General features: G+C 71.9%; 52 protein-coding genes and 4 tRNA genes. 20 read left to right on the top strand and 36 right to left on the bottom strand.

From position 1 onward, the window contains the following. Positions 1 to 30: 30 nt before the first annotated feature. Positions 31 to 849 carry a maleylpyruvate isomerase family mycothiol-dependent enzyme gene (locus tag J4573_RS49545; RefSeq protein ID WP_208263438.1) on the bottom strand — a complete coding sequence of 273 codons (819 nt, stop codon included), beginning with the start codon at positions 847 to 849 and terminating at the stop codon, positions 31 to 33. Positions 850 to 995: 146 nt separating this feature from the next. Between J4573_RS49545 and J4573_RS49550 the strand changes: the two genes are divergently transcribed. After that, positions 996 to 1658, top strand: coding sequence for a class I SAM-dependent methyltransferase (locus J4573_RS49550; RefSeq protein ID WP_208263439.1), 663 nt, complete (start codon positions 996 to 998; stop codon positions 1656 to 1658). A gap of 170 nt (positions 1659 to 1828) precedes the next feature. After that, positions 1829 to 2740 (top strand): SDR family NAD(P)-dependent oxidoreductase, encoded by a 912-nt coding sequence (locus J4573_RS49555; RefSeq protein WP_208263440.1) that lies wholly within the window; start codon positions 1829 to 1831, stop codon positions 2738 to 2740. Positions 2741 to 2771: 31 nt separating this feature from the next. Here J4573_RS49555 and J4573_RS49560 read toward each other — a convergent pair whose 3' ends face one another. Beyond that, positions 2772 to 3224 (bottom strand): MarR family winged helix-turn-helix transcriptional regulator, encoded by a 453-nt coding sequence (locus tag J4573_RS49560; RefSeq protein WP_208263441.1) that lies wholly within the window; start codon positions 3222 to 3224, stop codon positions 2772 to 2774. A gap of 123 nt (positions 3225 to 3347) precedes the next feature. Between J4573_RS49560 and J4573_RS49565 the strand changes: the two genes are divergently transcribed. Next, positions 3348 to 4910 carry an MFS transporter gene (locus J4573_RS49565; RefSeq protein ID WP_208263442.1) on the top strand — a complete coding sequence of 521 codons (1563 nt, stop codon included), beginning with the start codon at positions 3348 to 3350 and terminating at the stop codon, positions 4908 to 4910. Positions 4911 to 5016: 106 nt separating this feature from the next. Continuing rightward, entirely contained in the window at positions 5017 to 5832 is an 816-nt protein-coding gene (locus J4573_RS49570) for an SAM-dependent methyltransferase (protein WP_208263443.1), read from the top strand. A gap of 74 nt (positions 5833 to 5906) precedes the next feature. Here J4573_RS49570 and J4573_RS49575 read toward each other — a convergent pair whose 3' ends face one another. The 8 genes from J4573_RS49575 to J4573_RS49610 form a co-directional block, all read right to left on the bottom strand. After that, entirely contained in the window at positions 5907 to 6200 is a 294-nt protein-coding gene (locus J4573_RS49575; protein WP_208263444.1) for a YciI family protein, read from the bottom strand. A gap of 41 nt (positions 6201 to 6241) precedes the next feature. Further along, positions 6242 to 8038: an FAD-dependent monooxygenase gene (locus tag J4573_RS49580; RefSeq protein ID WP_208263445.1), complete on the bottom strand. Its 1797-nt coding sequence runs from the start codon at positions 8036 to 8038 to the stop codon at positions 6242 to 6244. Next, positions 8031 to 8963, bottom strand: coding sequence for an amidohydrolase family protein (locus J4573_RS49585; protein WP_208263446.1), 933 nt, complete (start codon positions 8961 to 8963; stop codon positions 8031 to 8033). The genes J4573_RS49580 and J4573_RS49585 overlap by 8 nt, the downstream gene beginning before the upstream one ends. Next, positions 8960 to 10759, bottom strand: a complete 1800-nt coding sequence (locus J4573_RS49590) for an AMP-binding protein (RefSeq protein WP_208263447.1) — start codon at positions 10757 to 10759, stop codon at positions 8960 to 8962. Before J4573_RS49590 ends, J4573_RS49585 begins: the two co-directional genes overlap by 4 nt. Continuing rightward, positions 10756 to 11667, bottom strand: a complete 912-nt coding sequence (locus J4573_RS49595) for a VOC family protein (protein WP_208263448.1) — start codon at positions 11665 to 11667, stop codon at positions 10756 to 10758. The genes J4573_RS49590 and J4573_RS49595 overlap by 4 nt, the downstream gene beginning before the upstream one ends. 1 nt (position 11668) lies before the next feature. After that, positions 11669 to 12520: a fumarylacetoacetate hydrolase family protein gene (locus tag J4573_RS49600; RefSeq protein WP_208263449.1), complete on the bottom strand. Its 852-nt coding sequence runs from the start codon at positions 12518 to 12520 to the stop codon at positions 11669 to 11671. A 110-nt stretch (positions 12521 to 12630) separates the two neighbouring features. Beyond that, positions 12631 to 13917, bottom strand: coding sequence for a PucR family transcriptional regulator (locus tag J4573_RS54980; RefSeq protein WP_243774864.1), 1287 nt, complete (start codon positions 13915 to 13917; stop codon positions 12631 to 12633). Next, complete coding sequence (locus J4573_RS49610) at positions 13914 to 14525, bottom strand: TetR/AcrR family transcriptional regulator (RefSeq protein WP_208263450.1); 612 nt, start codon at positions 14523 to 14525, stop codon at positions 13914 to 13916. The genes J4573_RS54980 and J4573_RS49610 overlap by 4 nt, the downstream gene beginning before the upstream one ends. Before the next feature lie 84 nt (positions 14526 to 14609). Between J4573_RS49610 and J4573_RS49615 the strand changes: the two genes are divergently transcribed. From J4573_RS49615 to J4573_RS49635, 5 genes are all read left to right on the top strand, one after another. Then, positions 14610 to 16499 carry an acyclic terpene utilization AtuA family protein gene (locus J4573_RS49615; RefSeq protein ID WP_208263451.1) on the top strand — a complete coding sequence of 630 codons (1890 nt, stop codon included), beginning with the start codon at positions 14610 to 14612 and terminating at the stop codon, positions 16497 to 16499. Beyond that, positions 16496 to 18088, top strand: a complete 1593-nt coding sequence (locus J4573_RS49620; RefSeq protein ID WP_208263452.1) for an acyl-CoA carboxylase subunit beta — start codon at positions 16496 to 16498, stop codon at positions 18086 to 18088. The genes J4573_RS49615 and J4573_RS49620 overlap by 4 nt, the downstream gene beginning before the upstream one ends. 11 nt (positions 18089 to 18099) lie before the next feature. Continuing rightward, positions 18100 to 20076 (top strand): acetyl/propionyl/methylcrotonyl-CoA carboxylase subunit alpha, encoded by a 1977-nt coding sequence (locus tag J4573_RS49625; protein WP_208263453.1) that lies wholly within the window; start codon positions 18100 to 18102, stop codon positions 20074 to 20076. Continuing rightward, a complete protein-coding gene (locus J4573_RS49630) occupies positions 20073 to 21227 on the top strand; it encodes an acyl-CoA dehydrogenase family protein (RefSeq protein ID WP_208263454.1) in 1155 nt (384 codons plus the stop codon). Before J4573_RS49625 ends, J4573_RS49630 begins: the two co-directional genes overlap by 4 nt. 320 nt (positions 21228 to 21547) lie before the next feature. Continuing rightward, complete coding sequence (locus J4573_RS49635) at positions 21548 to 22645, top strand: RDD family protein (protein WP_243774865.1); 1098 nt, start codon at positions 21548 to 21550, stop codon at positions 22643 to 22645. Here J4573_RS49635 and J4573_RS49640 read toward each other — a convergent pair. The 11 genes from J4573_RS49640 to J4573_RS49690 all read right to left on the bottom strand — a co-directional run bounded on the left by J4573_RS49640 (position 22632) and on the right by J4573_RS49690 (position 32906). After that, positions 22632 to 23417, bottom strand: a complete 786-nt coding sequence (locus J4573_RS49640; RefSeq protein WP_208263456.1) for an ABC-2 transporter permease — start codon at positions 23415 to 23417, stop codon at positions 22632 to 22634. The genes J4573_RS49635 and J4573_RS49640 overlap by 14 nt on opposite strands. After that, a complete protein-coding gene (locus J4573_RS49645) occupies positions 23414 to 24172 on the bottom strand; it encodes an ABC transporter ATP-binding protein (protein ID WP_208263457.1) in 759 nt (252 codons plus the stop codon). Before J4573_RS49645 ends, J4573_RS49640 begins: the two co-directional genes overlap by 4 nt. A 159-nt stretch (positions 24173 to 24331) precedes the next feature. Then, positions 24332 to 24985, bottom strand: a complete 654-nt coding sequence (locus J4573_RS49650) for a response regulator transcription factor (protein ID WP_208263458.1) — start codon at positions 24983 to 24985, stop codon at positions 24332 to 24334. Continuing rightward, entirely contained in the window at positions 24982 to 26118 is a 1137-nt protein-coding gene (locus J4573_RS49655) for a sensor histidine kinase (protein WP_208263459.1), read from the bottom strand. Before J4573_RS49655 ends, J4573_RS49650 begins: the two co-directional genes overlap by 4 nt. Positions 26119 to 26129: 11 nt before the next feature. Continuing rightward, positions 26130 to 26924: a hypothetical protein gene (locus J4573_RS49660; RefSeq protein ID WP_208263460.1), complete on the bottom strand. Its 795-nt coding sequence runs from the start codon at positions 26922 to 26924 to the stop codon at positions 26130 to 26132. A gap of 147 nt (positions 26925 to 27071) precedes the next feature. Further along, positions 27072 to 27650, bottom strand: a complete 579-nt coding sequence (locus J4573_RS49665; protein WP_208263461.1) for a P-loop nucleotide/nucleoside kinase family protein — start codon at positions 27648 to 27650, stop codon at positions 27072 to 27074. Beyond that, positions 27647 to 28717 (bottom strand): enolase C-terminal domain-like protein, encoded by a 1071-nt coding sequence (locus J4573_RS49670; protein ID WP_208263462.1) that lies wholly within the window; start codon positions 28715 to 28717, stop codon positions 27647 to 27649. The genes J4573_RS49665 and J4573_RS49670 overlap by 4 nt, the downstream gene beginning before the upstream one ends. An 84-nt stretch (positions 28718 to 28801) precedes the next feature. Then, a complete protein-coding gene (locus J4573_RS49675; RefSeq protein ID WP_208263463.1) occupies positions 28802 to 29098 on the bottom strand; it encodes a hypothetical protein in 297 nt (98 codons plus the stop codon). A 101-nt stretch (positions 29099 to 29199) separates the two neighbouring features. Then, positions 29200 to 29652 carry a hypothetical protein gene (locus tag J4573_RS49680; protein WP_307797524.1) on the bottom strand — a complete coding sequence of 151 codons (453 nt, stop codon included), beginning with the start codon at positions 29650 to 29652 and terminating at the stop codon, positions 29200 to 29202. A 46-nt stretch (positions 29653 to 29698) separates the two neighbouring features. After that, entirely contained in the window at positions 29699 to 31267 is a 1569-nt protein-coding gene (locus J4573_RS49685) for an LCP family protein (RefSeq protein ID WP_208263464.1), read from the bottom strand. A 202-nt stretch (positions 31268 to 31469) separates the two neighbouring features. Continuing rightward, on the bottom strand, positions 31470 to 32906 hold the full coding sequence (locus J4573_RS49690) for a GuaB1 family IMP dehydrogenase-related protein (protein WP_208263465.1): 1437 nt from the start codon (positions 32904 to 32906) through the stop codon (positions 31470 to 31472). Positions 32907 to 33652: 746 nt separating this feature from the next. Here J4573_RS49690 and J4573_RS49695 point away from each other — a divergent pair. After that, complete coding sequence (locus tag J4573_RS49695) at positions 33653 to 34564, top strand: Lrp/AsnC family transcriptional regulator (protein ID WP_208263466.1); 912 nt, start codon at positions 33653 to 33655, stop codon at positions 34562 to 34564. Between the two features lie 111 nt (positions 34565 to 34675). Here the strand turns inward: J4573_RS49695 and J4573_RS49700 are convergent, their stop codons facing one another. The 7 genes from J4573_RS49700 to J4573_RS49730 all read right to left on the bottom strand — a co-directional run bounded on the left by J4573_RS49700 (position 34676) and on the right by J4573_RS49730 (position 41351). Then, on the bottom strand, positions 34676 to 36283 hold the full coding sequence (locus tag J4573_RS49700) for a Na+/H+ antiporter (RefSeq protein ID WP_208263467.1): 1608 nt from the start codon (positions 36281 to 36283) through the stop codon (positions 34676 to 34678). Positions 36284 to 36361: 78 nt separating this feature from the next. Further along, positions 36362 to 37735, bottom strand: a complete 1374-nt coding sequence (locus J4573_RS49705) for a cytochrome P450 (protein ID WP_208263468.1) — start codon at positions 37733 to 37735, stop codon at positions 36362 to 36364. Continuing rightward, positions 37732 to 38358, bottom strand: coding sequence for a GTP-binding protein (locus J4573_RS49710; RefSeq protein ID WP_208263469.1), 627 nt, complete (start codon positions 38356 to 38358; stop codon positions 37732 to 37734). Before J4573_RS49710 ends, J4573_RS49705 begins: the two co-directional genes overlap by 4 nt. Beyond that, a complete protein-coding gene (locus J4573_RS49715) occupies positions 38336 to 38686 on the bottom strand; it encodes a DUF742 domain-containing protein (protein WP_208263470.1) in 351 nt (116 codons plus the stop codon). The genes J4573_RS49710 and J4573_RS49715 overlap by 23 nt, the downstream gene beginning before the upstream one ends. Then, positions 38683 to 39126: a roadblock/LC7 domain-containing protein gene (locus tag J4573_RS49720; protein ID WP_243774866.1), complete on the bottom strand. Its 444-nt coding sequence runs from the start codon at positions 39124 to 39126 to the stop codon at positions 38683 to 38685. Before J4573_RS49720 ends, J4573_RS49715 begins: the two co-directional genes overlap by 4 nt. Continuing rightward, the gene (locus J4573_RS49725) at positions 39123 to 40481 is read right to left on the bottom strand and encodes an ATP-binding protein (protein ID WP_208263471.1); all 1359 of its coding nucleotides are present in this window, start codon (positions 40479 to 40481) and stop codon (positions 39123 to 39125) included. The genes J4573_RS49720 and J4573_RS49725 overlap by 4 nt, the downstream gene beginning before the upstream one ends. A 60-nt stretch (positions 40482 to 40541) precedes the next feature. After that, positions 40542 to 41351: an SAM-dependent methyltransferase gene (locus J4573_RS49730; RefSeq protein ID WP_243774878.1), complete on the bottom strand. Its 810-nt coding sequence runs from the start codon at positions 41349 to 41351 to the stop codon at positions 40542 to 40544. A 315-nt stretch (positions 41352 to 41666) separates the two neighbouring features. On the opposite strand from J4573_RS49730, the gene J4573_RS49735 reads away from it, so the two are divergent. After that, entirely contained in the window at positions 41667 to 42629 is a 963-nt protein-coding gene (locus J4573_RS49735; RefSeq protein WP_208263473.1) for an AraC family transcriptional regulator, read from the top strand. A 70-nt stretch (positions 42630 to 42699) separates the two neighbouring features. Here J4573_RS49735 and J4573_RS49740 read toward each other — a convergent pair whose 3' ends face one another. Beyond that, a complete protein-coding gene (locus J4573_RS49740; RefSeq protein ID WP_208263474.1) occupies positions 42700 to 43566 on the bottom strand; it encodes a LysR family transcriptional regulator in 867 nt (288 codons plus the stop codon). Between the two features lie 104 nt (positions 43567 to 43670). On the opposite strand from J4573_RS49740, the gene surE reads away from it, so the two are divergent. Further along, positions 43671 to 44591: a 5'/3'-nucleotidase SurE gene (gene surE, locus J4573_RS49745; RefSeq protein WP_208263475.1), complete on the top strand. Its 921-nt coding sequence runs from the start codon at positions 43671 to 43673 to the stop codon at positions 44589 to 44591. 16 nt (positions 44592 to 44607) lie between these two features. Here the strand turns inward: surE and J4573_RS49750 are convergent, their stop codons facing one another. The 3 genes from J4573_RS49750 to gmd all read right to left on the bottom strand — a co-directional run bounded on the left by J4573_RS49750 (position 44608) and on the right by gmd (position 47563). Then, positions 44608 to 46170 (bottom strand): MFS transporter, encoded by a 1563-nt coding sequence (locus J4573_RS49750; RefSeq protein WP_208263476.1) that lies wholly within the window; start codon positions 46168 to 46170, stop codon positions 44608 to 44610. Next, a complete protein-coding gene (locus J4573_RS49755; protein ID WP_307797525.1) occupies positions 46170 to 46415 on the bottom strand; it encodes a UBP-type zinc finger domain-containing protein in 246 nt (81 codons plus the stop codon). Before J4573_RS49755 ends, J4573_RS49750 begins: the two co-directional genes overlap by 1 nt. Before the next feature lie 113 nt (positions 46416 to 46528). After that, on the bottom strand, positions 46529 to 47563 hold the full coding sequence (gene gmd / locus J4573_RS49760) for a GDP-mannose 4,6-dehydratase (RefSeq protein ID WP_208263518.1): 1035 nt from the start codon (positions 47561 to 47563) through the stop codon (positions 46529 to 46531). 344 nt (positions 47564 to 47907) lie between these two features. On the opposite strand from gmd, the gene folP reads away from it, so the two are divergent. Continuing rightward, positions 47908 to 48690 carry a dihydropteroate synthase gene (gene folP, locus J4573_RS49765; protein ID WP_243774879.1) on the top strand — a complete coding sequence of 261 codons (783 nt, stop codon included), beginning with the start codon at positions 47908 to 47910 and terminating at the stop codon, positions 48688 to 48690. Positions 48691 to 48730: 40 nt separating this feature from the next. On the opposite strand, the gene J4573_RS49770 is transcribed toward folP, so the two are convergent. Further along, positions 48731 to 49294, bottom strand: coding sequence for a CGNR zinc finger domain-containing protein (locus tag J4573_RS49770; RefSeq protein WP_208263479.1), 564 nt, complete (start codon positions 49292 to 49294; stop codon positions 48731 to 48733). 225 nt (positions 49295 to 49519) lie between these two features. Here J4573_RS49770 and J4573_RS49775 point away from each other — a divergent pair, with 225 nt between their 5' ends. Next, complete coding sequence (locus J4573_RS49775) at positions 49520 to 51112, top strand: Na+/H+ antiporter (protein ID WP_208263480.1); 1593 nt, start codon at positions 49520 to 49522, stop codon at positions 51110 to 51112. Between the two features lie 36 nt (positions 51113 to 51148). Here J4573_RS49775 and J4573_RS49780 read toward each other — a convergent pair whose 3' ends face one another. Beyond that, positions 51149 to 51688 (bottom strand): hypothetical protein, encoded by a 540-nt coding sequence (locus tag J4573_RS49780; protein ID WP_243774867.1) that lies wholly within the window; start codon positions 51686 to 51688, stop codon positions 51149 to 51151. Positions 51689 to 51906: 218 nt separating this feature from the next. Between J4573_RS49780 and J4573_RS49785 the strand changes: the two genes are divergently transcribed. The 5 genes from J4573_RS49785 to J4573_RS49805 all read left to right on the top strand — a co-directional run bounded on the left by J4573_RS49785 (position 51907) and on the right by J4573_RS49805 (position 52816). After that, positions 51907 to 52404 (top strand): PaaI family thioesterase, encoded by a 498-nt coding sequence (locus J4573_RS49785; RefSeq protein WP_208263482.1) that lies wholly within the window; start codon positions 51907 to 51909, stop codon positions 52402 to 52404. Between the two features lie 71 nt (positions 52405 to 52475). Continuing rightward, positions 52476 to 52547, top strand: a tRNA-Trp gene (locus J4573_RS49790). A gap of 15 nt (positions 52548 to 52562) precedes the next feature. Continuing rightward, a tRNA-Ala gene (locus J4573_RS49795) sits at positions 52563 to 52633 on the top strand. Positions 52634 to 52652: 19 nt separating this feature from the next. Next, positions 52653 to 52727, top strand: a tRNA-Gly gene (locus tag J4573_RS49800). A gap of 1 nt (position 52728) precedes the next feature. Then, positions 52729 to 52816, top strand: a tRNA-Ser gene (locus tag J4573_RS49805). Positions 52817 to 52870: 54 nt separating this feature from the next. On the opposite strand, the gene J4573_RS49810 is transcribed toward J4573_RS49805, so the two are convergent. Beyond that, entirely contained in the window at positions 52871 to 54241 is a 1371-nt protein-coding gene (locus tag J4573_RS49810; protein ID WP_208263483.1) for a pyridoxal phosphate-dependent aminotransferase, read from the bottom strand. Positions 54242 to 54383: 142 nt separating this feature from the next. On the opposite strand from J4573_RS49810, the gene J4573_RS49815 reads away from it, so the two are divergent. Further along, positions 54384 to 55316 (top strand): LysR family transcriptional regulator, encoded by a 933-nt coding sequence (locus J4573_RS49815; RefSeq protein ID WP_208263484.1) that lies wholly within the window; start codon positions 54384 to 54386, stop codon positions 55314 to 55316. A 23-nt stretch (positions 55317 to 55339) separates the two neighbouring features. Here J4573_RS49815 and J4573_RS49820 read toward each other — a convergent pair whose 3' ends face one another. After that, positions 55340 to 55819, bottom strand: a complete 480-nt coding sequence (locus J4573_RS49820) for an SCP2 sterol-binding domain-containing protein (RefSeq protein ID WP_208263485.1) — start codon at positions 55817 to 55819, stop codon at positions 55340 to 55342. Positions 55820 to 56269 lie beyond the last annotated feature (450 nt).

A 56269-nucleotide genomic window follows, 5' to 3' on the forward strand; every position in this document is an offset into this window, starting at 1 on the left:
GAAATGGCGGGGCCTTTCGCATTTCTGAGGTCACGCCGGAAGGAAATTCTTGGCCAGGCGGGGAGCTAGCCACGGCCGGCGTCCGTAGGCCAGGACCTTGCCGGTCAGGGCGGCTCGAATGGGGTTGGCGCGGCCGTACGTGAGCAGCAGCCAGGTCACGGGCTCGGCCGAGATATGGACGTCGATGGGCCCAGTCGACGCCGGATCGATGGTCAACGCGCCGTCCTCGAACCGGTAGGTGTGGCTGGGGCCGCCGCGGAGATGCACGCGATAGGTGGCCTTGTGGTGCTTCACCGCGTCCGCGTCGACCCAGCCGGGCATCACTTGGTGCATTCCGGCCAGGACCAAAGGGACATGTGCGGGATCGATCGGCCACCTGCGCCCGGTGGCTCGCCCGATGTCATAGCCGTGGACCACGAACTCTCCAATGAGCGTGCCCAACGACAGCCCGGCCCGGATCTGCTGGTCTCCGTCGAACATCATCAACGCCTGAGGTGCCAAGCCCTGGAGCGTTTCGATGAACTGCTTCAGATCCCAGCGCAGGATGGCGGCCAGGTCGTCGATGTCGCGGCTGGGAAGCGCGGCGATCTGGGCGTCGTTGAAGGCCGGCAGGTCGGTGGCGCGAGCGGGCCACGTTCCTTCGCCGAGCGCCAGGTCCCGATAGCGTCCGGGCTCCATGGCCACATGCCCGAAGACATCGGTGATGCTCCACGGCGAGGTCGCCGGGACAGGAGCCTCCGGATCAGGCGTCGACTCCATTAGGGCGATGAGCTGCTCGGCGGTCGCGACGGCTGCGTCGCGCATGGCCTGATCGGAGAGCGGTATGGCCGCCATGGGGGTCTCCTGCACGTCGCGGCGATCTGGTCTGAGCGTAGGCTCGACCGGCCCTCTATGACCAGGCGGTCACAACACTGAGAGGGCAATCACACCAAGTCATCCGGCCATAAAGACGAATTCGTTTGTTAGCTTCGAGTCCCGCACCTGTGGAGGCTCGCATGAGGTCGACCGCTCGGGACGGCTGGCGCCAGGATCACCCGTGGGCGCCGGTGTACGCGTTCACCGCGAACCGGCCGTGGCTGATCAGGCCGGTGGCGCGGCTGGCGTTCCACACCGACTTCGGGCTGCTCCACGAACGCATCGAGGCGATCGGCACGTGGCAGGAAGGCACCGCCGTGCTGGACGTGCCGTGCGGCGGGGGAGTCGCCCTGCGGGGCGTGCGTCCAGGCCAGGGGCTGCGGTACGTGGCGGCGGACATCGCGCCCACGATGCTGTCACGGGCCCGTCATGCCGCGGGCGACGCCGGGGTGTCGGATCAGGTGGAGACCTGCGAGGCCGACGTGTCGGAGCTGCCCTTCGTCGACGGGGAGTTCGACGTGTGCCTGAGCTTCACCGGGCTGCACTGCTTTCCCGGGCCACGGGCCGCGGTGGAGGAGATCGCCAGGGTGCTCCGGCCCGGCGGCACGCTGTTGCTGAGCTGGCTGTGCGCCGACGGTCAGCTCGTTCAGCGGGCGGCGCTCGCACTGGGTCGACGCATGGGAACGGCGGGACAGAGCGCCTCCACGGCCCAAGTCTGCGGCTGGCTCGACGACGTCGGCTTCACCGACGTCCGCCTCACGCCCTCGGGCGCGTTCGCCTACGTGACCGCCACTCGCAGCTAGCCACAGGCCAGGCCGAGCGCCGGGCGCCGGGCGTTCTGATCATCTATGGCTGCGCCTCGCGCTCCCACCTGGGTGGTACGGCCGATCCCAGACTTGATCGTGCTCTCCTCCCTGCAGCCGCCCTGCTCCAGGCTGAACGGGTCCGCATCCCCGATCCTGGAGCGAGTCACATGGCCACCAGTCACGGCACCGTTCTCATCACTGGAGGGACGGGCAGCCTCGGCCGTCAGGCGGCCCGTGCCATCGCCGAGGCCGACCCGCGAGTCCACATCGTCATCACAGGCCGCGGCGCCGCCCACGCCGAGGCCACCGCCCGCACACTCCGCGAGCAGACGAAGGCCGACGTCACCGGCATGCAGCTGGATCTCGGCTCGCTCGCGGAGGTCCAGGCGTTCGCCGAACGCCTGACGGCCATGAGCCTGCCGCCGCTGCGCGGGCTGGTCTGCAACGCCGGCCTCCAGAACGCATCGGGGGCACGGACCAGCAAGGACGGCTACGAGCTGACCTTCGCGGTCAACCACCTGGCCCACTTCGCCCTCATTCAGCACCTGCGGCCCCACCTCGACGACGATGGCGCCGCGCGCATCGTGATGGTCGCCAGCGACACCCATGATCCGGCCAAGCCGACCGGGATGCCCGCGCCCAGCTACACCACGGCCGAGGACATGGCGCGCCCCGGCGAAGACACCGCTCTGGAAGGGCGCCGCCGCTACACCATGTCCAAGCTCTGCAACGTGCTCATGGCGTATGAGCTCGCCAGACGCCTCAGCGGCACCGGGATCACGGTCAACGCGTTCGACCCGGGACTGATGCCCGGCACCGGCCTCGCCCGGGAGTACGGCGGCGTCCAGGCGTTCGCGTGGCGGTACGTCATGCCCGCGCTGGTCGTCGTACCGGGCCTCAACATCCACACGCCGCGCCGATCCGGCCGGGCACTGGGCCGCCTGGTCACCGCGCCGGAGCACGCCGAGACAACGGGCGAGTACTTCTCCGGATACCGAAGGATCCCGTCCTCGGACGACTCCTACGACACGGTGAAGGCCGAGGACCTCTGGAAGACCAGCGAACGCCTCGTCGGATGATCACCCACGACCCGACCAGCCGGCACATGTCCTAGGGGCGGGGCCAGGGGCGGCCGGTCAGGTGTTCGATGTCGGTGTTGAAGCGGCGCAGGAAGCCCGCGAACGCGGCGATGTCGTCGCCGCTCCAGCCGGCCATGACCTTGTCGAGGCCGGTGATGATGTCGTCGCGGTGCTCGTCCAGGCGGCGTTCGCCGACCGCCGTGATGCGGAACTTGCGGGCGATGCCGCCGTCGGGGTCGGGGATGCGTTCGAGCAGGCCGGCGCGCATCAGGGCGGAGGTCTGCCGGTTGAGCGTCGAGGGGTCCAGGCCGAACGCGTCGCTGAGCTGCCGGATGGTCATGGGGCCGTCGACGCGGACGCGGCTGAGGAGGATGTAGCCGCTGCGCTCGAGACGGTCGTCGCGCTCGACCGGCTCGGCGACGAGGTGGCTGTGCCGGCCGAGCAGCATCGTCTCGTACTCGATCTGTTCGGTCGGCCTGTCCATGCTGGTGACCCCTTCGCGAATCCGGGCTTGCCTCATGACTATCACAGCAGTTGTGCGCAATACACATGGCATGCAGATGCCACATGTTGTGCATAGTGCACATCATGTGTATCGTGCACACGAATGCCCGCGAAGGAGGAGAGACCCCCCGTGCACGACTCCAAGCCCACCACCCCGTCCGCCCAGGGCGGGGGCATCGTCGCGGTCCTGGCCGTGGCCGGCATCGTCGCCGCGCTGATGCAGACCCTCGTCGTCCCGCTGATCGGCGAGCTCCCGCAGATCCTGCACACGTCCGCCTCGAACGCCTCCTGGACGGTCACCGCGACCCTCCTGGCGGCGGCGGTCTCGACCCCGACGGTCGGGCGCCTGGGCGACCTGTACGGCAAGCGGCGGATGCTCCTGATCAGCACGGTCCCGCTGATCGCGGGCTCGATCGCCTGCGCGCTGGCCGGCTCGCTGGCGCCGATGATCGTGGGTCGCGGGCTTCAGGGCATGGGGATGGGCCTGGTCCCGCTGGGCATCAGCGCCCTGCGCGACCTGCTCCCGCCCGAACGCCTCGGGTCGTCGATCGCGCTGATGAGCTCGTCCATGGGCATCGGCGGCGCGCTCGGCCTGCCGATCGCGGCGGCCGTCGCGGAGAACGCCAGCTGGCGCGCGCTGTTCTGGGCGTCCGCCGTCCTCAGCGCGGTGATCACCGTGCTGATCTGGATCCTCGTTCCGGCGACGCCCGCAACTCCTGCGACTCCCGCAACTCCTGCAACTCCCGGGACTGCCGCGACTCCTGCGGCTTCCGGGAGTCCGGCGGGCGCACGCGGGCGCTTCGACGTGGTCGGGGCGGTCGGGCTCGGCGGCGGCGTGATCTGCCTGCTCCTCGGCGTGTCCAAGGGGGCCGACTGGGGTTGGGCGAGCACCACGACCCTCGGCCTGTTCGCCGGGTCCGTCGTGCTGCTGCTGGCCTGGGGTGTCTGGGAGCTGCGCGTGACGGACCCGCTGATCGACCTGCGCGTCACCGCCCGCCGTCAGGTGCTGCTGACCAACATCGCCTCCATCCTGGTCGGCTTCGCGATGTACGCGCAGTCCCTGGTCGTGATGCAGCTCCTGCAGCTGCCCAAGACGACGGGGTACGGCCTGGGCCAGTCGATGCTGGCCGCCGGTCTCTGGATGGCGCCGTCCGGGCTGATGATGATGGCCGTCTCCCCGCTGGGCGCGAATCTGTCCAAGGCGCGCGGGCCCAAGGTCACGCTCGGCGTCGGCAGCCTGGTCATCGCGATCGGCTACGGCTCGTCCATGGCCCTCCTCAGCGCTCCCTGGGGCCTGATGATCGTGACGATGGTCTGCAGCGCGGGCGTCGGCCTCGCGTACGGCGCCATGCCCGCGCTCATCATGGGCGCGGTGCCGCAGTCGGAGACGGCCGCCGCCAACAGCTTCAACACCGTCATGCGTTCACTCGGCACCTCGGTGTCGGCCGCCGTCGTCGGCGTCGTCCTGTCCCAGATGACCATCAGCCTCGGCGGCCACTCGCTGCCCTCCGAGGACGGTTTCCGGACCGGCATGCTGATCGGCTGCGGCGTCGCGCTCGTCGCCGCGGTCTTCACCCTCACCCTGCCCCGGCGGAAGGCCGACCCGGAGCTCCAGGCGACCGCGCTCGCCGAACGCGTCGCCGAGTCCACGGAAGGCGCGCGATGAACAAGGGCGGAAGCGTCGTTTGCCCTGGCGCAATGTGAACCATTTTCCGGTCGGGCGACGATACGGAACAATAGGTTGATCTCGTGACAACCTGGGTGGGGTGTTCATGACGGGGGACGAGACCGAGCGCGCTTCGCGGGCCGGGATCAACACGAACGTGCCGCATGCGCCGCGGATCTGGAACTACTGGGTCGGCGGCAAGGACAACTATGCGGCCGATCGCGAGGTCGGCGACCGGATGGCCGAGATGTATCCGGAGATCGTGCACCTCGCGCGGGCCGACCGGGCGTTCCTCGGCCGGGCGGTGCGGTATCTCGCGGGCGAGGCGGGCGTCGAGCAGTTCCTCGACATTGGAACGGGGCTGCCGACGGCCTCGAACACGCACGAGGTCGCGCAGACGCTGAATCCTCGTTCGCGAGTGGTCTACGTCGACAACGACCCGCTGGTGCTCACGCACGCGCGCGCGGTGCTCGGCGGTACGCCAGAGGGGGCGACGGCCTACATCGAGGCCGATCTGCACGACCCCGGCCGGATCCTCAGGGAGGCGGCCGCCACTCTGGACTTCGACAAGCCGGTCGCGCTGATGCTGCTGGGCGTGCTGATCTACGTGCCCGAGACGCAGCGGGCGTACGAGGTGGTGCGCGAGCTCGTGGACGCCGTGCCGCCGGGCAGCCACCTGGTCATCGCGCACAGCACGAGCGAGGTCTACGGGGAGGCGACCGAGAAGGTCGTCGCGCACCGCAACCAGTTCGTGAAGCCGGCCATGACGTTGCGGAGCGGCGCCGAGATCGAGCGCTTCTTCGAGGGCCTGGAGCTGCTGGAGCCGGGCGTCGTCTCGTGCAGCCGGTGGCGCCCGGACCCGACCGAGATCGGCGAGGTACGGGACGTGGACGAGTTCGCGGGCGTGGCCCGCAAGCCCTAAGCCCCGCAGATCCCAGGCCCCGCAAGCCCTAGGCCCCGCAGGTCTTAGGCCCGCGAGTCCCAGGCCCGCGAGTCCTAGAACGCGGCGGCGAGCGCTGGGTGGAGGCGGGCCGCTTCGATCGTGGTGATGGTGTACGCGGCGACGCCCGCGCGCACGAACGGATCGGTCGAGGTGATCCGTTCCGCCTCGGCGCGGTCGATGCCGCAGGCGATGATGGCGCCGCCCTCCGACGACGGAACGGTCTGGCCGGACGCCAGGAACGTCCCGTCGCCGTGGTGGCGTTCGAGGTACTCCACGTGCGCGCCGACGTGGGGCGCGACGTCGTCCTCGGTGCCGGTGTAGCGCAGGGTCAGCAGGTGAATCAGCAAGCCGTCTCCTCGATGATCACCTCACGACGGTACCTGCACTGCTAGCGGCGGGCGAGAACGGCGTCCAGGGCGGCGGACAGGTCGCGCACGGGATCGGCGGACGTGGTTAGGGCACGCCAGGCGACGAAGCGGTCCGGGCGGACGAGGACGGCGCCGCCTCCGTCGTGGCCGCGGAGCCTGAACCAGGTCGAACGCCGGTCCAGATACTCGCCGTCCAGATGTCCGATGCGGACGACGTCCAGTGGCGCGGTGTCGGCGAGCTTGACGGCGGCCTCGCACCAGTCCTCGCCGTCCTCACCCGCGATGAGGAGCAGGCGGCCGGGACGGACGAGGTCGAGCGTCGAGAGTTGGGTGCCGTCGTCGGCGTCCAGCCAGGCGTGGGGGAGCGGATGGCCGGGGCGGGCGCACGGCTGGTAGATACGGATCGGGTCCGGGTTGTCGGGCGCCGCGGTGCCGTCGGGGACGATCGCCGATGACGCGTAGGTATAGCCGTACTCGATGTTGTGCTCGTTGAACTCCATCGACTGGCCCGCGATGAGCCGCCGTACATGGGCGGCGTGCTCGGCGTCCTCGGGCAGGCCGCTCCACAGGCGCCGCATGTTCGCCCAGTTCCCGGCCGGGTCGGTGGTGTCGCCAGCGGCGATGGCGTCGGCGGTGACGATGTGGTTGAGCGCGTTGTCGATCGCCCGCTGCACGTTGCGGGCCGTCGTCGGGCGCCGTTCGGGCTCATAGGTGTCCAGCAGGGCCGCGCCAGCCTCGCCCCGCAGGACGGCGGCGAGCTTCCAGGCGAGGTTGGCGGTGTCCTGGATGGCGGCGTTCAGCCCGAGCCCGCCCGTGGGCGGATGCCGGTGGGCGGCGTCGCCGAGCAGGAACACGCGGCCGTCCTGGAAACGGCTCGCCACCACGCCCTCGATCGCCCATCGGGTGATGAGGTGGACGGTGAGGTCGTGGTCGTACAGGCCGAGGGTGGTGCGCAGGTCGGCGGTGACCTTGTCGTCGTCGAGGCCGCGCGGGTCGTCGGTCGCGTAGTTGAGGTGAACGACCCACTCCTCCGAATCGGGCCCCCAGCGCGTCGGCCCCATCGGAACGACGGTCGCGCCCGTTCCGGTGTCGGGGATCAGCAGCCAGCGGATGTACACCTCGGGGTCGCGCGCCCAGGCCGACAGGTCCGCCGTGAGATGGATCGTCGCGACCCGCATGAGGTCGCGCGGGCCCTCCAGGTCGATGCCGAGCGCGCGTCCGACCGTACGGCCGCCGTCGCAGCCGAGCAGGTAGCGGGCGCGGATCTCGTACGCGGCGCCGGTGCCAGTGCCGGTGGCGTGATCCGCGATGGTGGCGGTCACGCCGTCGGCGTCCTGGGTGAACGTCGTCAGTTCGTGGTGGAAGCGGATGCGGCCGGGCGGGGCGAGGGCCTCGGCGCGTTCGCGCAGGACGGGCTCGAGCCGGATCTGCGGGAGGTTCGTGGAGCGGTACGGGCTGGCGGCGGCCCACTCGGGGGACGAGCCGGCCGCTCCCCAGGACTCGATGAGGCCGAAGCGGCGGCCCGCGTCGGGGTCGGTGCCGGCGAGGCCCGCATACCAGCCGGAGTAGCGCATGTTCTCGGCCGGCGTGCCGCGCTCGTAGACGGTGTCGGCGACGCCGAGATCGGTGAAGATCTCCATGGTGTGCTGGTTGAGCAGGTGCGCCTTGGGCAGGTTGGACGTGCTCGGCCGTGCGTTGATCAGCACGTGGTCGATGCCGAGTTCGGAGAGCAGGATCGAGGCCGTCAGCCCGGCGCCGCCCCCGCCCACGATGAGCACGTCCACATCCACATCCACCTCGGAAGGGCGTTCAGGCATGGGTGTTCTCCTTGAAGCGAGGGAAGAGCGCGCGGGCGTTGCGGTGACCGATGTCGTCGTCGCCCGCGATCGGCTCGTTGAAGTAGGCGACCGCGAGTTCCGGGGCGAACGGCCAGTCGCTGCCGTAGAGGACATGGCCGGGCTTGGCGAACGCCAGGAGCGAGGGGAGCGCGGACGGGCTCGACGACAGCGCCGTGTCGAAGTAGAAGCCGCGCAGGTCGTCGAGGATGTCGTTGAGGTCGCGGCCGGTGTCGGCGAACACGCTGACGGCCAGGCGGTGTGCCGCGTACGGGACGAAGCCGCCCGCGTGGGCGAGGATGAAGCGGATCCGCGGGAAGCGGCGCGGGACGTCGTGGCGTACCAGGTTGTAGGCGGCGCGGGTGGTGTCCAGGAGGAAGTCGGCCGCGAACGGCGGGATGCCGGGCGCGGGCGGGCCGGGCAGTTCGGCCGGGTGAACGAGGACGACGGCGGAACGCTCGTCGAGCGCGGCCATGAGCGGGTCCATCGCCGGGTCGCCCAGGTAGAGGCCGCGGCTGTTGGCCAGCAACACGACACCGTCGGCGCCCAGGTCGTCGAGAGCGTGCGCCGCCTCCGCGACGGCCGGGTCGACGTCAGGGAGCGTGAGGGTCGCGAACCAGCCGAAGCGGTCGGGATGGTCCTTGGCCAGTTCGGCGCCGAACTCGTTGAACTCGCGTGCGGCCGATATCGCCTCGGCCGTGTCACCCAGATGCGCGCCGGGCGTGGTGAGCGAGAGGATCGCGGTGCCGATGCCTTGGCGGTCCATCAGCTCTCGCGCCAGGTCCGGGCTCCATTCGGGCAGTTCCCTGCCGCCGGGGGCGTGGATGCCGTGCGACCGCAGCCATGCCGCGTAGCCGGGCGGGACCATGTGCTGATGGACGTCGATGCGCCCGGGGCCGGTGGTCATGATCGCTCCAGTCGGTGGGAGAACGGGTAGCGGTCGAGCGCGGCGCTCAGGCCTTCGAGATCCCCTTCACCTGTGTGGATCTCGGCGAACGGGTGGCCGTCGCGAAGGGCGACCTCGACGGTGCCTGCGACGTTGTGGTTCGCCATCTCGGCCAGGACGAGGCGACGGACGGAATCGGCCAGCAGGGCGGGCTTATAGGGCTTGCCGACCGTGGTGACGGGCAGCTCGTCGATCACGTGGACCGCCTTGGGGGCGGCGGCCGGTTCGGGTGCGTGGTCGCGGGCCCAGGCGAGCAGATCGCCCTCGGTGATCGTGGCTGCGGTGGTGACGTAGGCGACGGGGATCTCGCCGGAGTGCGGGTCGGGGCGGCCGATCACGGCGGCGCCGGTGACCAGGGGATGGGCGAGCAGCGACTCCTCGACCGGGCGGGGATCGATGTTGTGGCCGCCGCGAATGATGAGATCCTTGGCGCGGCCGGTCAGGTAGACGTAGCCGTCGTCGTCCACGCGTCCGAGGTCGCCGGTGAGCAGCCAGCCGTCGAAGACCTTGCCGGACGGGTCGGGACCGTTCGGGCCGAGGTAGCCGGGGAAGACCGAGGGGCCGCCGACCGCGAGCACCCCGACCTCGCCGGGCTCGCAGTCGCCGGCCGGCCGGTCGTCCGCGTCCACCCGTACGGCCTTGACGTGCTGATACGGCAGGCGCATGCCGACCGAGCCGGGGCGCGGGGCGAACGCGGGCGTCGCCGTGGTGGCGCAGGTCGCCTCGGTCAGCCCGTACCCCTCCAGCATCGGCACCTTCGCCGCCGACTCGAATCCGGACCGTACGCGGGACGGCAGCGGCGCGGCACCGACCGCGCCCGCCCGCAGGCTGGACAGGTCGGCGTCGCCGGGGATCGGCGGGAGCATCGCGTAGACGGTCGGGACCGCCGAGAACGAGGTCACGCGGAACCGTTCGACGATCCGCCAGAAGTCGGGCATCAGCGTCCGGTCGCGGTAGCCGAGCGGGCCGAGGCTGACGACCGGGCGGCCGTGCATGAACGGCGCCAGGCCGGTGACGTGGACGGCGTTCACGTGGAACAGCGGCAGCCCGGCGAGCGGTACCGCGTCGCCCAGGAAGCCGCCCGTCGAGCCGAGCGCCCACGCCATGTAGACCTCCATGGCGTGCGTGTGCGGTGCCACCTTCGGCGTCCCGGTCGTGCCGCCGGTGTGGAAGTAGGCGGCGATGTCGCCAGGGTGCGGGCGGCGGCCGGTGGGCAACGCGTCGTCCGGGTGGCCCTGGTCGTCAGCGCCGATCACCAGGAGCACCATGCGGTCGCCCACGCGATCGGCCACCGAGCGTGCCTTCTCGGCCAGGGCGGGGACCGTCACCAGGACTTCGGCCTTGGTGAGGGTGAGGATGTCGGCGATGTGCTCCTCGGAGAGCATGGGGTTGACGGGGTTGGCGACGCCGATCGCCTGCGCCGCGAGCAGCGCCGCGTACGTCATGCCAGTGCTAGGCAAGAGGAGCGCCGACGTCCCACCCGGGCGCAGCCCGGCGGCGGTCAAGGCATGCGCCATCCTGTGGACGTTGCGGAGCAGGTCGGCGTAGCTCCAGGTGTCGGGCTCGGACCAGTGGCGACCGTTCTCCCCGAGGAGGTGCAGGGCGGGCGCGTCGGGGTGGGCGGCGGCCGTACGGGAGATGAGGTCGTACGTGCTGGCGGGCAGGTCGCGTTCGGCCAGCGGGATCTTCTCCACCAGCGGGAGATCCTCGGGGCCGAGGACGAGGGGACGATCCCCTTCGCTGTGGTGGGCGGTCATGCGCTGTGGGCCCCGGCCATGAGCGCCGCCATGTCCTCGGGCTCGATGAACGACGGCGGCACGGGCGGGCCCCAGTTGTAGAGGGCGCGCATGTCGGTGAAGACCTCGGGCTTCCAGATCGCGTCGTCGACGATGCAGTCGAGGTCGCTGTAGTACTCGGAGAAGTTGCCCGCCGGGTCCTTGAGGTACCAGAAGAAGTTGGAGCCGATGTGGTGGCGGCCGAGGCCCCAGACGTGCCGTTCGGGATGGCCCTCCAGCATCCGGTGCGCGCCGCGGCCGATCTCGTCGACGTCCTCGACCTCCCAGGAGGTGTGGTGCAGGAACGGGACGGGCGCGGGCTGCACGAGGACGTTGTGGTGGTCGGTCGAGCAGCGCAGGAACGCGGCGATGCCGGGGACCTCGTCGCTTACCTTCAGGCCAATGCCGTCGGTGAAGAAGCGGCTGCTGGCCTCGTGGTCGGTCGACCCGACGACGACGTGGCCGAGCTTGCGCGGGCGTACGGGCGTCTCGCGGAGCACGCCGGGCGCGCGGTCGTTCAGCCGGGACGCGCGGCCGGGGCCGTTGTAGACGGGCGCCGGTTCCGCGGAACGCTCGATGCGGTCGGCGATCGAGACGCGGACGCTGACCTTGGTTCCGGGATCGGTGACGGTGCCGTCGGCGTCCAGCTTCAGGTCGAGCCGGGCGAGGTCCGCGTCGATGCGGGCGAGGTCGTCCGGGTCGTCCACGCCGATGCCGAGCTCGATGAGACGGCGGGTGGGGGAGTGGACTATGCGGAGCTGCTCGCCGCCGTCGACCGTCGAGAACACGCCGTCCCCGGCGGGCGTGAGGCCGAAGTCGGCGTAGTAGGCGGCGGTCTCGGCGACGTTCGGGACGCCGACGGTGATGCCGGTGAGGCGGTGGAGTGCCATCTCAGGCCTCCTGGGAGAAGTTGGTCCGGAGGGTGCCGATGCCCTCGACGAAGCTGTCGAGGCGGTCGCCGGGGGTCAGGAAGCGCGGGGGAGTGCGGGTGCCGCCGATGCCCGCCGGGGTGCCGGTGAAGATCACGTCGCCGGGGAGCAGGGGCGTGACCGCCGAGAGCGTCTCGATCAGCTGCGGAACGCCGAAGATCATGTCCTTGGTCCGGGCGTGCTGCATGCGCTCGCCGTTCAGGTCGCAGCCGATCTCCAGGTCGCCGGGATCGGTGAACTCGTCGGGCGTCACCAGCCACGGACCCGTCGGGCCGAAGCCGGGGAACGACTTGCCCATCGAGAACTGCTGCGGCTGGGGCGGGGCGAGCTGGACGAGCCGTTCCGACAGGTCCTGGCCCACGGTGAGGCCCGCGACGTGCTCCCATGCGGCCTCGGCCCGAACGCGGTGGGCGGCGCGGCCGATGACCGCGACCAGCTCGACCTCCCAGTCGGTGAGGCCGCCCTCGGGGAGGGCGACCGTGGCGTCCTGGCCGGTCAGGCAGGTGACGTATTTGGTGAAGACCGGCGGGCGGCCCGGCTGTTCGCCGACCTCGATCTGGGACTCCTCCGCGTGGTCGCGGTAGTTGATCCCGATCGCGAAGACCTGCCGGGGCGCCGGGGCGGGCGCGCGCAGATCGCTCTCGTCGTACGGCGTGAGAGTCCCGTCGAGGCGGGAGTCGCGCAGCTCGTCCCAGCGCTCGTAAAGCGCCTGCGGGTCGGAGGGGAGGCGGCCGCCGCTCGCCTCACCGATGTCGATCGCTCCGCCGCCCTCGGCGAGCAGTACCGCCCGCCCGGCCAGATTGGCCACTCGCATGGATCCGTCCTTCGCCCTCGGCTACCGGCTATCGCCTCTGGGGCCGATTCAACGGGGCGGGCGAAGGCGGGGCTTGGGCTCGCAGCCCAAAGACGGGGCCGCGGTTGGGCTCAGCGGAGCGTGCGTACGATCTCCAGGGCCAAGCGCAGCTCCAGCAGATCGCCCGACAATGGGCGGCCGAGCAGCTCCTCGGCCCGCTTGACGCGGTAGGTGACGGTATTGCGGGCCACGTGCAGCAGCCCGGCGGCGACCTGCGGGCTGCGGCCGCACGCGAGGTAGACGCGCAACGTCTCACGCAGCTCGGCGACCCTGTCGTCGGCGCCGGCGAGCCCGCTCAGCCCGCCGAGTGTCTCCTCGGCGAACCAGCGGGCCTGTTCGGCGTCGGCGGTCAGCAGCGAGGCGACCCGTACATCCGCGAAGCACGACAGGGGGCTGCCGCCCGCGAGCCGCTGGGCCTCCAGCGCGCCGAGGTGACTGCGGCGGAACCCCGGAACGCCCTGCGCGACCGGCCCGACCGCCACCCGCAGCCCGTCCGGGACGTCGAGACGTTCGGCGATCAGCGGTTCGGGTGGCGCGGCGGGCGGTGCCGGCCAGCCGGTCCACGCCCACAGCTCGGCCGTTCCGGCGGGGATGGTCAGCACGCCCTCGCCGCCCGCCGCCCGAGCCGCCTCGACCGCGAGCCTGTGCAGCCGCGCGGCCGGGGTCTCCAGGGCGTCCGCCTTGATCAGCAGGGCCAGATGGTGGCGCCCGAGGTCGTAGCCGAGCGTGCGGCTCGCCGCGCCCGCCGCCACGTTCCGGCCCGCGATCACGTCCTCGGCGACGCGGCGCCGGGCGGCCTCGGTGCTGGACTGCCAGCGGTCGCGTTCGGCGATGTACTCCTCGGCCATCCGGCTGGCGTGCACGTCGGCGTACACGAACAGCAGCTCGCTGACCCGGTGGTTCTCGGCTGACCGCACCGGCTCGGGCTCCCGGTCGATCGCCTCGATGAGCGCCCGGTGCAGCAGGGCGTGTCCCAGCCGTACGCCGCGCAGCACGCGGTCCAGCGGAACGCCGCGCCGGACCAGGTCGGCGTTGCCCTCGACGGTCTCCTCCGGCACGTGGTCCAGCTCGGGAGTCACGCCGGTGAGCAGGCCGACCAGGGCCGCCAGCACCGCCGCCTCGACCGAACGCCGGAACGTCTCGAACGGTCCCGGTCCGCCGCCGTACGCCGGCACCTGCCGGACGATCTCCTCGGCCATCCCGAGCGCGGTCTCCTGCGCCCAGCCGATCGGGCCGTCGCCGAGCGCGTCCCGTGCCACCGCCACGGTCACCGGCGAGGCCAGCGGAGCCCCGACCGTCGTGCCCGTCCCGACCGTCGTGGCCGGTCGCAGCCGCAGGAGCCAGCCGGTGTCGCTCAAGGCCGTCGGATCGCGGCGTCGAGAGTGACCGCCCACTGTTCGAGGAGGCGCGTGCGCCGGGCGGAGTCGTCGGTGAGCAGGTCGGCCAGGCCCAGCCCGCGTACGAGGTCCAGGGTCGCCTGCACGGTCTCGCGAACGCCCGGGACGCTCTCGTCGGCGCCGAGGGCCTCGACGGTCAGCCGGTGGGCCTCGCGCCCGAACCGCGCCTCCATCGGAACGACCTGGGCGCGCAGCTGCTCGTCCGAACTCGCCGCCACCCACAGCTGCAGCGCCGCCCGGAACAGCGGGCTGGTGTACATCTCGCCGAGCAGCATCAGCACCTCCAGCGTGGAGGGGCGTTCCTCGCCCGCCGTCTCCAGCCGCTCGCGGATCTGCTCGACCCGTACGTCCGAGCCGTACTCCACGGCGGCGGTGACCAGCTCTTCTCGCGTACGGAAGTGGTGCTGGGCCGCGCCGCGCGACACCCCGGCCCGTTCGGCGACGACCGTGACCGTCGTGCCCGTCCAGCCGACCGAGGCCAGGCAGTCGATCGCAGCCTCCAGGAGCCGCTGCCGGGTGGCCCGGCTGCGGTCCTGCTGGGGCTCGCGGGGGAGTGCCTGTGTGGTCATCGCCACCCAGTCAACCAAATGGCCGCGGGTAAAAACAATCAAGCGCGATTGATTTTTTTCATGACGCCTGGCAGGGTTTCCGTTATGAGCCAACCGTTCCGGATCGGTAACGCCTCGGGCTTCTACGGCGACCGCTGCTCGGCCGTGCGGGAGATGCTGGAGGACGGGCCGCTGGACGTCCTGACCGGCGACTATCTCGCCGAGCTGACCATGCTGATCCTGGGCCGGAGCAAGCTCAAGGACCCCGACGGCGGCTACGCCACCACGTTCCTCCGCCAGATGAAGGACTCCCTGGCGCTCGCCGCCGACCGCGGCACCAAGATCGTCACCAATGCCGGCGGCCTCAACCCGCGTGGCCTGGCGGACCGCCTCCGTGCCCTGGCCGCCGATCTGGGCCTGGACCTCAAGATCGCCCACGTCGAGGGCGACGATCTCCTGCCCCGCGCCAAGGAGCTGGGCCTCACCCACGCCCGCCACGGCGACCCGCTCACGGCCAACGCCTACCTGGGCGCCTGGGGCATCGTCGAGTGCCTCAATGCCGGGGCCGACATCGTGGTCACCGGCCGCGTCACCGACGCATCCCTCGTCGTAGGCCCGGCCGCCGCCCACTATGGCTGGGCCCGCGACGCCTACGACGCCCTGGCCGGCGCCACCGCCGCCGGGCACATCCTCGAATGCGGCGCCCAGGCCACCGGCGGCAACTACGCGTTCTTCCAAGAAATCTACAATGTAAAGCCGCTCGGCTTTCCGCTCGCCGAGATCCACCCCGACGGCTCCAGCGTGATCACCAAGCATGAGGAGACCGGCGGCAACGTCACCACCGAGACCGTCACGGCCCAGCTCCTCTACGAGATCGGCGCCCCCGCGTACCTCGGCCCCGACGTGACCAGCCACTTCGACACCATCACCCTGTCGCAGCAGGCCCCCGACCGCGTCGCCCTCACCGGCGTCAAGGGCTCGCCGCCGCCCCCGACCACCAAGGTCTGCCTCAATCACCTGGGCGGCAACCGCAACGAGATGACGTTCGTCCTCACGGGCCTGGACATCGAGGCCAAGGCCGCGTTCGCCCGCGCCCAGCTGGAGGCAGCCTTCGGTGACGCCCCGCCCGCCCAGGTCGAGTGGACCCTGGTCGGCACCGCCGCCCCCGACCCCGCCACCCAGGGCGAGGCCACCGCCCTCCTGCGCTGCGCAGTCCTGGACCCCGACCCCGACAAGGTGGGCCGCACCTTCAGCGGCGCCGTGGTCGAGCTGGCCCTGGCCGGCTACCCCGGCTTCACGATGACCTCCCCGCCCGGCAAGGGCAGCCCCTACGGCGTCTACACCCCCGCCTACGTCCCGAACGAGGAAGTCCCCCACACCGCCGTCCTCCCCGACGGCACCCCCACCCCCATCCCACCCCCCCAACCCACCTCACCCGCACCCGCCATACCCCCCGCACCGGGAACCCCCACGGCGGCACCCCCGGCAGCGGCGGCCCCCACTGATTTTGCGCCAGAACAGACCCCGCCCGCACAGACCCCGCCCGCACAGACCCCGCCCGCCCGGGGGGCCGATCCCAAATCAAGTGTCGAACGCGCAGGTCAGGGCGTGGAAGTGGAACGCGTTCCTGTGGATAACGGCCCCGCCGCTCCTCGCGCTGATGGCACGGTGCGGGTGGTGCTGGGGCGGGTGGCTGGGGCTCGTAGCGGGGATAAGGGCGGGGACGCCAACATCGGCGTGTGGGCCAGGACCGATGCCCAGTGGGACTGGCTGCAGGGGTTCCTTACGGCCTCGCGGCTTCAGGAGTTGTTGCCTGAGACTCGCGCGCACGCTGTCACTCGTCATGTGCTGCCCAATCTGCGGGCCGTGAACTTCGTGGTCACGGGGCTGCTGCAGGAGGGCGTGTCCGCCTCGACCCGGTTCGATCCTCAGGGGAAGGCCCTGGGGGAGTGGCTGCGGTCCCGCCTCGTCGACATTCCGGAGGGAGTCCTTTGACGCTCAAGACCACGCTCGATCCGCTGAGCACCGACTTCAAGGAGCGACGCGAGGCCATGCTGGCCAAGCTCGCCGACCTGGACACCGAGCACGCCAAGGCGCTGGAGGGCGGGGGCGAGAAGTACGTCACCCGGCACAAGAAGCGCGGCAAGCTGCTGGCCAGGGAACGGATCGAGCTGCTGCTGGATCCGGACTCGCCGTTCCTGGAGCTGAGCCCGCTGGCGGCCTGGGGGAGCGACTTCCCCGTGGGCGCGAGCGTGGTGACGGGCATCGGGGTGGTCGAGGGCGTCGAGTGCATGATCGTGGCGAACGACCCGACCGTGCGGGGCGGCAGCAGCAACCCGTGGACGGTGAAGAAGAGCTTCCGCGCCTCCGACATCGCCCTGGAGAACCGGCTGCCGGTGATCAACCTGGTGGAGTCGGGCGGGGCTGACCTGCCGACGCAGAAGGAGATCTTCATCCCGGGCGGGCGGATGTTCCGGGACCTCACGCGGCTGTCGGCGGCGGGCATTCCGACGATCGCCCTGGTCTTCGGCAACTCGACGGCGGGCGGCGCGTACATCCCCGGCATGTGCGACTACACCGTGATGGTGAAGGAGCGCGCCAAGGTGTTCCTCGGCGGGCCGCCGCTGGTGAAGATGGCGACGGGCGAGGAGGCCGACGACGAGGCGCTCGGCGGCGCGGAGATGCACGCGCGTACGTCGGGGCTGGCCGACTACATGGCGGTCGATGAGGCGGACGCGCTGCGGTTGGGGCGGCAGATCGTCAAGCGGCTCAACCGTCAGAAGGCGGGGCCGAAGCCGGCCGAGGTACACGAGCCGCTGTACGACGCGGAGGAGCTCGCGGGGATCGTTCCGGAGGACCTGAAGACGCCGTTCGACCCGCGCGAGGTGATCGCGCGGGTGGTGGACGGGTCGGAGTTCGACGAGTTCAAGCCCCTGTACGGAACGAGCCTGGTGACCGGGTGGGCGCGGCTGCACGGGTATCCGATCGGCATCCTGGCGAACGCGCAGGGCGTGCTGTTCAGCGAGGAGGCCCAGAAGGCCGCGCAGTTCATCCAGCTCGCCAACCAGAGCGACACCCCGCTGCTGTTCCTGCACAACACCACCGGCTACATGGTCGGCAAGGAGTACGAGCAGGCCGGCATCATCAAGCACGGCGCGCTCATGATCAACGCGGTGGCCAACAGCAAGGTGCCGCACATCTCGATCGTCATGGGCGCCTCGTACGGCGCGGGCAACTACGGCATGTGCGGGCGCGCCTATGACCCGCGCTTCCTGTTCACCTGGCCGAGCGCCAAGTCAGCGGTCATGGGGCCGCAGCAGCTCGCGGGCGTCCTGTCGATCGTCGCGCGCGCGGCGACCGAGGCGCGCGGGCAGGTGTACGACGAGGACCAGGACAAGGCGATGCGCGAGATGGTCGAGACGCAGATCGAGGCCGAGTCGCTGCCCTACTTCCTGTCCGGGCGGCTGTACGACGACGGCGTGATCGACCCGCGCGACACCCGTACCGTCCTCGGCCTGTGCCTGTCGGTGATCCACAACGCGCCCGTCTCCGGAGCCGGCGGCTTCGGCGTCTTCCGGATGTGAGCGAACAGCCAATGATCAACACACTGCTGGTGGCCAACCGCGGCGAGATCGCGCGCCGGGTGTTCCGTACGGCCCGCGACCTCGGCGTCGGGACCGTCGCGGTCTTCTCCGACGCCGACGAGAACGCGCCGCATGCCCGCGAGGCCGACGGCGCGGTACGGCTGCCCGGGCTCGCGCCCGCCGACACCTACCTGCGCGGCGACCTGCTCATCGAGGCGGCGAAGGCCGCGGGCGCGGACGCGGTCCATCCCGGCTACGGCTTCCTGTCGGAGAACGCGGGCTTCGCGCGGGCCGTGATCGATGCCGGGCTGACCTGGGTGGGGCCGACGCCCGCCGCCATCGACGCCATGGGCTCCAAGATCGAGGCCAAGAAGCTGATGGCCGCGGCGGACGTGCCCGTGCTGCCCGAGCTGGACCCGGGCTCGGTCACCGAGTCCGACCTGCCGATCCTGGTGAAGGCGTCCGCGGGCGGCGGCGGGCGCGGCATGCGGGTCGTACGGACGCTCGCCGAGCTGCCGGACGCGGTCGCGGCGGCGCGGCGCGAGGCCCAGTCGGCGTTCGGCGACCCGGCCGTGTTCTGCGAGCCGCTGCTGGAGAACGCCCGCCATATCGAGGTGCAGATCCTCGCCGACCGGCACGGCACGGTCTGGGCGCTCGGCGAACGCGAGTGCTCCATTCAGCGCCGCCACCAGAAGATCGTCGAGGAGGCGCCGTCCCCGGCCGTCGACGAGGGCCTGCGCGGCAAGCTCTGCCTCGCCGCCGTGAACGCCGCCCGCGCGATCGACTACGAGGGCGCGGGCACGGTCGAGTTCATGCTGAACGACGACGGCCGGTTCTTCTTCCTGGAGGTCAACACGCGCCTCCAGGTAGAGCACCCGGTCACCGAATGCGTCTACGGCCTGGACCTGGTCCGCCTGCAGCTGGAGGTCGCCGAGGGACAGCCGCTCCCGGCCGAGCCGCCCGCGCCGCGCGGGCACGCGATCGAGGTGCGGCTGTACGCGGAGGACCCGGCGGCCGACTGGCGCCCCGGCAGCGGGACCCTGCACACCTTCGAGGTCCCCGGCGTCGACGCCGAGTTCGAGGTCCCCGCCGCCTACGGGCTGCGGCTGGACAGCGGCGTGGAGAGCGGCAGCGAGGTCGGCATCCATTACGACCCGATGCTCGCCAAGGTCATCGCCTGGGGCCCGAACCGTTCGGCCGCCGCGCGACGGCTGCGCGCCGCGCTCACCGGAGCCCGCGTCCACGGCGTCACCGTCAACCGCGACCTGCTCGCCAGGATCATGGCCGATCCCGCGTTCCTCGCCGGGGACACCCACACCGACTACCTCGACAAGGTCGGGCTGGAGAAGCTGTCCGCGCCGCTCGCCGACGAGGTCGCCGTACGGCTGTCGGCGCTGGCCGCGGCCCTCGCGGACGCCGCCGCCAACCGAGCCTCCGCGGTCGTTCAGGGCGGGCTGCCGTCCGGCTGGCGCAACGTCGCCTCCCAGCCGCAGCTCAAGATGTTCGAAGGCCCGGACGGCACGGCGGTCGAGGCCGCCTACCGCCTGACCCGCGGCGGTCTGGTCGCCGACGGGCACGACGGTGTGCGGCTCCTGTCGTCCTCGCCCGAGGAGGTCGCGCTCGACGTCGAGGGCGTCCGCCGCGTCTTCGGAGTCCGTACGGCCGGGCTGGCGGTCTTCGTGGACTCGCCGCTGGGCTCGGTCGCCCTCCGCGCGCTGCCGCGCTTCGCCGACCCGAGCGACCTGGTCGCGCCGGGCTCGCTGCTGGCGCCGATGCCCGGGACCGTCATCCGGGTGGAGATCGAGACCGGCGCGACCGTCGCCGAAGGCCAGACGCTCCTGGTGCTGGAGGCGATGAAGATGGAGCACCGCATCGCCGCCCCCGCCGCCGGATCGGTCGCCGAACTGAACGTCACCGCAGGACAGCAGGTCGAGGCCGGCGCCGTCCTCGCCGTCATCAGCGAACAGCCCGAAGGGAACCCCCAGTGAGCTTCATCGAGACCGAGGAACGGCAGGCCCTGCGCGCCGCCGTCGCCGAGCTGGGCGCCAAGTACGGCTCCTCCTACTATGTGGAGAAGGCCAAGTCGGGCGGCAAGACCGACGAGCTGTGGAACGAGGCGGGCGCCCTCGGCTACCTGGGCGTCAACGTGCCCGAGGAGTACGGCGGCGGGGGCGGCGGCATCGGTGACCTGGCCGCCGTCTGCGAGGAGCTGGCCGCGGCCGGCTGCCCGCTGCTGCTCATGGTGGTGTCCCCGGCCATCTGCGCGACGATCCTCGCCCGTTCCGGCACCGAGGCGCAGAAGAAGCACTGGCTGCCGCGCTTCGCCGACGGCTCGGTCAAGATGGCGTTCGCCATCACCGAGCCCGACGCCGGCTCCAACTCGCACCGCATCACCACCACCGCGCGGCGCGATGGCGACGGCTGGGTGGTGAACGGGCAGAAGACGTTCATCTCCGGTGTCGACGAGGCCGACGCCGTGCTCTTCGTCAGCCGCACCGAGGACCAGAAGGGCAACCTGCGCCCCTCGCTCTTCATCATCCCGACCGACACCCCCGGCTTCACCTGGACGCCGATCGACATGGAGATCGTGTCGCCGGAGAAGCAGTTCATCTGCCACCTCGACGACGTGCGGCTCCCGTACGACGCGCTCGTCGGCGACGAGGACGGCGGGCTGCTCCAGCTGTTCGCCGGGCTGAACCCCGAGCGCATCATGGCGTCGGCGATGGGCGCCGGGATCGGCCGCCTCGCGCTCGACAAGGCGATCTCCTACGCCAAGGACCGGCAGGTCTTCAAGACCCCGATCGGCGCCCACCAGGGCTTGGCCCACCCGCTCGCCGAGGCCAAGATCGAGCTGGAGCTGGCCCGGCTGATGGGGCAGAAGGCCGCCTGGCTGTACGACGAGGGCGACGACATGGGCGCGGGCGAGGCCGCCAACATGGCCAAGTACGCCACCGCCGAGGCCGCCATCCACTGCGTGGACCAGTCCATCCAGACCCACGGCGGCAACGGGCTCACCAGCGAGTACGGCGTCGGCATGCTCGCGGGCGTGGTCCGCCTGATGCGCATCGCCCCGGTCAGCCGCGAGATGATCCTCAACTTCGTCGCGCAGCACTCCCTGGGCCTGCCCAAGTCGTACTAGATCCGGCACCGCACTAGACCGGAAGTGGACGAGGCGGCGGCGCGAGGGCACCGCCGCCTCTAGGATCTTGGGCGATCTCCTCGCCCGGTTCCATCAAAGGTGCGCCCGTGTACGGCCCCCCGCCGCCGCAGTACCCACCCGCGTTCCCGCCAGGCCCTCCTGGCCCGCCCGGCCCGCCCGGACCTCCCGGATCTCCGGGTCCGCCCGGGATTCCAGGGCCTCCCGGCCCGCCCGGCTTTGGCGGCCCTCCCGGGTTTTCGGGCCCGCCCGGCATTCCCGGCCCTCCGGCGGTTCCGCCGGGGCGGGACGACCGGCCGCCGATGGGCCGCCGCTTCGGCGCGTGGGCGCTGGACGCCGGGATCATCTTCGGCGTCGCGCTGCTGCTCGGCGGGATGACCTGGGGACGGATCCACGCCTACCTGCAGGGCCTCACCGAACGGGGCGTCGAGGCGATCTTCGACCTGTTCGTGACGGGCGGCGACGTCCAGGCCGCCGGGGAGAAGCTCGGCACGCACGCCTGGGACACCGTGGTCGGCTACGTGATGCAGGCGTTCATGCTGCTCGTGCTGATCGAGTACGCCTACCAGTTCGGCGCGGTGGCCTGGAAGGGCCGCACGGTCGGCAAGGTCGTCGCCGACCTCAAGGTGACCCGCGCCGACGGCCAGGCCAAGATCGGCGCGGGCAGCGCCGCCCGCCGCGCGCTGGTGACCACGGCGACCGACACCGGGCTGTACGCGCTGGCGTGGATCCTGTTGCTCCAGGGGCTGTTCTTCCTGTCGCTCGCGCTGTGGATGGTGGCCGTCGCCGCGTTCGTGGCCAACGTCGTTCCGCTGCTGGTCGGCAGGCAGCGCCGTTCGGTCGGTGACCGCGTCGCCGGAACGGCCGTCGTCCGCGCCCGCGCCTACCAGCAGGCCGTGCAGATGGCCCGGCAGGGCGCGCAGATCGCCGTGGACGGCGCGCAGGCCGCCGCCGTCGTGAGTGCGCAGGCCGCCAGGGAAAGCGCTCAGGCGGCCAGGGAACGGGCCGCACGGCTGGCCGAGCACGAGCGGATCGTTCAGGCGCAGGAGCTCGGCAAGCGCGCCCACCGCCAGTCGGTCGACCGCGTACGCCAGGCCATGGACAGCGAACGCGGCCAGCAGGTCAGGGACGCGAGCAAGCGCCTCGGCGGCCGCTTCAAGGACGCCTACGAGAGCCGCCGCGACGCCCGCCGGCAACCCGCCGCGCCCGAGCAGCCCCCGCCTGTACCGATGCAGCCACCGCCCGCGCTGCCCCCGCCTGCCCCGCACTACCCAGGCGTCGGCGTCCCGGAGGGTGTGGGCACGCCCGACCCGTACGCCCCGCCCCCGATGCCATCGCCACAACACGTGCAGCCCCCGCCGCCCGCCGAGGGCGACGGGGACGACCTCAGGCGGACTTGACCTCGGTCCTCAGAACGCGGGCTATGCCCAGCACGGCGGGCAGCCCGACCCACAGGAGCGTCGCGGTGAGCACCTGCGCCCACTGCTGACCGGTCATGTGGTGGTCGTAGAGCGCGCCCTGCGCCTGGTTGAGGTCGAACCACGGGGCCGAGTCCTTGAGGCCGGGCGCGGTGTTGAACAGCACGCTCGACAGGTTGGGGAGCACGAAGAACGCGACGATCGCCGCCGCGCTGACCAGCAGCAGCATCCCGAACGCCAGGCCCTGCGCCAGCCCGCTCAGCAGCACCACGGTGATGTCGCGGAAGCCCTCGAACCCGAACGCCCAGCTGCCGTCGCCGTCCCGCAGCGGCGCCAGCGCATTGCCGATCGCCGCGGAGCCGAACGTGACGGCGATGACGATCAGCCCGAGCAGCAGCGTCGCGGTGGCCTTGGCCAGCAGCACGCGCCGCCGGTTGGGCTCCAGCGTGAACGTCACCAGCCCGGTCCGCTGGCTCCACTCACTGGTCATGGAGAGGATCCCCACCACGGGCAGCAGAAGCTTCTGCGGCGTCTGCGTGAAGTCCACGAACCTGTCGTAGTTCAGGTCCTTCGGATCGGCCGTGAACAGCATGACGGCCACGACGGCGGGCGTGGTCGCGAGGATGGCGATCAGCAGCCAGCGGCCCGCGCGGGTGTCGGTCAGCTTGCGCAGCTCGGCCTTGAGCAGGCGGCCGAACGGGACGCCGGGGCGGCTGGGGGCGGCGGTCGCGGTGGTGGCGGTCGCGGTGCTCATCGGGTCTCCTTCGGGGCGGTGTCGCGGGCGTGGTCGGCGGTCAGGCGCAGGAACATCTCCTCCAGGCCGCCGTCGCCCTCGGCGGCGAGCAGGTCCTGCTTGGTGCCCTGGGCGACGATGCGGCCGCGCCCGATGACCACCAGCTCGTCGGCGATGACCTCGATCTCGCGCAGCAGGTGCGAGGACAGCAGGACGCTGCCGCCGTCGTCGGCGAAGTCGCGCAGCAGGCCGCGCATCCAGTGGATGCCCGCCGGGTCCAGGCCGTTCGCCGGTTCGTCGAGGATGAGCACGCGCGGGTCTCCCAGCAGCGCCTGCCCGACGCCGAGCCGCTGGCGCATGCCGAGCGAGTAGGCCCCGGTACGCCTGCGCGCCTCGGCGCGGCTGAGCCCCACCAGGTCGAGCATCTCGTCGACCCGCCGCGCCTCCAGGCCCATGACGGTGGCGGCGAGGGTGAGGACCTCGCGGCCGGTCCGCCCGGAGTGCTGGGCGGAGGCGTCCAGCAGAACCCCGACCTGACACCCCGGATTGTGCAGCCGCCGGTACTCCTGGCCCAGCACCGTGCAGCGCCCGCCGCTCGGCGGCGTCAGCCCGACCATCATCCGCATGGTCGTCGACTTGCCCGCGCCGTTCGGCCCGACGAAGCCGGTGATCACACCCGGCCGGACCGCGAACCTCACCCCCTGCACGGCGGTGTGGCTCCCGTAGCGCTTGGTGAGGTCGTCGACCACGATCGCGGCCGCTCCATCCCCGTTCATGTGTCTGCTCCTTCGCGGGAATCTCTCGTTCTCGACGTTCGATCGATCACGCTTCGATCGTCGTCAGAAACGGAGATCCGGGCGTCCGCCGCCGAGCGGCATCGCCCGTACGCAGATCCGCGTAGCCAATACACAGAAGACGCGGCGCAGAAGGCGCGGTCAGCCCGCCAGGCCGGACTGGTAGGCGAACACGACCAGCTGGGCGCGGTCGCGGGCACCGAGCTTGACCATGGAACGGCTGACGTGGGTACGGGCCGTCGCCGGGCTGATGACCAGGCGTTCGCCGATCTCGTCGTTCGACAGGCCCTCGGCGACCAGCGCGACGATCTCGCGCTCGCGTTCGGTGAGCGTGCCGAGCTCGGGATGCGGGCGGGCCGGGCGCGGCGAGGCCGCCACGAACTCGCCGATGACCGTGCGGGTCACCGACGGCGACATGAGCGCGCCGCCGTCCACCACCGAACGGATCGCGGCGAGCAGCTCGGCCGGGGTGGTGTCCTTCAGCAGGAAGCCGCTGGCGCCGTAGCGGAGCGCGTCGAAGACGTACTGGTCGTGCTCGAACGTGGTCAACACGATGATCTTCACGGCCGGCAGCTCGGGGTCGGCGGTGATCCGCCGGGTCGCCTCCAGCCCGTCCACGCCGGGCATACGGATGTCCATCAGCACGACGTCGGGCCGCCGGCTGCGGGCGGCGTTCACCGCGGCGAGGCCGTCGGAGGCCTCCGCTGCGCACATCATCCCGTCCTCGTTCTCGATCAGCGTGCGCAGGCCGAGGCGGACCAGGTCCTGGTCGTCGGCCACCAGTACTCGGATCACGTTCGGCCTCCCGAGGCTCCCAGGGCTCCCAACGGCAGCCGTGCCCGCACCTCGAACCCGTCCTTCGGCAGCGGCCCGGCGGTGAACTCGCCGCCCAGGTCCATGACCCGGCGGCGCATCCCGGCGATCCCCGAACCGGCGCCCTCGGCCGGGGGAGTGCGGACGGGATTGGACACGACGATGAGGACGCAGCGGTCCTCGTAGGCGATGTTGACGGTGGCCTCGACCGCGCCGCTGTGGCGCAGCACGTTCGTCAGCGACTCCTGGACGACGCGGTAGCCGGTGAGGTCGACCGCGACGGGCAGCGCGTGCCGGGGCGGCCTGCCCGTGACCAGCAGCCGGACGTACACGCCCGACTCGGCCATCCGCTGGCGCAGCTCGTCCAGCCGGCCCAGCCCAGGCACCGGCGTCCGCTCCGCCTGCTCCGCGCGCCGGACCACCGCCAGCGTGGTGCGCAGCTCGTCGAGCGCGTCGCCGCTGGTACGGCTGATGGCCTCCAGCGCCGGGGCGGCCTGATCGGGCTTGCGGTCCAGCACGTGCAGCGCGATGTCGGCCTGCATCTTGATGGCGGCGAGGCCGTGCCCGACGATGTCGTGGACCTCCTGCGCGACCCGGAGCCGCTCCTCGTCCACGCTCGTGCGGATCGTCTCGGCCCTGGCCCGGTCGGCGGCCTCGCGCCGCGTGCGCAGCGCGAACCCCAGCGAGTAGGGGACGACGATCCACGCGCAGACCGGCACCACCCCGTACAGCACGCCGAACACGGTGGGGCGGACGAACAGATGGAACAGCAGCGGCGGGAGCACGGCCAGCGCGTACACCGCCGAACGGGACGCGGGCGCGTGCCGTGCCGCCGCGTAGACCGCGAACGTGAACGACACCAGGATCGGCCCGTAGGCGTACCCGATGGCCAGGTAGACCGAGGTGCAGGCCGCGACCACCACCAGCACCTGCAGCGGCCACCGGCGGCGCACCGCGAGCGCGACGGCGGCCACCTCCACCAGGCCGATCGCCAGCCAGTCGATCCGCGCCGAGGCATGCGGCAGCCCGCTGACCAGCAGACTTCCGACGATCCCGAACAGGACGAGTGCGGCGGCCAGAGCCCCATCGCCGACCGCCGCCCGGCTGATCCTCATGGCCGCCGCGTTCACATCCGCAGGAGGGAGTAGACGAGCGCGGCGACGATGGCCGCGCCGTACGCGGAGACCGCGACGGTGACGACGCGGGTGCGGCGCTCCTCGCTCCACGGGGCGAACGACACCAGCCAGGCGATCGCGGGCAGCACCAGGACGCCGTGCAGGCTGATCCCGTGCACCAGCTTGAGGAAGCCGGTCACCACGTAGGCGTGCTGCTGGTCGCCGGTGCTGGCCTCGATCACCCCGCGGGCGATCATCGCGGCGCCGGTCAGCAGGCCGATCACCAGCGTGACGAACCCGGCGCGCAGCGCCAGCCGCATGCTGGGCGTGACGAGCGGGTTGGGCCGGAACGCCGACACCGCCATCGTCGTCAGCACGACGATCAGGACGCCGCCCCCGGCGGCCAGGACCGTCGAGACCGCCGAGTTGAACGCCGTCTCCCGGTTGATGTGCGAGGGCACGCCGCGCCAGGCCTGCAGCGCGATGCCGCCGACCTCGACGAAGCAGTCGGCCGCGAAGACGCCGAGCAGCACCGTGCGCAGGCGCTCGCGCAGCGGCAGGTACGAGGCGACCCAGGTGACCGCGATCAGCGTCAGCCCGAACGAGACCCCGAACGTGGTCGGCTTGCGCCACGACACCGGCCCTTCCCAGGGGCCGCCGTCGACGAAGAAGACGGCCAGATGGAACAGGCCGATGGCGATCAGGACCCCGCCGAGGGCGTAGCAGACGCGCTCGACCCTGCGTCCACGCGACCAGATCCGCGTCATGGCGCCCTGGGGCGCCGCCAGGGCGGTCAGTGCGGCCATGGCGGGCTCCTCTCCTGCCTCGATGGTGGCTCGACCTGGCCATCATGGGCGGAGGAGGCGGCCCGGGGCGTCACCCAGGGGGAGACAACCGATCTACTCGCGGGGGAGTACGCGGGAAGCGTGCCGGGCTCGTTCAGCGCGGTCCGTTCAGCCGGACGCGGCCACCAGATCGTCGACCTGGGCGGGGAGCGGCACGGACGCCGTCTCGCGGTTGTCGATCTCCAGGTGGGGGACGGGCGGGGGCTCCTCGGGGCGCATGCGCGCCAGGAACGCCTCGAACTCCGCCAGCTTCCCGGCGTCGCGGTCCAGCCCGCGCCTCTCCAGGCGATCCCGCAGCGTTCCAGGGTCGGTGCGGATCCAGACCAGGTGTACGGGGTCGCCGCCGAGCGCCGCGCTCCACTCCCGCCACCGCCCGGGGTCGCGGATCTGGCCGGTGAACGGGCCGCTCAGCAGGACCGGGCAGCCGTACGAGCGGATCTCGCGCGCGGCCGCGGTCAGGCCGTCGTACTCGTGGCGCTTGATGTGCTCGTCGTACCAGGGACCCTCGCGCTCGCCGGGATCGCGTCCCGCGGCGTCCAGCGTCGCGGCGACGAACGGGCCGTACAGCGTGTCCTTGTCCAGCAGCGCCGGAACCGGGTCCAGCCGCGCCAGCAGCATCTCCGCCACCGTCGTCTTACCGCACCCGGGCGGCCCCGCCACGATCCAGACGGCGCCCGGCACACTCATACGGCCGGAATCCGCAGCCGCCGGGTCGCCTGCCGTTCGATGCGCTCCTCGTCGACCTCGTGGCCGAGGCCTGGCTGGGTGAGCGGCACGCCGACGACGCCGCCGGACGAGCGGACCGGCGGCGTCACGAACGCGGGGCCGCCCGCCGGGTCGGACACGTCGCTCGGTAGCGTGCAGCCCGGCAGCGCGGCGAGCGCCACCGCGGCGGCCTGGCCGATGCCGAACGGGCCGGACCCGGTGCACCACACGTCCCACCCTGCGGCGTACGCGCGGTCGTGTGCGGCGCGCGCCGCGGTGAGACCGCCGAGCGCGCCGAGCCGCAGGTCGAGCGCGCGCCCGGCCTCCAGCGTGATGGCCGCGTCGAGGGTGTCGATGTCGCCGATGTCGGGCGCGACCGGCGTGCCGACGATGCGCTGCAGGCGGGCGTGCGCGACCAGGTCGCCGGCCGGGAACGGCCGTTCGATCGCCGCGAGCCCGTAGCCGTCCAGGCCCTGCAGCACGTCCAGGTGCTCGGCCGACTCGGTGTAGGCGTGCCCGGCGTCGACGACGACCGCCAGCGCCGGATAGGCCTCCTTGATCAGCCGGATGGGCTCGATGTCCCAGCCCGGCCGCACGTCCACCGTGACCCGGGTGTGGCCCGCGCCGATCGCGCGGTTGACCCGCGACACCACGGTCTCCAGGACCGGTTCGGGGCCGATCCGGGCGCCCGTGACGATCGAGGTGCGGGTGCCGCCCAGCGCGTGCGCCAGCGGCAGGCCGCGCGAACGGCACCACAGGTCCCAGCAGGCCACGTCGACGGCCGCGGCGGCCCGCCGCGAGCCGAGCTCGGCCACGGCCGACACGTCCTCCGGGCGCTCCCAGTCCAGGCCGATGAGCGCCGGGCCCATGCGTTCGCCGATGTCGGCCCAGATCGCCTCGGCCCCCTCGCCACCGCCGCCGCCCGGCAGTGGCGCCTCACCCCAGCCGACCGCGCCGTCCTCACCGGTCAGCCGGACCAGGACGCTCTCGGGCCGCCGTCCGCGCGGCATCGCCACGCGGAAGGCATCGCAGCCGTGAATCTGGGACAACCCGCACCCGCCCTTCGTGCTCGAAAGTCTGCTCCTCCCATGATCCCCCCTCGGGAGAGCTGCGAAGACACCGGGCGCCGCAGGTCAAGCCGTGTCGTGCTCGCGGCGCAGGCCGAGGTCCACCAGCGCGGCGGCGTCGGCGGGCGCGCTCGCGGGCGCGATGCGGTCGGCCCACGACCACCAGAACCAGGCCTCGCCGCCGGTGTCGCGCTCGCACACCACTGTTCCGGTCGGCATCGAGGTGATGCGGTCCAGCACCTCCAGCCGGGCCCGGCCCCCGCCGGTGACCAGCATCGTCCGGTAGCCGCGGCCGGTCAGAGCCTGTGCCAGCTCCTCCAGCCGCGCCATATCGGCGTCGGTGTCCATCGTCGTCTGCGCCATTTCATTGCCCCCTGACTTGAACGGCGTCACTGTGTGGGACGCCGGGGGAGCGGGGCGGGTTTGCCGCAGCCGGGTCACACGGGTATGACCACCAGGTCAGGTCACGTCCGGCGCCGCAGAAAGGCCCACATCGGCCTCTTCACGTAGCCGCCGTCGTCCAGGCTCGCCAGCCGTTCGAACGGGTTGTAGGACGCCGGGTCGCCGCACACCGCCAGCGACGCGCCCGCGCACACCAGGTAGGCGACGACCATCACCGGGCCCAGGCAGTACGCGTACTGCGTCGAGTGCCGTTCCTCATGGCGCAGGAGCCGGTCGCGCCGCAGCAGGTCGGCCGTCGCGCCGCGCACCAGGATCACGTTCCCCATCGTGAACGCCGGCGCGTCCGGCAGCGGAAGCCGGTAGCCGCCCGCGACCAGCAGCCCGTGCGGCCCCTTCACGATCGGGCGCCGCGCGCCCGTCACGGCCAGCAGCAGGCCGAGGAGCGTCGACAGGTTGACGAGGTTGATGACCTGGCGGACGCGGTGGGCGGGCTTCACATGGGGAGTCTTCCCCACGAACCGGCCCCGCCACCGAACCGGCGCGAGGCCGGGTCAGGCCGGGTCAGGACGGGCAGCTGGATTCCAGGTTGACCGGTTTGGTCGACGGCGACGGGCTCGGCGCCCCGGTGCCACCGGTTCCCTCGCTGCCGCCGGAGCCCGTGCCACCGCTGCCGGAGGCGTCCGAGCTGCTGTGCGGCCGCGGCGATCCGGACGGCGAGGACGAGTCGCTCGGCGACGCGGAGGCGCTGGGCGAGGCGGACGCCGAAGGACCGGCCTCCTGCTCGGTGAGCGCCTTGGCGGTCAGCCTGCGGATGAGCGGATAGTCGGGGTTGCCGGTGTAGATGAGCGGCGGCACGAACGACAGGCTGTCGATCTGCGCGCCGTTCTTCACCTTCTGCGACAGCTTGATGAACGGCGGCAGCAGCTCCTGCGGGATGTCAGTGGAGATCGCGCGCTTGGCCGCCGCGGCCAGCTTGTCGAACTTGGTGAGCACGGTCTGCGGGTCGGCCTGCTTGGCGATCGCGCGCATCAGGCACTTCTGCCGGCCCATCCGGGCGTAGTCGTCGCTGTCGGTGCGGGACCGCCCGTACCAGAGGGCGTCCTTGCCCTTCAGCTTGCGGTAGCCCGGCTCGAGCACCCCGCCCTGCAGCCCGTACGGGATCGGGTGGGTGATTCGGATCTTGACGCCGCCCATCGCGTCGATGATGTCGGCGAAGCCGAACATGTCGACCAGGATGTAGTAGTCGACGCGCTGGCCCAGGATGCCGCTGATGGTCTTGGTCAGCAGCTCGGGGCCGCGGTGGTTCTTGCCCACGCCCGGCAGCAGGTCGGGGTGGTCCTCGGCGTACTGGTAGACCTCGTTCAGCAGGCCCGGGGTCTCGGGGCCGTCGCCGGTGAAGCCGTAGGGGAAGCGGTCGTGCGCCGGGCCCGCCGGCATCTGCACCTTCTCCAGGTTGCGCGGCAGGCTCAGCAGGACCGTGTTGCCGGTCTCGGTGTCGATGCTGGCGACCGTCATGCTGTCGGTGCGGACGCCGGTGCGGTTGGCGGCGGCGTCACCGCCGAGCAGCAGCACGTTGACGCGGCGCTGGCCGTTCCACGGGTCGCTGGTGTCGACCTCGCGGCCGTTGCTGTGCGCGCTGTGGAAGATGCTGGTGATGGTGTCGTGCGCGACGTAGGTGGTGTGCGCGGCCCAGACCGTCGGCGCGGCGACCGCGAAGCACAGCACCGCGACCGCGACGCTGCCCGCGGTGCGCGGCCCGGCGCTCATCCCGGCGGGGCGCACGACCACGTAGGACCAGACCACGACCAGGACCCAGACCAGGCCGAGCACGAGCATGCCGGCGACGATGGTGGTCAGCAGGTCGAGCTGCCCGGCCAGGTGGAACGGGTTGGACTTCAGCCAGATGCCGACGCCGATGCCGGCGCCGACCAGGAGCGCGAACAGCCCCATCAGCACCCCGCCCGCGATCCGGCGGCCCGCCCACAGGTGGGCGACCCCCCAGACGACCGCGGAGGCGAGCGTCAGCGCCAGCGCACGCGGGAGCCCTCGCGTACGGCCGGACGGCTGTTGCTCGCTCTCGTCCTCGGAGGGACGCTCCGGGGCACGACTGTCGGCTGATCGACTCGCCATGTACGCTCCGATCCCCCACGCACGGTGAAATTAGGCTCCGGTTTCTATTATGGACGCGCAAAACCGCTGGATGGGTTGCTTGATCACTCAGACCTGCGCGTGGTAATCGACCGAATGCGAGCCGTAGTTCGGTTATAAGTGGCTTACTCCAGCATAGGCACTTCGGTGCCGTATGGGTGGCTGGATCCGGACTTGTTGATCACTACCAGCTGGTGGCGAGCGGCATGCCCTCGGCGTAGCCCGACGAGCCCTGGATGCCCACCGTGGCCCGCTCGTGGAACTCCTCCAGCGTCGCGGCGCCCGCGTAGGTGCAGGAGCTGCGCAGCCCGGCGACGATCGAGTCGACCAGGTCCTCCACGCCCGGACGCTGCGGGTCCAGGAACATCTTGGAGGTGGAGATGCCCTCCTCGAACAGCGCCTTGCGTGCCCGGTCGAAGGGGGAGTCCTCGGCGGTGCGCAGCCGGACCGCGCGGGCCGAGGCCATCCCGAAGCTCTCCTTGTAGAGGCGCCCGTCGGCGGCCCGCTGCAGGTCGCCCGGCGACTCGTAGGTACCGGCGAACCAGGAGCCGACCATCACGTTGGCGGCGCCGGCGGCCAGCGCCAGCGCGACGTCGCGCGGGTGCCGCACGCCGCCGTCGGCCCACACGTGCCGGCCGAGCCTGCGCGCCTCGGCGGCGCACTCCAGCACGGCCGAGAACTGCGGCCGCCCGACCCCGGTCATCATCCGGGTCGTGCACATGGCACCGGGGCCGACGCCGACCTTCACGATGTCGGCGCCCGCCTCGATGAGGTCGCGGGTGCCCTCGGCGGTCACCACGTTGCCCGCCACGATCGGCACGCCCGGGTCGAGGCCGCGCACCGCCGCCAGCGCGGCGATCATCTTCTCCTGGTGGCCGTGCGCGGTGTCGACGACCAGCAGGTCGGCGCCCGCCTCCAGCAGGGCCTTGGCCTTGCCGGCGACGTCGCCGTTCACGCCCACGGCGGCGGCGACGCGCAGCCGCCCGGCGCCGTCGACGGCCGGGTCGTAGAGGGTGGCGCGCAGCGCGCCGGTCCGGGTGAGCACGCCCATGAGGCGGCCCTGCGCGTCCACGACGGGCGCGAGCCGGTGGCCGCGCTCGTGCAGGCGGTTGAACGCCTCGCGCGGATCCACGGTCTCGGGCAGCGTCAGCAGGTCGCGGGCCATGACGTCGCGCAGCTGGGCGAAGCGGTCCACGCCGTGGCAGTCGGCGTCGGTCACCACGCCGACCGGCCGGTCGTCCTCGACGACGATCACCGAGTTGTGCGCCCGCTTGGGCAGCAGCGCCAGCGCCTCGCCGACGGTGTCGCCGGGCGCGAGCGAGATCGGGGTGTCGAAGACCAGATGGCGGGCCTTCACCCAGGAGATGACCTCGGCCACCACCTCGGCCGGGATGTCCTGCGGGATCACGGCGATGCCGCCGCGCCGGGCGATCGTCTCGGCCATCCGGCGGCCGGAGACCGCCGTCATGTTGGCCACGACCAGCGGGATCGTCGTCCCGCTCCCGTCGACGGTGGACAGGTCCACCCCGAGCCGGGAGCCGATCGCCGACCGGCGAGGGACCATGAAGACGTCGTTGTAGGTGAGGTCGTGAGCGGAATGCTCACCGTTCAACAGGCGCACGGCTGTTCTACACACCAATCGCGGATGAAAGTGGCTGGGCCACCGTACATTGTGATCCATACCCCCAGGTGCTTCGACCAAAGCGCCCCGCTGTCTGTGCCCTTGCCCGGTCTGTCAGGTACGGGTCCCCGTTCTGTCAGAGCACGGAGGGTACCGGAGCGGCCGGGCGGGCCCCTGGGGAGCGCTCCCGCGGCGTCCGAGCAGGGACGGTCCGCCTCCTGTCAGGGGTTTTCAAAACGTGACTCCTGGCTTCCAGATCGCGCGACTCGCCGTGACAAGCCTCCTACCTGCGGGACTAGGGAGATTTAGCGCGACTCAGTGGAATAGAGGGCAACGTGAGGTTTCGCTCTCTGTAAAGTTACCTCTTGACGTTGGTGCGACGCCGATGCACTTTTTTTACATGTGCCGACGCGTACGGCCGTACCTCTGCAAGAGGTTTCACAGCAGAACACCGGGAGAGGCGCATGCGGTTCACGCTCTTGACCCCGGTGCGCCGTGCGCGCGGGTCGGGTGCGCACGCCCGGCCGCCGGTTGACCGACCGTCCGGAGGTGGCCGGGGCCCGTTGTGCTGCCGGCCCGGTTTACCCGGCGCCGCTTTCGGCGCCGCGGCGGCCGAACGCCGACGCTTTGACGGCGGCTGAACGCGGCGAACACGAGCAAGATCAATATTTGACGTCATACCGTTCCGAAATGGAATGATCTTGCAGTTGCTGGCACCGATACAAGGCATGTCGAGGAGGAGAGCCGTGCTGGATGCGGTCGACGCCGTGCTCGTCCGCGAGCTCCAGCGGGATGGCAGGGCGACGTTCCAGGCGCTCGCCGATCGCGTCGGGCTGTCGCGCACCGCGGTGCGGGCGCGCGTGCAGAATCTCCTCGAGACCGAGGTCGTCCGCGTGGTCGGCATCGTCCACGCCAGGGTGGTCGGCGCGGAGGCGATCGGCCACGTCGCGATCACCGTGGAGGGCTCGGCGCGGGAGGTCGCCGCCGCCGTGGCCGAACGCCCGGCCGTCAGCTTCACCGCGCTGACGGCGGGACCGCACGACCTGGTCGCGCAGGTGCGCACGCGAGACGACGCCGCGCTCGCCGCGGAGGTCGATCACATGCGGGCGGTACCCGGCGTGCGGTCGGCGGAGGTGTTCCGGTCGGTCGCGACGGTCCGCGACACCCACGCGGTGGTCCGCGAGCTGGGCGACATCACGCTCGACGACATCGACTGGCGCCTGCTGCAGGAGCTGCAGCGCGACGGTCGCGCCCCCTACACCCGGCTGGCCCACATCATCGGCCTGTCCCAGGCCGCGACCCGCGCCCGCGTGGTGCGGTTGATGCGTTCCGGCGTCATCCAGGTCACCGGCCTGGCCGACCCGCTCGCGCTCGGCGCCTCCGAGCTGGGCGGCTTCGGGCTCGTCGTGACCGGCGGGCTGCGCCGGGCCGCCGAGGCCGTGGCCGAGCAGGACGGCGTGCGCTACCTGGCGACCGGCTTCGGGCGCTATGACATCGTCGGGCTCGCCGAGGCCGCCTCCCGCGCGGAGCTGGTCGCGGTGCTCGACGCGGTGCGCGCCGTGCCGGGCGTGACGGTACGGGAGTCCTGGCACCACCTCGACGTGGTCAAGGAGTCCTACGCGGTCGAGCTGCCCGAGAAGCCGCTGAACGGTTCGTGATCCGTTCTTCCCCGGGGCCGCACGGCCCCGGGGAGGCGGGCCGTTCTGACGGCCGGGCCGTTCGGTGACCGGGCCGTTCGGGTGATGAGGTCGTTCGGTGGCGCCCTGCGGTCAGTCCCGGCTGAGCGCCACCTCTTCGAGGTCGAGCTCGTTCATCACGCGGTCGAGCACCGCGTCGTCGATGCGGCGTTCGTCGCGCATCTGCACGAAGACGCGGCGTTCGGCCTCGAGCATCTCCCGGCGCAGCCGCCGGTAGGTCGCGGTCGGCACCTCCTCGCCCTCGGGCCCGGTGCCGCCGCCGAGCCGCTCCCACGCTTTCAGCTGCCGGTATTCGGCGAGCTGCCGGAGCCGTTCCACCACGGTCTCGTCCAGCGGATCGGGATCGTCCGCGGTCAGCTCCTCCAGCCGCTCGAGCGCGGCGCGGGCGGCGGCGTGCTGCGCGCCCGCCTCGGCGACCGCGTCGGTGTAGCGCTCGCGTTCGCCGCTGCCGATGCCGAGCAGCCGGATCAGCGTCGGGAACGTCAGCCCCTGCACCAGCAGCGTCGCCAGCACGGTGGTGAACGTCAGGAACAGCACCAGGTCGCGACCGGGGAACGCCTCGCCGGAGCTGGTGAGGATCGGGATCGCGAACGCGGCGGCCAGCGACACCACCCCGCGCATCCCGGCCCACGACAGCACCACCGCGCCGCGCCACCCGGTCCACTTCTCGTCGCCGCGGATCCTGGCCGACAGCCAGCGCGGCACGAAGGCGGCCGGGAACACCCACACGAACCGGACCGCGACCGTGATCGCGAAGACCGCCGCCGCCCACCACGCCAGCGACGCCCAGCTGTAGTGGGACAGCCCGTCCACCACCGCCGGGAGCTGGAGGCCGATGAGCAGGAAGACCACCGACTCCAGGATGAAGATCATGATCTTCCAGAACGAGTGCCCGATCAGCCGGGTGACCGCGGCCGAGTCGGTGAACCGCTGGCCGAGGTACAGGCCGCTCACGACCACCGCGATGACGCCCGAGGCGTGCACGGCCTCGGCGATCAGGTAGGCGGCGAACGGCGCGAGCAGCGCGATCGAGTTCTCCACCAGCGGGTCGCGGATCCGGTTGCGCAGCCAGTGCAGCGGCGGCCCGAGCAGAAGCCCGACCGCGACGCCCGCGATCGCCGCGAACAGGAACCGCCCGACGCCGTCCAGCAGCGTGAAACCGCCGCCGATCGCGGCCGCCACCGCCACCCGGAAGGCCGTCAGCGCGGTCGCGTCGTTGAACAGGCTCTCGCCGAGCAGGATCGTCACCAGCCGGCGCGGGATGCCGAGCCGCTGCGCGACGCTCACCGCCGCGACCGCGTCCGGCGGCGCCACGATCGCGCCGAGCACGAACGCCGCCGCCAGCGGCAGGTCGGGGATGAGCAGGTGGGCCGCGTAGCCGACCGCGAGGGTGGTGAACAGCACCAGCCCGACCGACAGCAGCGCGATCGGCCGGGCGTTCTCGCGCATGTTGTAGTACGAGCTCTGCCACGCCGCCGAGAACAGCAGCGGCGGCACGAACACGTACAGCACGAACTCGGGGTCGAGCTCGAAGTCCGGTACGCCCGGCACCGCCGTCACCAGCAGCCCCGCGATGACGAGCATCAGCGGGGCCGACAACCCGAGCCGCCGCGACACCGCGGCCACCGCCACCGCGGCGACCGGGATCGTCAGGAGCCAGAGTGCGTCTGTCGCGTCCACGTCCAGATCATGGCACGGGCCGACCGGGCGGCAGCGCAGGCGGCGCGGCCGGATCAGCCGCCGCCGGCGCGGGCCGGATCAGCCGCCTCGCCACCACCGCGCGATGGACCGGGCGAGGCGGCGCGGGGCCGTGGGCGGGGCGACGGCCTCGGCGGATAGGTCGTCGCCCCGCTCGGGCGCCGGGCCGGCCGCGGTGTGGGCGGCGGGCACCGGCGGTTGAGGGTTGGTCTGGTTCGGAACGGCCCGGTGGGGGCTCGCGGGGGGAAAGCGCACGGGCAGTGCTTCCAGCGCCCGGTGGAACGGGCCTGGCCGCCAGGTCAAGTCGGTGGCGGGCACGGCGAGATCCAGTTCGGGCAGCCGGTCGAGGATCTTCTCGATGGCGACCGAGGCGATGAGCCGGGCCGGGCCCTTGGCCGGGCAGGTGTGCGGGCCCGCGCTCCAGGCCAGGTGGGCGCGGTTGCCGGCGCGGGCGCCCGCCGCCCTGGACGGGTCGGTGTTGGCGGCGGCGAAGCTGATGACCACCGGTTCGTCGGCGGGCAGCCGCACCCCGGCGAAGTCGACGTCCTCGCGGGGATAGGTCACCGCGTAGTTGGCCATCGGCGGATCCGACCAGAGGATCTCGTCGAGCGCGTCCTCGACCGGCAGGCTGCCGCCCGACAGGTCGCCGGCGAACCGGGCGTCCGACAGCAACAGCCGGATCCCGTTGGTGATGAGGTTCTGCTCCGGCTCGGTCCCGGCGCCCATGAGCACGACCAGCTGGTGCGCCATCTCCTCATCGGTCAGCGCCGCCGGATGGGCCATCATCCACGACGTCACGTCGGGGCCGGGCTCGCGGCGCTTCAGCGCGACCAGATCCAGCACGGCCTGGTTGAGAACGGTGTTGGCGTGCTCGGCGTCCAGCCCGTCGAAGATCCCGCTCATGCCGAACACGAACCGGTCGCCGAGCTCGGCCGGGCAGCCGAACATCTCGTTGAACACCATCAGCGGCAGCACCCGCGCGTACTGCTTCACCAGGTCGGCCTCGCCCTCGCCGGCGAAGCCGTCGATGAGCTCGTCGGCCCGCCGCTCCACGAGTTCGCGCAGGGTCTCCGAGTCGAACCGCGGCAGGCAGCCGGTCACCACACCGCGCAGCCGAGCGTGGACGGCGCCATCGGTGAACAGGCAGTTCGGCCGGTACCCCATCATCGGCAGCACCGGGCAGTCCGCCGGGACCTTCCCCTCCCACCGGCGTGGATCCTTGGGGAAGGTGCCCGGATCGCGGAGCACCTCGAGCGCGGCGTCGTAGCCGACGATCAGGGTCGCGGGAACGCCGGGAGCCAGCTCCACCGGCGCGGCGGGCCCTCGCTCGCGCAGCTCGTCGTAGATACGTTCGGGCGCGGCGGCGAACTCGGGGCCGTACATCGGCGCGCGGGCGTGGGCCGGGCAGGCGGACAGGGGATCGGAGGTGGTCACGCTGACTCCTGGTCGAGGGAGATGAGGTGGTCGACGAGGGCGATGAGCGCCCGCGTGGACGAGGCCTGGTCGCGGGCGTCGCAGGTGACCAGCGGCGTCTCGGGCAGCAGGTCCAGCGCCTCGCGGACCTCTTGGTCGGGGAAGGCCGGGGCCGTCTCGAACCGGTTGACCGCGACCGCGTAGGGGAGGCCGTGGCGTTCCAGCAGGTCCATCACCTCGAACGACTGCTTCAGGCGCGCGGTGTCGACCAGCACCAGGGCGCCGAGCGCGCCGCGGGCCAGGTCGTGCCAGAGCCGCTCGAACCGGCTCTGGCCCGGCGTGCCGAACAGGTACAGCACCAGCCGGTCGCTGAGCGTCAGGCGCCCGAAGTCCATGGCCACGGTGGTGGTGGTCTTGTCCGGCACCCCGGCCAGGTCGTCCACCACGGCGCCGGCCTGCGTCATCAGCTCCTCGGTGCGCAGCGGCCTGATCTCCGAGAGCGTGCCGACGAACGTGGTCTTGCCGACCGCGAAGTGCCCGACGACCAGCAGCTTGACCGCGGTCCGCACGGTCTCGGGCAGGTAGGCCGGCGGCGCCGTCTCGGGCGCGGTCTCGGCCGCGTCAAAGGCGGGCGCGGAGTCCATCGAGCACCTCCTGCAGGAGCTGGAGCCGTGGTTGCTGCGTGGCGGGCGCGGCGCGGGTGGTGACGTGGCCGGCGTCCATGAGGTCCGACAGCAGCACGCGGGTCACGCCGACGGGCAGCCGCAGATGCCCGGCGATCTCCACGACCGACAGCGCGCCGCCCTGGCACAGCCGGACGATGCGGCGCTGCTCGGGCCCGAGCCCGGCCTGCCGGTCGCCGACGGCGATGACGAGCGTCACCAGGTCGAACACGTTGCGGCTCGGATGCGCGCGACCGCCGGTGACCACGTGCGGGCGGACGAGCGCACGCTCGCCGCGCGGCCGGTTCATGCCGCCGGGCCCGCGCCGGGAGCGTGCCTCGGCGGGCTCGTCAGCTCCTTGCCGAGCCGCTGAACGAGCTCCTGCAGCCGGTAGGAGACCGCCTCCATATCGACGTGCTGCGTCGCCGAGACGGCCAGGTAGGCGCCCGGACCGGCGGCGACGAGGAACACATAGCCGTCGTCGAACTCGCTGACGGTCTGCCGCCAGCCCGCGCCGGGGTCGCCGCCGCAGAACTCGGCGGTGGCGCGGGCGAGCGACTGCAGCCCGGACATGCCGGCCGCCTGCCGTTCGGCCTCGTCGAACCCGATCCGTTGTGAGTGCGCCATCAGCAGGCCGTCGGCTGACAGCAGGATCGCCTGCCGCGTCTCGGGCATCCGCAGGGCGTCGTCGAGCATCCACCCGAGCCTGTTGCCCGTCGCCAGGGCCGTCTGGTCCATCGAGTCGGTCATGGCCGCGGGTCCTTCCCCTCGTCGTCGGGCGTCGCGGCGGCACGGCCGGAGCGCGTGCCGCGCTGCCAGGCCCCCAGGCCCGCCGCGGTCGCCCGCGCCCGGCCGGGCTGCGGCTCCGCGGTCTCGCCGCCGGATGTGCTCTCGCCGGACGCCTCGGACGCCTCGGACGGCTCCGCCGCGGGAGGTCCGGCGGCCGGCAGGCGCCGCCGTTTCGGCAGCCCGCCCGCCGTCGTGACCACGGGCCCCGGCTCGGGCACGGACACGGGAGCGGCCATGGGGACCGGGACCTGAGCGCGGGCCTGGGCGGGGGCCTGAGCAGGGGCCGAGAGCGGGGCCGCCGGGCGTTCGCCGGGAACGTCGGCGAGGAGCGCGTTCGGTACGAAGACGACCGCGCGCACGCCGCCGTAGGGCGACCTGCTGTCGACCGACACCGTGAACCCGTACCGGGCCGCGAGCACCCCGGCCACCGCGAACCCGACCTGCGGCGGGTCGCCGAGCCGGTGCACGTCGGCCGACCGGGCGCCCGACAGCAGCCGGGCCGCGTGCTGGAGCTCCTCCACGTCCATCGCCACGCCCGCGTCGTCGATCACGATGGCGACGCCGTTGTGCGTCGCCTGCACGTTGACCTCGACCGAGGTGTCGGGCTGGGAATGGCGCGCGGCGTTGTCGAGCAGCTCGGCGACGGCGAGCACGACCGGCTCCACCACCCGCCCCGCGACCGCGGCGTTCACCGGCGAGCTGACGCGGATCCGCAGGTAGTCGCGGATCCGCGAGGTCGCGCCGCGCACGACGTCGCTGAAGGAGGACGCCGAACGCTGCTGGCCGGGCCACGATCCGCACAGCACCGCGGTCGCCTGCGCGCGGCGGCCGAGCTGGGCGTTCATGTGGTCGAGCTGGAGCAGACCGGCGAGCACGTCGGGGTCGTCGTGGCGCTCCTGCATCGCCGACAGGGCCAGCTGCTGCTCGCCCGCCAGGCTCTGCACCGCGCGCATCATGGCGCGCATCGTGGCCTTGGCCGAACGGTCGGAGTGGGTCCGGACCCGTTCGGCCGTGGCGGCGACGAGCTCCAGCATCGCCTCGATGTTCTTTTCGTAGGCGGGGCCGAGCGCGCGCGGGTCGTGCCTGGGGCCGGACACGGTGACGGCCGGGTTGTGCAGGGATTCCAGCAGCTCGGGCAGGCGGACCGAGACAAGGTGCCCGATCTCCCGGTCGCGGATGTCCAGGCCGTTGCGCAGCGCCGCGTTCTGGGCCAGCAGGCGGCTGCGGACCTGCCGTTCCCGGGTCAGCAGCAACGCGAACGCCGCGATGGCGCCGATCGAGCAGACGGCGGCCAGCACCAAGAGGAATTGCTCCATCAGATCCTCGTGAACTACGGGGTGGGGTCGGGGGAGGGGGAGGCGGGAGCGGGCCGGGATTCAGGGGCTGCGCGCGATGCCTCGGAGCATCAGGACGGAGGCGGCGTCGTGGCCGAGGGGACGCACGCCTCCCTCCTGAAGCTCCAGGCCGTCGAAGAATCCGCTGATCGCGGCGTGCGAGCGGAACCAGCCCGAGCCGAGCCGCTCCACCAGCAGGTCCTCCAGCTCGTGCGCGAGATCGGCGTAGGGCTCCCCGGGACGCGGAGCGTGGAAGTGGCTGATCGCGATCATGGAGCCGCGCGGCACGAGCTCCAGGTACTCCCTGACCACGCCGGCCGGGTCGTCGGCGCAGGTGATGTGGTGGAGAACGGCGGTGAGCAGGATCCCGACCGGGCGTGCCGGGTCGAGCACGCCCTTCGCCGCGCTCTCGCGCAGCACCGCCCGCGGGTCGCGCAGGTCGGCGCGCACCATGGCGGTGAGGGCGCCGTCGGCGAGGAACACATGGCCGTGCGCGATGACGGCGGGGTCCTGGTCGACGTAGGCCACGGTGGCCTCGGGAGCCCCGGCCCGGACGGCCGAACGGATGTTCTCTGCGTTGGGGAGGCCGCAGCCGAGGTCCAGGAACTGCGTGATGCCCCGCTCGGCCATCCGCCGCGCGGCCTGCGCCGCGAACACCCGGTTGTCACGGAAGATCCGCGGCAGCTGCGGGACGTGCTCGATCGCGGCCCCGGCCAGGGCGCGTTCGACGGCGTAGTTGTCCTTGCCTCCGAGCATCGCGTCGTAGAAGCGAGCCACCGCGGGCCTGGCGCTCGTGATGCGGGGCGTGGCTCCGCGGCGCGCGGAGGTGGGCAAGTGCGGGATATCGGTCATCGTGGTCAACGGGTGTTTCCTCGGAGCCGGAGGCACATCTCGTGGGGTCGGGGATGGAACGTCGGTTCCGAGACGATAAGCCGCATCACGCGGCGTCGCTTGCCCGTGCGCGCAGAGAAGTTGCGCCCGCGCGCACCGGCCATGATCAGCAAGAACGTGAAACTTCGTCACACCCTGTCCCGATCTGATTGCGATCTGATGGATTCGCGATGTTCCGGGTGCGAGATCGGTTTACGCTGCGCCCGAGGCGTCGCGTACGAGCGTGACGAGCCGGTGCCGTGCCGTGGTTCCGGCGGCCCGGGCGGAGGATGAGCGATGTCGGAGTCGACCTACGTCGTCGAGTCGTCGTCGACGGCGGACGTGTCCGCCGCCGACCGCGCGGAGTTCTGGCGCGAGCACATCGCGGACTACCAGACCCGCCTGGCTCACGTGTACGAACGCACCGACGACTTCCGCGGCGAGACGGTCCGGCAGCGCACCGCGTCCTTCCAGCTCGTGGAGTTCGCGTCGGAGCCGATCACCTACGCCAGGACGGCGCGGCAGATCAGCGCGGACGGCGACGAGGACTACCGGTTCCTGATGCCGGTGCAGGGCGGGGCACGCATCCGGCAGGGCGGCGAGGACGTGCTGCTGTCGCGCGGCGCCGGCGGCCTGCTCGCGTTCGGCGTTCCCTTCGAGGCCGCCCAGACCACCTCCACCAAGGCCTACATCCTCACGATCCCGGCGAGCGAGGTGAACGGCCCGCTCAACCGGTCGGCGCCGCTGTCCCTCGGCGTCGACCTCACCACCGGCCTCGGCAGGGTCCTCGCGCAGATGACGCTCGGGCTGGCCGACGAGCGCGACCGGCTCACCGCGATGCAGTTCGACGCGATCTGCGTCCGGCTGGCCGAGCTGCTGTGCATGCTCGCGGTGGGCGACGACCGGCCGACCGCGTCCGGTCATCTGGCCGAGGTGGAGATGATGGTGCGCCGGTACGTGCGCGGCCACGCCGCGGACCTGGAGCTGACCGGCGCGACCGTGGCACGGGAGCTGGGCTGGTCGCTGCGGCAGGTGCAGCTGGCGCTGCAGCAGGCCGGGACCACCCCGCGCGAGCTGATCAAGGAGGAGCGCCTGCGGCTGGTACGGGTGCGCCTGAACGATCCGCGCTTCGTGCATATGACCATCTCCGAGCTGGCCCACGCGTCCGGATTCACGTCGGCGAGCGTGCTCAGCACGGCGTTCCGGCAGCGCTACGGCGTCTCCCCGCGCGAGCTGAGACACGAGCACCGCGAATCCTGACCCGCCGCGATCGCCGCTCCGAGACGCGATCGCCGCTCCGCGATGCGCCGGCCGTGCGGGAGGTCTCGCGCTAGCCGCGTGAGGCCTCCTTGGCGAAGGCGAGGAAGTCGCGTGCCACGGGAGGCAGCTGGCGGTGCGCGTGCACGAGGCCGATCATCTTGGTGAGCGGCGGCATGAACGAGCGGACCGCCAATCCCTCGGTGTCCTCGATCTGGTTGCGGTACCAGAGCAGCGAGCCCATGCCCGCGCGCACCCAGCCGAGCCAGGAGCCGCGTTCGTCGGACTCGACCGCCGGCACCGGGCTCGCGCCGATGCGCTCCAGCATCGCGTCGATCTCGGCCCGCCGGGCGCTGCCACGGCCGGGCAGCACCAGCCGCATGCCGTCCAGCGCGGTGAGCGGCACCGGCTCGCGCAGCTTCAGCGTCGGCGGCGAGATCAGCACCACCTCGCGCTGCTCGAACGGATGGGCGGCGAGGTCGCCGGGGACGGGCAGGTCGGTGAGCGCCAGGTCGGCGCGGCCGGAACGGATCGCCGAGGCGACGTGCTCACGGCCGTCGCAGCGGATCACCCGGACCCGCACCGCGGGCTGGTCGCGCGCGAAGCGCGGGATCAGCCGCCCGGTGAGCTCGGGTTCCAGTGAGGACGTGGTCGCGATGCGCAGTTCGGCCCCGCGGCCGTTCGCGCGCGACACCGAGAGCCCCTCGATCGCGTCGATCGCGTCCAGGGCGACCCGTGCCTGCCGGACCACCTGCTCGCCGACCGCGGTGAGCACCACGCCCCGTCCCGAACGGGCGAAGAGCTCCACGCCGAGCTCGCGCTCGAGCTCGCGCACGGCCCGCGACAGCGCGGGCTGGGCGACATACAGCGCCTGAGCCGCCGACGTCATGGTGCCGTGGTCGGCGGTGGCCACGACATAGCGCAGCTGCCGCAGATTCATGCCCTGACCGTATGACAACGAACCGATCCGGTCTTGGACATAGCCGGAATCGGACCCGAGATTTGCATGTCATCACGTGTCGTAATCGAGACTGAGGTGAACACATGTCAATCGGGCGTTCGCACCTGCTCGCCGGCGTCGTTTTCGGAGCCGCCGCCCTGGCCGTCCCGCCGTCGGCGCTCGCCGCCCCGGCCGCACCGGCCGCGCCCGCCGGGCGGCCCTCGTCCACGCCCGCCAAGGCCGCGCGGCCGCTGGAGATCCTGCTGACCGACGACGACGGCTACTCGGCGCCGGGCATCCAGGCCGCACGGCAGGCGCTCCTCGCGGCGGGCCACCACGTGACCGTCGTCGCCCCGGCCGCCGACCAGAGCGGCGCCGGCACGGGGATGACCGCGAAGTTCGGCGCGCAGATCAAGGCGCGGCAGGAGTCGCCCGGGGTGTGGTCGGTCGGCGGCACGCCCGCGGACTCGGTCTACTTCGGGCTCCAGGTCGTCTTCGCGGGCCGCAAGCCCGACCTGGTCGTGTCCGGATCGAACTTCGGCCAGAACACCGGCGCTCTCGCCACCCACTCCGGCACGGTCGGCGCGGCGCTCACGGGACTGGAGAACGGCGTCCCGGCGATCGCCGTCAGCACCGAGATCGACCTCAAGGCGGGCCAGGACGCCACGCTCAAGGCGTTCCCCGCCACCGCCAAGTACCTCGCCGACCTCATCGCGCGGCTCCAGCGGGCCGGGCACGGCGGCCGGGTACTGCCCTCAGGCGTCGCGCTGAACGTGAACTACCCGATCGTGGACGGGACCCCCAAGGGGACGAAGGCGACCCGGCTCGGCAAGACCTCGTTCGTACTGCCGAAGTACCAGCCGGCCGGTCCGGACACCTACGTCATCACGCCGGACTTCCCGACGACTCCCGAGCCGGTGCGGAACGCCGACACGACCGCACTGGCCCAGGACTACGTCACCGTGACGCCGATGGACGGGGACTGGACGCTCTCACCGGCGAGCGTCCCCGGCCTGCCCCGGTGAGCCGCCACGGTGAGCGTCACGGTGACGACGTGGCGGGGACCGGCTTCTCCGGCTCGGGCTCCAGCGGGGGAGCGCCCACCGCGCAGTTGAACTTCGGGTCGGGCACCTGGCCGTCGGGGCAGGTGCGCAGCGCGTCGTCGCGGACGGTGAAGAAGCTCAGGACCGCGCCGCCGAGCAGCATCACCGAGCAGATGACCATCGCCTTGTGGAACCCGTCGGAGAACGCGGCGGGATCGTTGTAGGCGTCCCCGGTCAGCCCCGCCAGCGGCGGGATCGCCGCGACCGACAGCAGCCCGGCGGCGCGCGCCACCGCGTTGTTGACCCCGCTGGCCACCCCGGCGTGCCGCACGTCGGCGGTGGCCAGCACGGTCGCGGTCAGCGGCGCGACCATCGCGGCCAGCCCGAGTCCGAAGATGACGATCGCGGGCAGCACGTCCACCAGGTAGGAGGCGTCCTTGCCGACGCGTGAGGCCAGCAGCATGCCGCCCGCCGCCAGCACCAGCCCCACCGTCATCGGCTTGCGCGGCCCGATCCGCTGGGCCAAAGCCCCCGAACGCGACGACAGCAGCAGCATCAGCACCGTCACCGGCAGCATCGCGCTGCCCGCCGCGATCGCCGAGAAGCCGGAGACGACCTGAAGGTTCAGCACGAACAGGAAGAACATCACGCCCATCCCGCCGTACACCACGAACGTGACGATGTTGACGGCGGTGAACTGCCGGGAACCGAAGATCGACAGCGGCAGCATCGGCTGCGGCGCCGCCTTCTCCGCACCGTCCTTGCCGTGGCGCCTGATCACGCCGATGTGGCGGCCCTTGCCGCGGGCCCGCTCGACGTAGACGAAGGCGACCGCGGCCGCCAGCCCGAGCGCCGCCGCGGCGCCGATCACCGCGCTGGAGACGTTGCCCTCGGGCGCCTCGGTCAGCGCGTAGGTGGTGCCCGCCAGGGTGAGCGCGGCGAGGACCGCGCCGAGGATGTCGAAGCTGCCGCGCGCGTCGGGGTCGACGCTCTCGGGGACGTGCCGCAGCGTCACCGCGACCACGACCGCCGCGAGCGGCAGGTTGAGCAGGAAGACCCAGCGCCACCCGGCCGACTCGACCAGCCAGCCGCCGAGGAACGGCCCGATCGCGCCCGCCACACCGCCGAGGCCCGACCAGGCGCCGACCGCGCGCGGCCGGTCGTCGGAGCTGAACGAGGCCTGGATGATGGCCAGCGAGCCGGGGGTCAGCAGCGCGCCGCCGACGCCCTGCAGGGCCCGCGCGGCGACCAGCATGCTGATGTCCTGCGCCAGGCCGCACAGCAGCGAGGCCAGCGCGAACCACACCACGCCGATCACGAACACCTTGCGGCGCCCGTAGCGGTCGCCCAGCGAACCGCCCAGCAGGATGAAACCGGCGAGGGTGAGCGTGTAGGCGTTCACCGTCCACTGCAGCCCGGCCATGTTGGCGTGCAGGCTGGTGGCGATCCTGGGCAGCGCGACGTTGACGATCGTCGCGTCGAGCATGGCCACGCCCGATCCGAGGACCGTGGCCAGCAGAATCCAGCGACCCGTCGGGGTCGCCAACCGAACGTCGGGCATCAGACGATCAGTTCGTCCGCGAAGCACCAACGCCAGTCCTCGCCCGGCTCGAACGAGCGGACGATCGGATGGGTCTCGGCGTGGAAGTGCTTGGTCGCGTGCCGCATCGGCGAGGAGTCACAGCAGCCGACGTGGCCGCAGGCCAGGCACAGCCGCAGGTGAACCCACCGGGTCCCGCCCGCCAGGCACTCTTCGCATCCCTCCGGGGTCCGCGGCTGCGGGTCCTCCGCGGGGAGGTCGTTCACGTGTTCACACGAAGCCATAGCTGCATCGTGCCACGCGCGGGGGCGTGAGATCACCGCCCGGGTGCGCCGAATCGCGGACCGGGCGCCACCGGCCACGGACCGGGGCCGCTTGATCACCAGTGGTCGGGGCTGAAGGGCTCGTCCTCGGGCCGGACCGACTCCGACAGCAGCCGCAGATCGGACTCGACCATCATCGAGACCAGCTCCTCGAAGGTCACGCGCGGCTCCCAGCCGAGCTGCTCGCGGGCCTTCTTGGGGTCGGCGCAGAGCAGGTCGACCTCGGCGGGCCGGGTGTAGCGCTCGTCGAGGACGACGTGGTCCTCCCAGTTGAGCCCGACGCTGGTGAACGCGAACTCGACCAGATCGCGGACCGACTGGGTCTGGCCCGTTCCGATGACGTAGTCCTCGGGGGTGCCCTGGTTCAGCATCATCCGCATGGCGCGGGCGTAGTCGCCGGCGTAGCCCCAGTCGCGGCGGGCCTCCAGGTTGCCCAGCCGCAGCTCCGACGCCAGGCCCAGCTTGATCCGGGCGGCGCCGAGGGTGACCTTGCGGGTGACGAACTCGGCCCCGCGGCGCGGCGACTCGTGGTTGAACAGGATCCCGCTCACCGCGAACATCCCGTAGGACTCGCGGTAGTTCTGGGTGATGTAGTGCCCGTAGGTCTTGGCCACGCCGTACGGGCTGCGCGGGTGGAACGGGGTCTTCTCGTTCTGCGGCGTCTCCCGGACCATGCCGAACATCTCCGAGGAGGAGGCCTGATAGAAGCGGATCTGCTCCCCGTCGGGGGTGCGGGACGGGCTGATCCCCGACACCACGCGGATCGCCTCCAGCGTGCGCAGCACGCCCATGCCGGTCACCTCGGCGGTGAGCTCGGCCTGCTGCCACGACATGGGGACGTAGGAGATCGCGCCCAGGTTGTAGACCTCGTCGGGGCGGACCCGTTCGACCGCCGAGATGAGGCTACCCTGGTCCAGCAGGTCGCCCGTGGTGATCTGGACGTCGCCGATGTGCTTGCGCAGCCGCGACACGTGCGGATTGGCCTGACCGCGCACCAGGCCCCAGACCTCATAACCCCGCTCGAGCAGGTGCTCGGCGAGGTACGAGCCATCCTGCCCGGTGATCCCGGTGATGAGTGCTCGCCTGGACAGCGGATCCTCCAGCTGATTAGGACAGATGCTGAGGCCCATCACGGGTGTGACCGCTTCCCGCAACGAGTGTGAAATATGAGGTTAGCGACCTCTTAGCGATGCTGACGAGCGAGGGCGCCGTTTAAACCGAATTTGCTTCGAGTTCGTTTCGCGCCGGGAACGCCGAAACCGCGCTGTGCAGGGGCTTCCTGCGAGGTTCCGTGGCGCCGGCGGCCCGGATGTGCGACCGTTTGATCATCATGACGAGCCCGAACGGCCTGCCGCCTGCCCCGCCGACCGCCCCTCCCGAGCGGTCCCTCCCGCCCCTGCGCCTGAACGGGCGGGACCTCGGCCGGTTCGCGATCATGGCGGTGGTGAACCGGACCCCGGACTCCTTTTTCGACCGGGGCGCCACCTACGGCTTCGACGCCGCCCTGGCGGCGGTGGACAAGGCCGTTCAGGAGGGCGCCGACATCATCGACATCGGCGGGGTCAAGGCGGGCCCTGGCCAGGTCGTGGACGTCGCCGAGGAGCTGCGCCGGGTAGTGGACCTGGTCGCGGCCGTACGGGAGCGGCACCGCGAGATCGTGATCAGCGTGGACACCTGGCGGGCCGAGGTCGGCCGGGAGGTCGCCGCCGCCGGGGCCGACCTGCTGAACGACACCTGGGGCGGTCCCGATCCCCGCCTGGCCGAGGTGGCCGCCGAGCACGGGATCGGCCTGGTCTGCGCCCACGCGGGCGGCCTGGAGCCGCGCACCCGGCCGCACCGGATCGCCTACGACGACGTGATGGCCGACGTTCTGGCGCACGTGACGGCCGAGGCGGAGCGGGCCTCGGCGCTCGGCGTACGGCGGGACGCGATCATGATCGATCCCGCGCACGACTTCGGCAAGAACACCCGCCACTCGCTGGAGATCACCCGGCGGCTGGACGAGATGGCCGCCACCGGCTGGCCCGTGCTGGTCGCGGTCTCCAACAAGGACTTCATCGGCGAGACGCTCGGCCAGCCGGTCGAGAAGCGCGGGGTCGGCACCATGGCCGTGCTGGGCGTCTCGGCCTGGCTCGGGGCCCGGGTCTTCCGGGTGCACGACGTGGCCGGGACCAGGGACGCCCTGGCGGCGGTCACAGCCCTCTCAGGCCGTCCGTAGCGGCCACAGACGGCCGTTCGAGGCCGGGGTCAGGGAAGGGTCAGTGGGACGAGGCGGCTTCGCGCTGGCGGGCGCGGTAGGCGGCCACGTGCATGCGGTTGCCGCATGTGCGGCTGTCGCAGTAGCGGCGGCAGCGGTTGCGGGACAGGTCGACCAGGACGCGCGAGCAGTCGGGCGCCTCGCAGGTGCGCAGCCGGTCGAGCTCGCCCGCCGCGACCACGTACGCCAGCGCCATGCCGCAGTCGGCGGCCAGGTGCTCGTTCATGGGCGCGCCGGGGGCGAAGAAGTGCACGTGCCAGTCGAAGCCGTCGTGGTCGGTGAGGTGCGGGGTGGTCCGCACGGCGCCGACGATCTCGTTCACCAGGCCGACGGCGGCGGGCACGTCGGCGGCCTGGAAGACCGCGTGGAACTTGGCGCGCAGGGCCAGCACCCGGGCCAGGTCCTGGCCGGTCAGGTCGTGCACGTCGCTGAAGCTGTTGCGATCGACGAAGTCGCGCAGGCCGTGCAGGTCCGCGAGCTGCTCGGTCCCGGACGCCTCGGGCGCGGTGTTGATCAGGTCGACGACGGTCGCCAGCGCGTGCTCGGCGTCATGAGTGAAGATCACGATGACTCCAGTCTCGGAGACCTGGGGTGGTCAGCTCCGGTGGGCGACGCCGAGGGGAGCGACTCGGACACTGCCTGACCTCCACCATATTCCGCAGATCGTGATCGTCCGTGCAACCCGGGCGGTTACGGGCTGCCGACGTGGCGACACTCCGCTGTCCTCGCCTCTTGACACCCGGCCGCCGCCGGATGATCGTCCGGGCCGCCCGCGGGGAATGATCGGCCCGTGGGGGATGAACGGATCTTCATCGTCTTCCTGGTCATCGCCGTCGTGGTGCTGCTGGCCAGGGCGCTGGCGACCAGGCTGGGTGTGCCCGCCGCCATCCTGCTGGTGATCCTCGGGGTGGCCGCCGGGTTCGTGCCCGGGCTGCCCAAGGTGGTGGTGTCGCCAGAGCTGGTGCTGCTCGGCTTTCTGCCGCCCCTGGTCTATCACGCCGCCTTCTTCACCGCGCCACGGGAGGCCCGCGCCGACGCCATCCCCATCTTCACGCTGGCGTTCGGGCTCACAGCCGTCACCACCGCGGCCGTGGCCGCGACGGCCTTCGCGCTCCTGCCGGGCTCGGGCTGGGCCGCCGCGATCGCGTTCGGCGCCGCCGTGGCCCCGACCGACGCCGTCGCCGCCACCTCGGTCATGCAGCGGCTCGGCGCCCCGCCGCGGCTGGTCACGATCCTGGAGGGTGAGAGCCTGATCAACGACGGCGTCGCCCTCACGATCTTCGGGCTGGCCGTCGAGTCGCTCAGCGAGCCGTTCACCCTCGCGCACGGCGCGGTCCGGCTGGCGCAGGTCGTCGTCGGGGGAGTGGCGTTCGGGCTGCTGGTCGGCGTCGTGATCCGCAAGTTCCGGCGGCACATCCAGGACCCCATCAGCCAGGTGATCGGGCTGCTGGTCACCCCGTACGTCGCCTACATCCCGGCCGAGAACCTCGGCTTCTCGGGCGTGCTGGCGACCGTGACGGCCGGCTTCTACCTCGGTACGCGGGGCGAGGGCATGCTTCAGCCCGCCTCCCGGATCGCCGGGCAGATGTTCTGGCGGGTGCTGATCTTCCTGCTGGAGTCGATGCTGTTCGTGCTGCTCGGCCTGGAGATCCGCCAGGTCCTGGAGCAGCCCGGTAACCACACCTGGGCCGAGGTCGCCCTGACGGCGCTGGCGGTGTCGGCGGTCGTCATCGCGGTCCGGCTGCTGTGGGAGCTGTTCAACGGGCCGCTGGCGAGCCTGCTGCCGGGCGGCGAACGGATCCAGCGGGGGCTCGGCTGGCGGCCGCGACTGGTCATCGGGCTGTCCGGCCTGCGCGGCGCGATCTCGCTGGCGATCGTCCTGTCCCTGCCCACCTCCGTCGGCGAGGACCGGGGCATGCTGATCCTGCTCACCGCGCTGGTCGTGCTGGTCACTCTGGTCGGGCAGGCGCCGCTGCTGCCGTACGTGCTGCGCCGCCTGGGGCTGGTCGAGTCCGACCGGCTGCGGCTGGAGGAGATGGGCGCTCGCAAGGCCATCCTGCAGGCCGCGCTCGCCCGGCTGGACGACCTGGCCGACGACGACGAGGTCGACGAGCGCACCGCCGACGCGTTCCGGCAGATGCTGGAGCTCCGCCTGGAACGTATCCAGGGCCGCCTGCGCGAGGAGAAGGGCGAGGGCGAGGCCGAGCCGGAGGAGAGCACCGTCGCCAGCCGTGGCCGGGTCCGGACGGCCCTGGTGAACGCCCAGCGCGCCAAGCTCGACGCCCTCTACCGCAAAGGCAAGATCGGCGCCGACACGCGGCGCCGGATCAGCGGCGAACTGGACTTCGAGGACCCCGTCGTGACCCGGCAGGTCAAGGGGTGAACGCCCGCGGGGCCCGCCGGGTCGGCGGGCGGGCCGTCAGCGCGAGTAGAGCGGGTCGGCGACCACGGGGTAGTACGAGCCCTCGTGCTGGACCCGCATCGTGATGGTCTGCCCCTCCAGGACGTAGTCGGCCTTGACGGGCCGGTACATCGAGTCGCACGCCCACGGGTTGTAGAGGCGGCCCACCGTCGCGCCGTAGCGCAGGTGGACGACGTCGTAGCCGCCGGACGGCATGGCCTCCAGCACCAGGCCGTCGGCCAGCGAGACCGGGAAGCGGAACTCGCTCGGGGCGTCCGCGCCATGGATCACGGTGAGCAGCCGGATGCCGCTCGCGGTCGTCTGGGCGACGATGTCGGTGTCGACCTCGATGCCCACGAAGACGCGCAGGCTCGGCCGCAGCACCTGGGCGACGGTGTCGGCGGCGGGCACGTCGATGCCGAAGTGGATCCGCTGGCCGTCCTTGGTCGGTACCCAGACCCCGTCACGCGCGCGCTGCCCCCAGGCGACGTCGGGGTTCTCCAGCTCTTGAGGCTCGTTCTTCCCCCGGGCGACGAGTACCCGGGACGCTGCGTTCATCGCCGCGGCAGCCCCATCCCGTGCATGCCTCATGGCGGGCCCCCTCGCCTTCTTTCATCACAACCGTGACATCACACTGTTTCGGGTTTACCACGGGGAGGTAGTTCATGGTGTGCCTTGACCGGCACTTGGGTACATCATGACGTTCGCCCCGTGCGACGTCGCACCTTACACCACCCTTATCGGGACAGTCTGACCCGTAACTAGGATGGATCTCCATGAGCACGATCCGCATCGCCGAGCTGCCGCCGGCCGAGCAGGAGTCCATCCGCTCCATGCTGCGCAAGTCCACTCCGCTGCACGAGCTGCTCGCCCTTGAGATCACCGAGATCGGCGACCGGCACGCGGTGCTGTCGATGCCCGTGCGGGAGGAGGCGTTCAACAGCACCGGCAACCTGCACGGCGGCGCGATCGCCACCCTCATCGACGTCGCCGCAGGCACCGCCGCCGCGCGCGGCAGCGGCTTCGAGCCGGGCAAGGTCAGTCTGGTCACCGCCGACCTCCACGTCCGCTACCTGGGCAGACCGCACGGCGACGTCGTCTTCGCGCGCGCCGAGGTGCTGAAGGCGGGCCGCCAGCTGGTCATCGTCGAGTGCCGCGTGACCGACGCTGAGGAACGCATCATCGCCGCCGCCGACTTCTCGATGATGCTGGTCCCGCTGCGCCGCCCCCTGCGTCCCGTCGCCACGGCCACCGACACCGACCCCGACCTCTGATCCAAAAACACATTGCCCCGGATCATGAACCGGGCGCATCCTTGTGTGCATCAAAGAAAACGAAAGCACGAAGGGATGAGCCAGCGGATAGGCGACCGGATTCCAACTCCGGTGAAATGTGGGTTCGACTCCTACCGTCCCTGCTGAGAGTGATCGTTGGGCTTGTGGTGTAACGGGAACATTTCTGTTTTGCACGCAGACGATCGGGGTTCGATTCCCCGCGAGTCCACGCGGTAACCGCAGTACATGCCGTAGAGGCCTTGGCGGTGAGGCATCAGGTTTCCACCCTGACAAACCGGGTTCGACTCCCGGCTACGGCTCCACGGAGGACTGGCCGAGCGGTAAGGCACCCGTTTCGAAAACGGTAGTCAGGGTGAGACCTGCGGGAGTTCGATTCTCTCGTCCTCCGCCATTGCGACGACGGCGCCGCGGCATCGGGATCGATGCCGCGGCGCTTTCTCATGCGTCAGGCGACCGAGGCGGCCGGAATGAGCACTGGTTCCTCATTTCCGGTGTTCTGCACCTCGCCCGGGTGGCCGAGGTCGGCCAGGACCTCCGAGAGGCGGTCGAGTGCGGTGGCGATCCAGGGGACCGTGGCCGGATCCGGCGCGGCCAGGGCCTCCAGGCGCTGCTCGTCGTTCTCCCCGTACAGCAGGCTCGGCGCCACCCGCACGCGCAGCGCCTCGGCGGGCTCGCCGAACGAGCTGCCCGGCAGGACGCCCACTCCGTAACGTTCCAAAAGAAGATCGCACAGGTCGGCGGCCGTGCGGACACCGTGGCGCGCCTGGAGCGTCGCGCGCAGGGGGTCCAGGTCCGGGTAGACGTAAAAGGCCGCTTCCGGCCGCCGCACGCGGGCCCCGGCCGCGGCGAAGCGGTCGGCGACCGCGCCCATCACCGCGGCGTGCAGGCGCCGGCTGCGGTCGACGTGCGCGACCAGCTCGGCCGGTTCGGAGTAGGCGAACGCGGCGGCGTGCTGGACGGGCGCGGGCGAGCTGGACCAGATCTCGCTGGCGATGCCGAGCAGACTGGCGCGCAGGGCCTCGCCGAACGGGCCTTCGGGCAGGCGCGCCACCCCCAGGCGCCAGCCTCCGGCGGCGTGGGCCTTGCTCAAAGAGGACGTGACGACCGTGCGCTCGGGCGCGAAGGCCGCCGGGCTGTGCACCTGGCGCGAGGGGTCGTGGACGAGGTCGCGGTAGATCTCGTCGGAGATGATCACCAGGTCGTGCTCGCGGGCGACCGTGCACAGCCGCCGGACGGTCTCCTCCGAGGCCAGCGTGCCGGTCGGGTTGTCGGGCAGCGTCACCACGACGGCGCGGATCGTGCGTCCGGCGGCGCGGGCGCGGACCACCGCGTCGGCGAGCAGCGCCGGGCTCGGCACCCCGCCCTCGCCGGGCGGGGTCGCCACGAAGACCGGGTCGACGTTCGCGAGGGTCGCCTGCGCCGCATAGGACACCCAGCTCGGCGCCGGCACGACCACGTCGCCGCCGATCGCCGTGATGAGCGCGAAGAGCAGGGGCTTGCTGCCGGGCCCGCTGACGATCATGCCCGGGTCGGTGGGCAGCCCGCGCCGGGCCCAGTAACCGGCCACGGCGGCGCGCAGCGGGGCCGAGCCCGCGACCGGCCCGTACGCGCCGCGGTCGGCGCCGGCGGCCAGCTCGCGCACGAGCGCCGGATGGATCGGGATGCCCGCCTCACCGAAGCCGAGCGGGAGTACCCAGGCGCCTTCCCTCTTCTTACGCGCGATGGCCTCGTTGACCGCGAGGGTCGGGGAGAGCGGGACGTGACGTAGGGGAGGGTGGAGCGGGCGGGGCTCGGTGGGCAGGTCATGGACAGGCATCAAGCGCTCCAGGGCGTGACGAGATAACGGTGGGTGAAAGAGGAATCCCCGTGAGTGAACCGGCCGGGCTCGCTCACCATGTTTGCTCGCCACGAGCATCATCACAAGCGAGTCTCGTCGATGCTGACCGTAAGATGGACTGATGCTAGAAGTGCGAAGGCTCCGGCTGCTTTCCGAATTCGCCCGCCGGGGAAGCATCGCGGCCACCGCTTCGGCCTTGGGGTATACGCCTTCCGCGGTCTCCCAGCAATTGGCCGCGTTGGAACGCGAGACGCGGGTGGCATTGCTGGACCGTACGGCGCGCAGCGCGGAACTCACCGACGCGGGCCGGCGCCTCGCCGAACGCGCCGAGCAGATTCTCACGCTCGTCGAGGAGGCCGAGGCCGAACTGTCGGCGGAGGCGGACGCGCCGACCGGCAGGGTGGTGGTCACCGCGTTCCCGACGGCGGCGGTCGCGTTCGCCCCGGCGCTCGCGCGCAGCCTCGGCGACCACCCCGGGCTCACGTTCGTGCTGCGGCAGACGCGGCCGAGCGACGGCATCCGGCAGGTGCAGAGCGGCGAGGTCGACATCGCGCTCGTCGACGACTGGACGGGCAAGCTCGCCGACCAGTCACCGGCGGCGCTGAAGTTCTTCCACCTGCGGACCGATCCGCTGGTGCTGGCCGTTCCGGCGTCGCACCCGATGTCGGATCCGCAGCGGGCGGTCGACCTTCAGGAACTGCGCGAGGAGCCGTGGATGGCCGCGCCGCCCGGCGAGCCGTCCCGGCAGGCCGTGGAACGCCTGCTGGACACGGTCGGCGGCGCCCGGCCCGTGCCGTGGGAGTTCGAGGGGCTGCACACCATCCTCAGCCTCGTGGCCCGGGGCATCGGCATTACCGCGATCCCGGCGCTGGCGCTGGCCGCCGGGGACCGCGGGGTCGCCGTACGCGACATCCCCGGCGTCACGCTCGCCCGCGAGGTCTTCGCCGTCACGCGCGCGGCGAGCGTCCGGCGGCCGTCGGTGGCGGTCACCATGCGCGCCATCTACGCCGCCGCCCAGGAGGTCTCGGCGGCCCGGACCGAGCCCGGCGAGTAGGCGATCAGGCCGGGCGAAGCCACCTACGTGTAATCGAACCAGCCCTGCATCTTGGCGCCGAACATCATGTCGCCGGAGATCTTGATCTTGCCGGTCATGACGCCGGTGACGCCGTTCAGCTTGCCCGCGCACAGCCGCAGCAGGTTCGGCAGCGACATGCCGAGCGTGACCTTGGCCTTGTCGGGGGCGCCGCGGCCGCCCTCGGCGGTGCCGCCCGCGATCGTGAGGTGATAGGTGCGCTGGCCGGAGGGGGTGTCGATGTTCCACCGGACGACGCCGCCGTCCTTGCCCGCCTTGTCGGGCACGAAGCGGGTGCCCATCAGCCCGAAGATCCGGTCGAGGACGTTGTCCACGCCGACCTCCCGGACGAACTGCGTGATCACCGCGTCGTCGACGCCCGGCGCCTCGAGCAGCTGCCGCAGCTCGCCCGGCGTGCCGACGGCGTTCAGCATCTCCTGGAACTGCCCGGAGTCGTCCATGTCGGGGGGAAGAGCCTCGCCCATCCGCGCCTCCTCATTGAGAACGTCTGCGAGAACCGTGTGCGAGAACTATTAACGACCGGTCTAATACGGTCAAGGGTGCTGGAAGGTGGGTTTTCGGTGTCCGGCGGGGGTCGTCGGTGTCCGGCAGGGGTGACGATAGTGCCGTGCGACCCGGAACGTGGCGAAGTCGCCCGACTACTTCCGGTCATCGGTGGGAGAATGTCCGAAGAGTGCAAATCTGGCCGCATTCGGCCGGGACCCGCACTTCAGCGGGCCCGGAGCCGAACCAACCCCCGAGCCGGTCCGGAGGCGGACCGGGGCGCACGGCGCCGCCGGAACGGCGCCCGGGGCGGAGGCGGGCCGGATGACCAGCGCGGTCGGTGCGAGGCGAAACCGTACGGGGGAGCCTGGATCTTCACGTACCGTGGGGCTGGTCTCGACCACACCACCGGCCCCAGCGGCCGATCCGGG

Origin of the sequence: Actinomadura barringtoniae (assembly GCF_017573505.1) — a bacterium.
GTDB classification, from domain to species: Bacteria; Actinomycetota; Actinomycetes; order Streptosporangiales; family Streptosporangiaceae; genus Spirillospora; species Spirillospora barringtoniae.

Bases quoted from the DNA above. Each gene is read 5' to 3' on its own strand.
- folP (WP_243774879.1), top strand. From the start codon at position 47,908: ATGGCGGTGGTGAACCGGACCCCGGACTCCTTTTTCGACCGGGGCGCC.
- J4573_RS49735 (WP_208263473.1), top strand. From the start codon at position 41,667: ATGTCGGAGTCGACCTACGTCGTCGAGTCGTCGTCGACGGCGGACGTG.
- surE (WP_208263475.1), top strand. From the start codon at position 43,671: ATGTCAATCGGGCGTTCGCACCTGCTCGCCGGCGTCGTTTTCGGAGCC.
- J4573_RS49645 (WP_208263457.1), bottom strand. From the start codon at position 24,172: ATGAACGGGGATGGAGCGGCCGCGATCGTGGTCGACGACCTCACCAAG.
- J4573_RS49740 (WP_208263474.1), bottom strand. From the start codon at position 43,566: ATGAATCTGCGGCAGCTGCGCTATGTCGTGGCCACCGCCGACCACGGC.
- J4573_RS49660 (WP_208263460.1), bottom strand. From the start codon at position 26,924: ATGGCCGCACTGACCGCCCTGGCGGCGCCCCAGGGCGCCATGACGCGG.
- J4573_RS49635 (WP_243774865.1), top strand. From the start codon at position 21,548: ATGGGCCGCCGCTTCGGCGCGTGGGCGCTGGACGCCGGGATCATCTTC.
- J4573_RS49610 (WP_208263450.1), bottom strand. From the start codon at position 14,525: ATGACCACACAGGCACTCCCCCGCGAGCCCCAGCAGGACCGCAGCCGG.
- J4573_RS49785 (WP_208263482.1), top strand. From the start codon at position 51,907: ATGAGCACGATCCGCATCGCCGAGCTGCCGCCGGCCGAGCAGGAGTCC.
- J4573_RS49750 (WP_208263476.1), bottom strand. From the start codon at position 46,170: ATGCCCGACGTTCGGTTGGCGACCCCGACGGGTCGCTGGATTCTGCTG.
- J4573_RS49640 (WP_208263456.1), bottom strand. From the start codon at position 23,417: ATGAGCACCGCGACCGCCACCACCGCGACCGCCGCCCCCAGCCGCCCC.
- J4573_RS49725 (WP_208263471.1), bottom strand. From the start codon at position 40,481: ATGGAGCAATTCCTCTTGGTGCTGGCCGCCGTCTGCTCGATCGGCGCC.
- J4573_RS49565 (WP_208263442.1), top strand. From the start codon at position 3,348: ATGCCCGCGAAGGAGGAGAGACCCCCCGTGCACGACTCCAAGCCCACC.
- J4573_RS49580 (WP_208263445.1), bottom strand. From the start codon at position 8,038: ATGCCTGAACGCCCTTCCGAGGTGGATGTGGATGTGGACGTGCTCATC.
- J4573_RS49810 (WP_208263483.1), bottom strand. From the start codon at position 54,241: ATGCCTGTCCATGACCTGCCCACCGAGCCCCGCCCGCTCCACCCTCCC.
- J4573_RS49780 (WP_243774867.1), bottom strand. From the start codon at position 51,688: ATGAACGCAGCGTCCCGGGTACTCGTCGCCCGGGGGAAGAACGAGCCT.
- J4573_RS49815 (WP_208263484.1), top strand. From the start codon at position 54,384: ATGCTAGAAGTGCGAAGGCTCCGGCTGCTTTCCGAATTCGCCCGCCGG.
- J4573_RS49720 (WP_243774866.1), bottom strand. From the start codon at position 39,126: ATGACCGACTCGATGGACCAGACGGCCCTGGCGACGGGCAACAGGCTC.
- J4573_RS49590 (WP_208263447.1), bottom strand. From the start codon at position 10,759: ATGACCGCCCACCACAGCGAAGGGGATCGTCCCCTCGTCCTCGGCCCC.
- J4573_RS49685 (WP_208263464.1), bottom strand. From the start codon at position 31,267: ATGGCGAGTCGATCAGCCGACAGTCGTGCCCCGGAGCGTCCCTCCGAG.
- J4573_RS49550 (WP_208263439.1), top strand. From the start codon at position 996: ATGAGGTCGACCGCTCGGGACGGCTGGCGCCAGGATCACCCGTGGGCG.
- J4573_RS49665 (WP_208263461.1), bottom strand. From the start codon at position 27,650: ATGAGTGTGCCGGGCGCCGTCTGGATCGTGGCGGGGCCGCCCGGGTGC.
- J4573_RS49570 (WP_208263443.1), top strand. From the start codon at position 5,017: ATGACGGGGGACGAGACCGAGCGCGCTTCGCGGGCCGGGATCAACACG.
- J4573_RS49730 (WP_243774878.1), bottom strand. From the start codon at position 41,351: ATGACCGATATCCCGCACTTGCCCACCTCCGCGCGCCGCGGAGCCACG.
- J4573_RS49715 (WP_208263470.1), bottom strand. From the start codon at position 38,686: ATGAACCGGCCGCGCGGCGAGCGTGCGCTCGTCCGCCCGCACGTGGTC.
- J4573_RS49710 (WP_208263469.1), bottom strand. From the start codon at position 38,358: ATGGACTCCGCGCCCGCCTTTGACGCGGCCGAGACCGCGCCCGAGACG.
- J4573_RS49625 (WP_208263453.1), top strand. From the start codon at position 18,100: ATGATCAACACACTGCTGGTGGCCAACCGCGGCGAGATCGCGCGCCGG.
- J4573_RS49615 (WP_208263451.1), top strand. From the start codon at position 14,610: ATGAGCCAACCGTTCCGGATCGGTAACGCCTCGGGCTTCTACGGCGAC.
- J4573_RS49560 (WP_208263441.1), bottom strand. From the start codon at position 3,224: ATGGACAGGCCGACCGAACAGATCGAGTACGAGACGATGCTGCTCGGC.
- J4573_RS49595 (WP_208263448.1), bottom strand. From the start codon at position 11,667: ATGGCACTCCACCGCCTCACCGGCATCACCGTCGGCGTCCCGAACGTC.
- J4573_RS49820 (WP_208263485.1), bottom strand. From the start codon at position 55,819: ATGGGCGAGGCTCTTCCCCCCGACATGGACGACTCCGGGCAGTTCCAG.
- J4573_RS49675 (WP_208263463.1), bottom strand. From the start codon at position 29,098: ATGGCGCAGACGACGATGGACACCGACGCCGATATGGCGCGGCTGGAG.
- J4573_RS49655 (WP_208263459.1), bottom strand. From the start codon at position 26,118: ATGAGGATCAGCCGGGCGGCGGTCGGCGATGGGGCTCTGGCCGCCGCA.
- J4573_RS49600 (WP_208263449.1), bottom strand. From the start codon at position 12,520: ATGCGAGTGGCCAATCTGGCCGGGCGGGCGGTACTGCTCGCCGAGGGC.
- J4573_RS49585 (WP_208263446.1), bottom strand. From the start codon at position 8,963: ATGACCACCGGCCCCGGGCGCATCGACGTCCATCAGCACATGGTCCCG.
- J4573_RS49555 (WP_208263440.1), top strand. From the start codon at position 1,829: ATGGCCACCAGTCACGGCACCGTTCTCATCACTGGAGGGACGGGCAGC.